This is a genomic window from Streptomyces sp. NPDC004542, assembly GCF_040610035.1.
Lineage (GTDB): Bacteria > Actinomycetota > Actinomycetes > Streptomycetales > Streptomycetaceae > Streptomyces.
The window spans coordinates 1-55,829 of the sequence record NZ_JBEXLP010000006.1 but is presented as its reverse complement, the minus strand read 5'-3'; the positions used below and the strand labels follow the sequence as shown (position 1 = coordinate 55,829).

Annotated in this window: 55 protein-coding genes, 1 tRNA gene, 2 pseudogenes and 1 riboswitch (1 of these 59 running past the window's edge); of the genes and pseudogenes, 34 read left to right on the top strand and 24 right to left on the bottom strand. The window is 71.6% G+C overall.

Annotation, left to right across the window (positions count from 1 at the left end):
* Positions 1 to 263 carry the end of a DUF6183 family protein gene (locus ABZX30_RS05705; RefSeq protein ID WP_355929254.1) on the top strand. Its footprint begins 868 nt before the window's first position, so only the last 263 of its 1,131 coding nucleotides appear in the window; its start codon lies off the left edge, out of view; it ends in the stop codon at positions 261 to 263.
* Between the two features lie 116 nt (positions 264 to 379).
* Here the strand turns inward: ABZX30_RS05705 and ABZX30_RS05700 are convergent, their stop codons facing one another.
* From ABZX30_RS05700 to ABZX30_RS05690, 3 genes are all read right to left on the bottom strand, one after another.
* Positions 380 to 979: a DUF6262 family protein gene (locus tag ABZX30_RS05700; protein WP_355929252.1), complete on the bottom strand. Its 600-nt coding sequence runs from the start codon at positions 977 to 979 to the stop codon at positions 380 to 382.
* Positions 976 to 3,027, bottom strand: coding sequence for a site-specific integrase (locus ABZX30_RS05695; protein ID WP_355929250.1), 2,052 nt, complete (start codon positions 3,025 to 3,027; stop codon positions 976 to 978). The genes ABZX30_RS05700 and ABZX30_RS05695 overlap by 4 nt, the downstream gene beginning before the upstream one ends.
* Positions 3,028 to 3,176: 149 nt before the next feature.
* Positions 3,177 to 4,307: a tyrosine-type recombinase/integrase gene (locus ABZX30_RS05690; protein WP_355929247.1), complete on the bottom strand. Its 1,131-nt coding sequence runs from the start codon at positions 4,305 to 4,307 to the stop codon at positions 3,177 to 3,179.
* Between the two features lie 122 nt (positions 4,308 to 4,429).
* Here ABZX30_RS05690 and ABZX30_RS05685 point away from each other — a divergent pair.
* A pseudogene (locus ABZX30_RS05685) lies at positions 4,430 to 4,852 on the top strand (HNH endonuclease family protein); the annotation flags it as partial.
* A 60-nt stretch (positions 4,853 to 4,912) separates the two neighbouring features.
* On the opposite strand, the gene ABZX30_RS05680 reads toward ABZX30_RS05685, so the two are convergent.
* Entirely contained in the window at positions 4,913 to 5,659 is a 747-nt protein-coding gene (locus ABZX30_RS05680) for a hypothetical protein (RefSeq protein WP_355929244.1), read from the bottom strand.
* Positions 5,660 to 5,799: 140 nt separating this feature from the next.
* On the bottom strand, positions 5,800 to 6,516 hold the full coding sequence (locus tag ABZX30_RS05675) for a hypothetical protein (RefSeq protein WP_355929241.1): 717 nt from the start codon (positions 6,514 to 6,516) through the stop codon (positions 5,800 to 5,802).
* A 185-nt stretch (positions 6,517 to 6,701) separates the two neighbouring features.
* Between ABZX30_RS05675 and ABZX30_RS05670 the strand changes: the two genes are divergently transcribed.
* From ABZX30_RS05670 to ABZX30_RS05610, 13 genes are all read left to right on the top strand, one after another.
* Complete coding sequence (locus tag ABZX30_RS05670) at positions 6,702 to 8,807, top strand: N-6 DNA methylase (protein ID WP_355929238.1); 2,106 nt, start codon at positions 6,702 to 6,704, stop codon at positions 8,805 to 8,807.
* 115 nt (positions 8,808 to 8,922) lie between these two features.
* Positions 8,923 to 9,552: a hypothetical protein gene (locus ABZX30_RS05665; RefSeq protein WP_355929235.1), complete on the top strand. Its 630-nt coding sequence runs from the start codon at positions 8,923 to 8,925 to the stop codon at positions 9,550 to 9,552.
* 38 nt (positions 9,553 to 9,590) lie between these two features.
* On the top strand, positions 9,591 to 11,084 hold the full coding sequence (locus tag ABZX30_RS05660) for a serine/threonine-protein kinase (RefSeq protein WP_355929509.1): 1,494 nt from the start codon (positions 9,591 to 9,593) through the stop codon (positions 11,082 to 11,084).
* Between the two features lie 176 nt (positions 11,085 to 11,260).
* Positions 11,261 to 12,088 carry a glycoside hydrolase domain-containing protein gene (locus ABZX30_RS05655; protein ID WP_355929232.1) on the top strand — a complete coding sequence of 276 codons (828 nt, stop codon included), beginning with the start codon at positions 11,261 to 11,263 and terminating at the stop codon, positions 12,086 to 12,088.
* A gap of 198 nt (positions 12,089 to 12,286) precedes the next feature.
* Positions 12,287 to 12,934: a SurA N-terminal domain-containing protein gene (locus ABZX30_RS05650; RefSeq protein WP_355929229.1), complete on the top strand. Its 648-nt coding sequence runs from the start codon at positions 12,287 to 12,289 to the stop codon at positions 12,932 to 12,934.
* A gap of 99 nt (positions 12,935 to 13,033) precedes the next feature.
* Positions 13,034 to 14,086 carry a nucleoside triphosphate pyrophosphohydrolase gene (locus ABZX30_RS05645; protein ID WP_355929227.1) on the top strand — a complete coding sequence of 351 codons (1,053 nt, stop codon included), beginning with the start codon at positions 13,034 to 13,036 and terminating at the stop codon, positions 14,084 to 14,086.
* Positions 14,083 to 15,375: a cytochrome P450 gene (locus ABZX30_RS05640; RefSeq protein WP_355929225.1), complete on the top strand. Its 1,293-nt coding sequence runs from the start codon at positions 14,083 to 14,085 to the stop codon at positions 15,373 to 15,375. Before ABZX30_RS05645 ends, ABZX30_RS05640 begins: the two co-directional genes overlap by 4 nt.
* 182 nt (positions 15,376 to 15,557) lie before the next feature.
* Complete coding sequence (locus ABZX30_RS05635; protein ID WP_355929222.1) at positions 15,558 to 16,613, top strand: transglycosylase family protein; 1,056 nt, start codon at positions 15,558 to 15,560, stop codon at positions 16,611 to 16,613.
* A gap of 182 nt (positions 16,614 to 16,795) precedes the next feature.
* A riboswitch (cyclic di-AMP (ydaO/yuaA leader) is annotated at positions 16,796 to 16,980 on the top strand.
* Positions 16,981 to 16,984: 4 nt separating this feature from the next.
* Positions 16,985 to 17,704 (top strand): transglycosylase family protein, encoded by a 720-nt coding sequence (locus tag ABZX30_RS05630; RefSeq protein WP_355929221.1) that lies wholly within the window; start codon positions 16,985 to 16,987, stop codon positions 17,702 to 17,704.
* Positions 17,705 to 18,108: 404 nt separating this feature from the next.
* Positions 18,109 to 19,404, top strand: coding sequence for a phosphopyruvate hydratase (gene eno, locus ABZX30_RS05625; RefSeq protein WP_355929218.1), 1,296 nt, complete (start codon positions 18,109 to 18,111; stop codon positions 19,402 to 19,404).
* A 155-nt stretch (positions 19,405 to 19,559) separates the two neighbouring features.
* Entirely contained in the window at positions 19,560 to 20,036 is a 477-nt protein-coding gene (locus ABZX30_RS05620; protein ID WP_355929216.1) for a septum formation initiator family protein, read from the top strand.
* A gap of 26 nt (positions 20,037 to 20,062) precedes the next feature.
* Positions 20,063 to 20,725, top strand: a complete 663-nt coding sequence (locus tag ABZX30_RS05615) for a DUF501 domain-containing protein (protein ID WP_355929213.1) — start codon at positions 20,063 to 20,065, stop codon at positions 20,723 to 20,725.
* A complete protein-coding gene (locus tag ABZX30_RS05610) occupies positions 20,722 to 21,699 on the top strand; it encodes a Ppx/GppA phosphatase family protein (RefSeq protein WP_355929210.1) in 978 nt (325 codons plus the stop codon). The genes ABZX30_RS05615 and ABZX30_RS05610 overlap by 4 nt, the downstream gene beginning before the upstream one ends.
* Positions 21,700 to 21,738: 39 nt before the next feature.
* Here the strand turns inward: ABZX30_RS05610 and ABZX30_RS05605 are convergent, their stop codons facing one another.
* A complete protein-coding gene (locus tag ABZX30_RS05605) occupies positions 21,739 to 22,008 on the bottom strand; it encodes a type II toxin-antitoxin system RelE/ParE family toxin (RefSeq protein ID WP_199210820.1) in 270 nt (89 codons plus the stop codon).
* Positions 22,005 to 22,277, bottom strand: coding sequence for a type II toxin-antitoxin system Phd/YefM family antitoxin (locus tag ABZX30_RS05600; protein ID WP_355929207.1), 273 nt, complete (start codon positions 22,275 to 22,277; stop codon positions 22,005 to 22,007). Before ABZX30_RS05600 ends, ABZX30_RS05605 begins: the two co-directional genes overlap by 4 nt.
* A gap of 539 nt (positions 22,278 to 22,816) precedes the next feature.
* Here ABZX30_RS05600 and ABZX30_RS05595 point away from each other — a divergent pair.
* Both ABZX30_RS05595 and ABZX30_RS05590 read left to right on the top strand, forming a co-directional pair.
* Positions 22,817 to 24,199 (top strand): NAD(P)/FAD-dependent oxidoreductase, encoded by a 1,383-nt coding sequence (locus ABZX30_RS05595; protein ID WP_355929205.1) that lies wholly within the window; start codon positions 22,817 to 22,819, stop codon positions 24,197 to 24,199.
* Between the two features lie 199 nt (positions 24,200 to 24,398).
* Positions 24,399 to 25,685 carry a class I SAM-dependent methyltransferase gene (locus tag ABZX30_RS05590; RefSeq protein ID WP_355929203.1) on the top strand — a complete coding sequence of 429 codons (1,287 nt, stop codon included), beginning with the start codon at positions 24,399 to 24,401 and terminating at the stop codon, positions 25,683 to 25,685.
* Positions 25,686 to 25,767: 82 nt separating this feature from the next.
* Here ABZX30_RS05590 and ABZX30_RS05585 read toward each other — a convergent pair whose 3' ends face one another.
* Both ABZX30_RS05585 and ABZX30_RS05580 read right to left on the bottom strand, forming a co-directional pair.
* Entirely contained in the window at positions 25,768 to 28,296 is a 2,529-nt protein-coding gene (locus ABZX30_RS05585; protein WP_355929201.1) for an FtsX-like permease family protein, read from the bottom strand.
* Positions 28,296 to 29,096, bottom strand: a complete 801-nt coding sequence (locus ABZX30_RS05580) for an ABC transporter ATP-binding protein (RefSeq protein WP_355929198.1) — start codon at positions 29,094 to 29,096, stop codon at positions 28,296 to 28,298. Before ABZX30_RS05580 ends, ABZX30_RS05585 begins: the two co-directional genes overlap by 1 nt.
* A gap of 433 nt (positions 29,097 to 29,529) precedes the next feature.
* Here ABZX30_RS05580 and ABZX30_RS05575 point away from each other — a divergent pair.
* A tRNA-Leu gene (locus tag ABZX30_RS05575) sits at positions 29,530 to 29,612 on the top strand.
* Positions 29,613 to 29,739: 127 nt separating this feature from the next.
* On the opposite strand, the gene ABZX30_RS05570 is transcribed toward ABZX30_RS05575, so the two are convergent.
* On the bottom strand, positions 29,740 to 29,988 hold the full coding sequence (locus ABZX30_RS05570) for a hypothetical protein (RefSeq protein WP_355929195.1): 249 nt from the start codon (positions 29,986 to 29,988) through the stop codon (positions 29,740 to 29,742).
* Positions 29,989 to 30,303: 315 nt separating this feature from the next.
* Here ABZX30_RS05570 and ABZX30_RS05565 point away from each other — a divergent pair, with 315 nt between their 5' ends.
* On the top strand, positions 30,304 to 30,843 hold the full coding sequence (locus ABZX30_RS05565) for a hypothetical protein (protein WP_355929193.1): 540 nt from the start codon (positions 30,304 to 30,306) through the stop codon (positions 30,841 to 30,843).
* Positions 30,844 to 31,144: 301 nt separating this feature from the next.
* Positions 31,145 to 32,005 (top strand): Bax inhibitor-1/YccA family protein, encoded by an 861-nt coding sequence (locus tag ABZX30_RS05560; protein ID WP_355929190.1) that lies wholly within the window; start codon positions 31,145 to 31,147, stop codon positions 32,003 to 32,005.
* A 116-nt stretch (positions 32,006 to 32,121) separates the two neighbouring features.
* On the opposite strand, the gene ABZX30_RS05555 is transcribed toward ABZX30_RS05560, so the two are convergent.
* Entirely contained in the window at positions 32,122 to 32,352 is a 231-nt protein-coding gene (locus tag ABZX30_RS05555; RefSeq protein WP_355929187.1) for a DUF4287 domain-containing protein, read from the bottom strand.
* Positions 32,353 to 32,457: 105 nt separating this feature from the next.
* Between ABZX30_RS05555 and ABZX30_RS05550 the strand changes: the two genes are divergently transcribed.
* Positions 32,458 to 32,769: a hypothetical protein gene (locus tag ABZX30_RS05550; protein ID WP_355929184.1), complete on the top strand. Its 312-nt coding sequence runs from the start codon at positions 32,458 to 32,460 to the stop codon at positions 32,767 to 32,769.
* Between the two features lie 12 nt (positions 32,770 to 32,781).
* On the opposite strand, the gene ABZX30_RS05545 is transcribed toward ABZX30_RS05550, so the two are convergent.
* From ABZX30_RS05545 to ABZX30_RS05535, 3 genes are all read right to left on the bottom strand, one after another.
* Complete coding sequence (locus ABZX30_RS05545) at positions 32,782 to 33,579, bottom strand: hypothetical protein (RefSeq protein ID WP_355929182.1); 798 nt, start codon at positions 33,577 to 33,579, stop codon at positions 32,782 to 32,784.
* A gap of 285 nt (positions 33,580 to 33,864) precedes the next feature.
* Positions 33,865 to 35,085, bottom strand: a complete 1,221-nt coding sequence (locus tag ABZX30_RS05540; protein WP_355929180.1) for an acetyl-CoA C-acetyltransferase — start codon at positions 35,083 to 35,085, stop codon at positions 33,865 to 33,867.
* 105 nt (positions 35,086 to 35,190) lie between these two features.
* Positions 35,191 to 36,294 (bottom strand): SGNH/GDSL hydrolase family protein, encoded by a 1,104-nt coding sequence (locus tag ABZX30_RS05535; RefSeq protein ID WP_355929177.1) that lies wholly within the window; start codon positions 36,292 to 36,294, stop codon positions 35,191 to 35,193.
* Between the two features lie 161 nt (positions 36,295 to 36,455).
* On the opposite strand from ABZX30_RS05535, the gene ABZX30_RS05530 reads away from it, so the two are divergent.
* Complete coding sequence (locus ABZX30_RS05530) at positions 36,456 to 37,847, top strand: cystathionine beta-synthase (protein ID WP_355929174.1); 1,392 nt, start codon at positions 36,456 to 36,458, stop codon at positions 37,845 to 37,847.
* A gap of 403 nt (positions 37,848 to 38,250) precedes the next feature.
* Here ABZX30_RS05530 and ABZX30_RS05525 read toward each other — a convergent pair whose 3' ends face one another.
* A complete protein-coding gene (locus ABZX30_RS05525; RefSeq protein ID WP_355929172.1) occupies positions 38,251 to 38,391 on the bottom strand; it encodes a hypothetical protein in 141 nt (46 codons plus the stop codon).
* A gap of 4 nt (positions 38,392 to 38,395) precedes the next feature.
* Between ABZX30_RS05525 and ABZX30_RS05520 the strand changes: the two genes are divergently transcribed.
* Positions 38,396 to 38,554 (top strand): hypothetical protein, encoded by a 159-nt coding sequence (locus ABZX30_RS05520; RefSeq protein ID WP_355929170.1) that lies wholly within the window; start codon positions 38,396 to 38,398, stop codon positions 38,552 to 38,554.
* A gap of 11 nt (positions 38,555 to 38,565) precedes the next feature.
* Here ABZX30_RS05520 and ABZX30_RS05515 read toward each other — a convergent pair whose 3' ends face one another.
* A complete protein-coding gene (locus ABZX30_RS05515; protein ID WP_355929507.1) occupies positions 38,566 to 38,994 on the bottom strand; it encodes a hypothetical protein in 429 nt (142 codons plus the stop codon).
* A 147-nt stretch (positions 38,995 to 39,141) separates the two neighbouring features.
* Here ABZX30_RS05515 and ABZX30_RS05510 point away from each other — a divergent pair, with 147 nt between their 5' ends.
* Both ABZX30_RS05510 and ABZX30_RS05505 read left to right on the top strand, forming a co-directional pair.
* On the top strand, positions 39,142 to 39,984 hold the full coding sequence (locus tag ABZX30_RS05510) for a MurR/RpiR family transcriptional regulator (protein WP_355929168.1): 843 nt from the start codon (positions 39,142 to 39,144) through the stop codon (positions 39,982 to 39,984).
* Between the two features lie 97 nt (positions 39,985 to 40,081).
* Positions 40,082 to 40,666, top strand: a complete 585-nt coding sequence (locus ABZX30_RS05505) for a hypothetical protein (protein ID WP_355929166.1) — start codon at positions 40,082 to 40,084, stop codon at positions 40,664 to 40,666.
* Positions 40,667 to 40,695: 29 nt separating this feature from the next.
* Here the strand turns inward: ABZX30_RS05505 and ABZX30_RS05500 are convergent, their stop codons facing one another.
* From ABZX30_RS05500 to ABZX30_RS05480, 5 genes are all read right to left on the bottom strand, one after another.
* A complete protein-coding gene (locus ABZX30_RS05500) occupies positions 40,696 to 41,070 on the bottom strand; it encodes a hypothetical protein (RefSeq protein ID WP_355929164.1) in 375 nt (124 codons plus the stop codon).
* Positions 41,071 to 41,095: 25 nt separating this feature from the next.
* Entirely contained in the window at positions 41,096 to 41,608 is a 513-nt protein-coding gene (locus ABZX30_RS05495) for a roadblock/LC7 domain-containing protein (protein WP_355929161.1), read from the bottom strand.
* 31 nt (positions 41,609 to 41,639) lie between these two features.
* Positions 41,640 to 42,467: a transcriptional regulator gene (locus ABZX30_RS05490; RefSeq protein WP_355929158.1), complete on the bottom strand. Its 828-nt coding sequence runs from the start codon at positions 42,465 to 42,467 to the stop codon at positions 41,640 to 41,642.
* Complete coding sequence (locus ABZX30_RS05485) at positions 42,464 to 42,856, bottom strand: hypothetical protein (RefSeq protein WP_355929155.1); 393 nt, start codon at positions 42,854 to 42,856, stop codon at positions 42,464 to 42,466. The genes ABZX30_RS05490 and ABZX30_RS05485 overlap by 4 nt, the downstream gene beginning before the upstream one ends.
* A gap of 171 nt (positions 42,857 to 43,027) precedes the next feature.
* Positions 43,028 to 44,437, bottom strand: coding sequence for a diaminopimelate decarboxylase (locus tag ABZX30_RS05480; RefSeq protein ID WP_355929152.1), 1,410 nt, complete (start codon positions 44,435 to 44,437; stop codon positions 43,028 to 43,030).
* Positions 44,438 to 44,600: 163 nt separating this feature from the next.
* Between ABZX30_RS05480 and hutU the strand changes: the two genes are divergently transcribed.
* The 4 genes from hutU (at position 44,601) to hutI (ending at position 50,180) form a co-directional block, all read left to right on the top strand.
* On the top strand, positions 44,601 to 46,265 hold the full coding sequence (gene hutU / locus ABZX30_RS05475) for a urocanate hydratase (protein WP_355929150.1): 1,665 nt from the start codon (positions 44,601 to 44,603) through the stop codon (positions 46,263 to 46,265).
* Between the two features lie 167 nt (positions 46,266 to 46,432).
* On the top strand, positions 46,433 to 47,635 hold the full coding sequence (locus ABZX30_RS05470; RefSeq protein ID WP_355929505.1) for an allantoate amidohydrolase: 1,203 nt from the start codon (positions 46,433 to 46,435) through the stop codon (positions 47,633 to 47,635).
* Positions 47,632 to 48,981, top strand: coding sequence for a formimidoylglutamate deiminase (locus tag ABZX30_RS05465; RefSeq protein WP_355929147.1), 1,350 nt, complete (start codon positions 47,632 to 47,634; stop codon positions 48,979 to 48,981). Before ABZX30_RS05470 ends, ABZX30_RS05465 begins: the two co-directional genes overlap by 4 nt.
* Positions 48,982 to 49,004: 23 nt before the next feature.
* Positions 49,005 to 50,180 (top strand): imidazolonepropionase, encoded by a 1,176-nt coding sequence (gene hutI, locus ABZX30_RS05460; protein WP_355929144.1) that lies wholly within the window; start codon positions 49,005 to 49,007, stop codon positions 50,178 to 50,180.
* Positions 50,181 to 50,335: 155 nt separating this feature from the next.
* On the opposite strand, the gene ABZX30_RS05455 is transcribed toward hutI, so the two are convergent.
* Positions 50,336 to 50,533: a DUF397 domain-containing protein gene (locus ABZX30_RS05455; protein ID WP_355929142.1), complete on the bottom strand. Its 198-nt coding sequence runs from the start codon at positions 50,531 to 50,533 to the stop codon at positions 50,336 to 50,338.
* Positions 50,534 to 50,540: 7 nt separating this feature from the next.
* A complete protein-coding gene (locus ABZX30_RS05450) occupies positions 50,541 to 51,263 on the bottom strand; it encodes a DUF5753 domain-containing protein (RefSeq protein WP_355929140.1) in 723 nt (240 codons plus the stop codon).
* Between ABZX30_RS05450 and ABZX30_RS05445 the strand changes: the two are divergent.
* Positions 51,261 to 51,548, top strand: a pseudogene (locus tag ABZX30_RS05445) (ATP-binding protein); the annotation flags it as partial. The gene ABZX30_RS05450 and the pseudogene ABZX30_RS05445 overlap by 3 nt on opposite strands.
* Before the next feature lie 78 nt (positions 51,549 to 51,626).
* Here the strand turns inward: ABZX30_RS05445 and ABZX30_RS05440 are convergent.
* Positions 51,627 to 52,520 (bottom strand): RNA polymerase sigma factor SigF, encoded by an 894-nt coding sequence (locus ABZX30_RS05440; RefSeq protein WP_355929137.1) that lies wholly within the window; start codon positions 52,518 to 52,520, stop codon positions 51,627 to 51,629.
* 284 nt (positions 52,521 to 52,804) lie between these two features.
* Here ABZX30_RS05440 and ABZX30_RS05435 point away from each other — a divergent pair, with 284 nt between their 5' ends.
* From ABZX30_RS05435 to ABZX30_RS05420, 4 genes are all read left to right on the top strand, one after another.
* Positions 52,805 to 53,182 (top strand): STAS domain-containing protein, encoded by a 378-nt coding sequence (locus ABZX30_RS05435; RefSeq protein ID WP_132852949.1) that lies wholly within the window; start codon positions 52,805 to 52,807, stop codon positions 53,180 to 53,182.
* A 365-nt stretch (positions 53,183 to 53,547) separates the two neighbouring features.
* Positions 53,548 to 54,096, top strand: a complete 549-nt coding sequence (locus ABZX30_RS05430) for an ATP-binding protein (RefSeq protein ID WP_355929133.1) — start codon at positions 53,548 to 53,550, stop codon at positions 54,094 to 54,096.
* A 230-nt stretch (positions 54,097 to 54,326) separates the two neighbouring features.
* Entirely contained in the window at positions 54,327 to 55,058 is a 732-nt protein-coding gene (locus ABZX30_RS05425; RefSeq protein WP_355929131.1) for an LPXTG cell wall anchor domain-containing protein, read from the top strand.
* Between the two features lie 145 nt (positions 55,059 to 55,203).
* A partial coding sequence (locus ABZX30_RS05420; protein ID WP_355929128.1) for a hypothetical protein occupies positions 55,204 to 55,829 on the top strand: 626 nt, incomplete at its 3' end.

The following is a 55,829-nucleotide window of genomic DNA, read 5'->3' as shown; positions in this document are numbered from 1 at the left end:
CCGCGTCCACGGGCGGTGCCTACAACTCCGGGGCCCGTGGTGCCTACGGCCGGCTGGCCGCCTGGCAGTCCGTGGCCGGCCTCTCCGGTACGGCGCAGGGCTGCCTCGTGGAAGAGGTCGAGGCGAGTGCACGGGCATGCGCTTGGTATGCCTTCGGCGCCGACACCAAGTGGTTCGAGCGTGTGGCCTGGGACATCGGCCTCGTCGCGGTATCTCCAGAACGTCGGCGGCTGGCGATGCTGGCCGCGACGGACACCGACTGAGCGCGGTCCTGACCGGTGCGTGGGGTCAAGTCCTGGCCACTTCGCCGGCCTTCCTCGCGGCTGTCCGGAAGACGGCATGAAAGTCGGACGGCCGCGAGTGGGCGGTATCGCCAGGGCTATGGGGACGGAACGGCCCGCATGGCACGGCGAAGACCGGCTCGCGCGGCGGTGAGGTCGTCCTCCGCCTCACGCAGTTGGCCCTCCAGGGCGGCGATCCGATCCCTGGCCTCTGACAGCGCTTGCTCCAGCGCGGTATTCCGCTGCTCGATCTGCTGTACCCGCTCGATCAGCTCGTGCTGGTTCACGCCCTCCAACTCGGCGCCGAGAGAGAGCCTGACCCGGTTACGGAGCCGATCGCGCTCCTTCTTGAGGTCCTTGATCTCTTCGCGGGCCAGTGCAAGGTCCGTCCGCAACCCGGCCGGAGACACCTGGGACGCTTCTGGAGTGTGGGAGTTCTGACGACCTCGCGTTCGCTGGGCGGTGATGCCGTCCTGAACGGCCTGGTGCACCTGAGGCTGGTTGTAGACGAACCACGTGGACACCGAGGCCTCCCGTGCCACTTGGGCGACGGTAATCCGTTGCCCCGAGCGGAGAAGGGCATCCACGGCGTCGAGTGCACGCCTCGTCTTTTCTTCGCTGTCCTTGGCGCGGCTGACGCGCAGCCGCTCGATCCGAGCGTTCCGGTCGTTGCCGCTGGAAGCAGCAGGGATCTTCATTCCGAGCTCCGTGTCGTCAGCGACTGCAGGGGGACGAAGGCCGCTGCCGAACGTGCCTTGCGCAGCTCGCGTGAGGCGGATTCGACGGCTGCCCGCTCCTCGGCGGGCAGCGCGTCCAGCTTCCGCCGCATCTCGTCGGCCGACTTCGAGTAGGCGCGGATCTGGTCGTCGAGATTGCGCACGACCCAGTCGGCGGCCTCCATGGCCAGGGCGGCCTCCTTGTCGGCCCGCAGGTCCGCGATCTGCTGTTCCAGGGCGGGGAGGTAGGAGGGATCGGGCCGGTAGAAGTCGCATCCGGCGCACTGGAAGCGGATGCGGCAGTGCCCGCCGCCGGCCTTGACGTTGCTCGGCTCGGTGCAGCCGCCATAGGGAACCCCGACGCTTTCCACCTCGTAGGCGAGGGGGCCGCTGAACCCGCGGGCGGCTCCGTGCCGGTCGACGGCGAGTGCCGCGACCGTGCGCACGGCCTCCTGCTTTCGGCTGAGGGAAACCTTGTAGTAGCCCATGGTGACGTCCAGTGAACGATGGTCCATGAGTTCCCGTAGGACGTCGGGGCGGGTGCCCGCGTCCGCATGGCGTTGGGCGTACGCGTGGCGGAAGCCGTACGGGACGATCTGGGTGCGGTCGTAGGCGAGCAGGGCGCCGTCCTCGTCGAGACGGTCGTCCACAAGGTCAGGGATCAGTTCGTCGACCCAGTTCCGGAAGATCCGGTTGCAGAAATGAGAGGCGTTCAGATGCCCGCGGCGTGGACGATTGCGCTGTCCTGGAGAGGGAAACAGCCACTGGGCGCAAGCCGGTACGGCCGGTAGCGCATCGAGCTCCTTCTGCCAGGCTTCGATCAGTTGGGCGGTGCTCTCCGAGATGGGCAGACGACGGCCGTGTCGTCGCCGCTTGTGGTTGTCGTAGATCAGCGTCGGTTTGCCGTCGACCCGCTCCAGGCAGTCGCGGCGCAGGCTGGTGACTTCGCCTGGACGCCGGCCGGTGTCCCGGAGGACCGCGTAGACCACCTGATACATCCGCGCGAAGTCGGCGGCCGTCCAGCCGCCGCTCGTGTACCCCGTCGAGGTGCCCAGCAGACCCAGGTGTGTGTTGGGTTGGGCGATGATGTGCTCGGGGATCGCACGGCCGAGATCGTCCTCGGTCACCTCCACGGCGGCGATGCTGTGGAAGCGGGGGTTGAGCGCGAAGCCGCCGGGCACGTGATCCATCATCCCGGCCTGGCGGGCGTAATCCAGGAACGTGCGCCAGTGACGGAGCAGGGCTCTGCGGTGGCTGGTGGAGTAGTCGTGACCGTCCTCAGGCCGCTTGGTGATCCGGAACAGGTCCACTACGGCGTTCATGTCAGTCATGGCGAGGCGCTCCGGCTCATCCCCGTGGGGGCGGCCTGCCAGCGCGGCGGACGCGATGGTCGCGGCGTAGACGGTCTGCCGCAGGTCCATGACGTTGGGGCGTGCCGTGCGGCCGTACTCCTTGACCAGTTCCCGCAGCCAACGCTGCCGTACCGGACGGAAGTCGATCTCGCCGTGGACAGCGGCGTACTTGCGACCGCGTCCGGCCGTCAGCCCGATGAGAGCGCACTCCCATATGTCGCCCGAGGTCGGATCGGTGCCTTCGAACTCGACGCGTGCGCGTCGGACGTGCAGGAGAACACCGTTCAGGACGCCGGAGGCCGCAGCCGGAAGCCCGGAGGAGAAGGAGGCGTCCAGGTCAAGGAGCGAGCCGAGTCCGGAGGGGAGGCCGGCCACAATGCGGCGCACTCGCTGGGGGACCAGACTGATCCCGGCGTCGTCGCGCTGCTGGAGCCCATAGAGGAGCTCCTGGCGGACCGGCGGGCTCACACCGGCGAGCGAGAACTGGGAGACGCCGGGCATCGCACCGTTCGCGGAGGTGTTGGGTCTGCGGCGGGACGGATCCGGGGTGTGCGTGGTGTCGAAGTCCGTAGGGTTCCCCAGGAGGTATCGGGCTTTCCGGCAGGCGTCGCACCGGGAACCGTTGCTCGCCACATGGGTGGTGCAGGAGGCCACGGAGCAGACGAACACGCTGGTCATCGGGTTACCGGGATCGGCAGTGAACAGTGCCTGAACGGGGTCCCACTCATCTGCCCGCCAGCTCGACGGAATGCGCGCCGCGAGCCATGACGGCCACTCCGGTTCAGCGGAGACGGAGGCGACGACAGCCGAGCGGAGAGGTGCAACGGTCATCGCAGCAGCTCCGAGGTGAGGCTGTCGACGGCCGCGACGGCTGCGCGGAGATCCTCGTCCTGGGCGTGCAGGTATACGGCGGTGCTAGCCGAGGAGGCGTGGCCCAGGAGCGTCTGTACGACGTCCGGAGCAACCCCGTTACGGATCCAGCGGGTGGCGGCAGTGTGCCGCATCATGTGCGGCCGGGCGGTCAGACCGCAGCGCCTCCCGATCCGTTCGACCACTTGCTTGGCGTTGGAATACGACAGGGGGCGTCCCGCGTGGACGCCGACGAGGTTGACGAAGACGTAGTCACAGTCGGCGGAGCCGGCCGCCTGTTCACGCTCAGCGAGGTGATCGCGATACCGATGCACCACCTCTGGCGTCAGCGGAACCATGCGAGGGCGCCCGGCTTTGGCCCGTGCCCCGTTGACGTTGTCCTGTCGTGGCCTGACGTGCAAGTGCGCGCCACCGGTCGGGCAGCCGAGGTGGGTGGAGTCGGGGAGCAGATGCATGTCCTCGCGCCGCAGTCCGAGGGCTTCGCCGATGCGGAGGCCTGCCTCCAGGAGGACGGTCAGCAGCAGCCGGTCACGGGCGGTGCGAGCGGCGTCGAGGATCTGATCCGTCTGGGCGCGGGTGAGCGTCTGTGGCGCCCGCTCGATCTCCGGCGTCTTCAGGACGCGGGCTTTGACCATCAAGTGCTGGCCGCCCTCGCCGGGATCGAAACCGGCCGGGGCGTGTGCGAGGAAGCGGGGCTCGCTGAGACGCGCGGCGACTTCGTGGGCCACGTGTCCCTGGACGGCGCAGAAGCGGAGGAACTCGCAGACCGCGGTGAGCGTGGCGTTGACCGTCTTGCCGGTCGGAGGCCGCCCGTACCGGGTCGGTGTCCGCTCGACGTGGAACTTGAACAGGCTCATGTCCCCGAGTCGGACGGTCTTCCAGTCGGTGCCCCGCTCTGCGCACCAATTGAGGAAGCGGCCGATTCTGGGGATGTACGCGCGCTGTGTCTGCGGTGACCGCCCGGCTCCGCGCAGGTACAGGGAGAACTCACGGGCTTCGGGGTGGGGCGCGTACGTCTCCTCGTCGACCAGGAGCCAGGTGCTCTCGCCGGTGGTGGGCGAGACGGCCTTCTCTGTGCATAACGTCATGGATCTGCTTCCTGTCTCCGTTGTCACTCATGTGCCTCATGGCATGACTGATAACGGTTAGGGACAGGAGTGGGTTACGGCTGTGCCTCATGTGCATCGCGATTGGGAGAGGGATAGAGATAACGCGGAACGACCTCCTCAAGCGCGACGGCGAGGAAGTCCGCTTCCGGGCCGGCTCCGACTGCGTCGTCACCTCCATGACGCTGCACGACCCGTACACCGGCAAGACCATCGAGTGGACCAAGGCCCACGCCACGAAGGTGCAGATAGACCACGTCATGCCGCTCTCCTACGACTGGCAGATGGGCGCCTCGCGCTGGTCCAAGGGCAAACGTGAGGACATCGCCAACGACCCGCTCAACCTGATCCCCGTGGACGGGCCCGCCAACGGCGCCAAGAGCGACTCGGGTCCGGCCACCTGGCTGCCCCCGAACAAGCGGATCCGCTGCTCCTACGCGGTCCGCTTCGCCCAGGTGTCGCTCAAGTACGACCTGCCCGTCACGACCGCCGACAAGCAGATGATGCTGGAGCAGTGCGGCGGCTGACGGCACCGGGTCCCGGCGCCGCCGTGCGGTGCCGCTGCTGGAGCGGCGCCGGGTCCCGCCTCAGCTGCCCAGCGCGTCCAGGTCGATGATCTTGCCGGCGGGCTTCTTCGCCGGCACCGGCTGGTTGTAGTCGCTGAAGGCGAGGTCCAGCGGCTCCTTGGCGGACGTGCCGTCGACGCGCAGCACGTACGGCTTGCCCTCGGTGGCGACGTAGAGGGTGTAGCGGTCCTTGCCGTCCTTCTCGCGCAGCACGATCGCGGGCGTACCGTCGACGGTGGTCGTCTTGCCGCGGGTGGCGTCCGAGTTGCCCTCCTCGGCGCCGCCGAGCACCGAGTTCAGGTCGCAGAAGTTCGCGATGTCCTTGGCGTCCTGGCCCTTGGCGGCCATCTTGGTCCACTTGCCGGCCAGCATCGCCACGGCCGCGTCGGTGTCCGCCTTGGACTCGCCCTTGCTCTGCGCGCGCAGAAACGCTTCGTCGTACTTCATGTAGACGGTGTCCCCGGTCTTGATCAGGTCGGCCTTGCCCTGGCCGGCCATGCTCATCGTGCCGGCGCACTCGCCCTGCTTGTTCAGGGCCATGTCGATCCGGATGGTGCCGTCGCTGCCGTCGGCGACGTCGCCCTTCATCCGCAGTGACGAGGCTCCGGTGGTGGCCTTCATCGCGCGGTCGGCGATCTCGCCACCGGACAGCCCGGCGAACGGGCCCTTCGGCTTGCTGTCCGCCTTGTCCTGCCCCGGCATGCAGCCGGTGAGTCCGACGGTGGTCGCGGCGGCGAGGGTGAGGACGGCAAGTGCGGTGCGACGCATGGGAATTCCTTGGTGAGAGTGGGTGAACGGTGTGATGTCGGGCGACGGCGAGCGAGGGGGCGGTGACGGGCGGGCGCGGCGCGGCGGCCGGCCGCCGCGCCCCCCGTGCCGTCCCGGTGCGGTACCCGGTGGCGGACGGTTCAGCCGGCCTTCTTCCAGTCCCCGCAGCCGGTGGTCTTGAAGTAGGCGTCGGTGGCCTTGACGGTGACGACGGCGGTGCCGGTCACGTTGTCGTTGGCGATGATGGAGGCGAGGCCGTGCTCGGCGTTCCTGGTGCGCTCCCAGTAGCAGGAGCCGTCGGCGTTGCCGGTGGACCTGTACGTGCCCGGGGCGAGGTCGGTGCCCACCTCGAACATGCCGCCGTCGCCGTCCGCCGTCGAGGCGGGTGACCCCTTCGCCTTCGGGCCGACGGCCTCCCAGTCCGCGCAGCCGCTGGACTTGAAGAGTTTGTCGGTGGCCTTGACGGTGACGTACCCGGTGCCGGTGACGTTGTCGTTGGCCAGCAGCGAGTCCAGCTCGCCCGAGGCGTCCTCGGCCCGCTCCCAGTGGCACATGTCGTCGGTGTTGCCGGTGTTGCCGGTGTTGCCGGTGGTGCGGTAGGTGCCGGGCTTGATGTCCCTGCCGACCCGGAAGTCGCCGTCCCCCTCGAAGGCGGCCTTCTTCGCGGTGGTTCCCGGTCTGTCCGAGTCCTTCTTGCCGCCGGGCTCGTGGTGGGCGGAGGCGGCGGACCCCTTGCTGCCGCTGCCCAGGGCGCCGTCCTTGCCGTCCTTGCGGGTGTTGCCGGCGTTCGCCGACACGACACCGATGACGACGACCCCTACGACAGCGCCCAGCGCGACCTTGCCCTTCATGCCCACGGCAGTCCCCCTCCGAAGTGGCGACCACCTCCGTCCGGCGGCCGCTCGTTCGCCGGGTCAATGAGACCAGACGTTGTGAACCGAGTCAACACAATTCACACGATGAATCATGTACACGGATGTGAATGTGCGGATCATGTGTACGCGGCTATGCTCGGCTCACACGAACGAGGGGAGCGGGGCGGGTGCAGGACAACGCGACAGAAGTGACCGCCGCCGGAATCGCACGGCTCGCCGGCGTCGGCCGCGCCGCCGTCAGCAACTGGCGCCGCCGGCACGCCGACTTCCCCAAGCCCGTCGGCGGCACCGAGACCAGCCCCTCCTTCGCCCTCGCCGAGATCGAGGCCTGGCTGCGCAAGCAGGGCAAACTCGCCGAGGTGCCGCTGCGGGAACGAGTCTGGCAACAGCTCGCCGGACACCCGGGAGGACCGGTCACGGCCCTGGTGCACGCAGGCTGCGTCCTGCTGCTCATCCACGAACGCCCCACCGTCTGGCTGGACGTGAGCGCCGGCTCCGACGCGCGACTGGCCGCGATGCTGCCCGACGCGCTCGAGGAGGTCCTCGTCCCGCGCCTCGGCGTGACGCGGGACCGCCGCGTTCACCAGCGGAGGGACGCGAGCGGCGGGACGGAGGCCGTGAACACCCCCCACCCTGTGAACAGTGCCCCGGCCGTTCACATCCCGGCCGGCTCCGAACTGCTCCCCTCCGCCCCCCTCCTGCGCGGCGCCGCCGAACTCGCCGCCGAACTGGGCGCACGGCAGACCTTCGAGTTCCTGCTGGGACGGCACCTGGACGCCAACCCCCGCCAGTACACCCTCACCCCCGCCGAACTCGCCCGGCTCATGGCCGAGCTCGCCGGCCCCGCCCGCACCGTGCTCGACCCGGCCTGCGGCACCGGCGCCCTTCTGCGCGCCGTCGACGCCCGCCCCGGCCAGGAGCTGTACGCCCAGGACAGCGCCCCCGAACTCGCCGCGCTCACCGCGCTGCGCATCGCGCTGCACGCGCGCGTGACGGTGCGCGCCGCCGTCGGCGACACCCTCCGCGCGGAGGCCTACCCCGGCCTGCGTGCCGAAGCCGTCCTGTGCCACCCGCCGTTCAACGAACGCAACTGGGGACACGACGAACTCGCCTACGACCCCCGCTGGGAGTACGGCTTCCCGGCACGCACCGAGTCCGAGCTCGCCTGGGTGCAGCACGCGCTCGCCCGGCTCCGGGACGGCGGCACCGCCGTGCTGCTGATGCCGCCCGCCGCCGCCTCCCGCCGCTCCGGCCGCCGGATCCGCGCCGACCTGCTGCGCCGGGGCGCGCTGCGCGCCGTGATCGCGCTGCCGGCGGGCGCGGCGCCGCCGTACAGCCTCCCCCTGCACCTGTGGGTGCTGCGCCGCCCGGACCGGACGCCGGCGGAGCCCCGGGTGCTGCTGGCCGACACCGGGCGGTTCGCCACCGAGGGGCGCGGCGGGCCCGACTGGCAGGCCGTGCGGGAGGCGGTCCTCGGCGCCTGGCGGGCCGCCGAGCGCGAGGGAGGGTGCGAGGAACGGCCGGGGCTGGCCCGTTCGGTGCCGGTCATCGAACTCCTCGACGACGACGTGGACCTCGCCCCCGCCCGCCACCTCCCGCCGCCCGCCGCGGCCGACGGCGCGCGGCAGCTCACGGCCGTGCGCGAACGCCTCGGCGAGACACTGCGCCTGGCCGCCGGCCTCACCCCGCCCCCGGCCGGCTCCGCGCGGCCCGCGCGCTGGCCGCTGACCACCGTCGGCGAACTCGCGCGCGGCGGTGCGCTGGTGATGCGCACGGGCGGAAGCGGCGGCCACACGCGCGTGCCCGTCCTCACCGACCACGACGTCCTCGCCGGCACCGCGCCCTCGGGGACGTTCCCCGAAAGCGACGAGGAGGCCGTACTGACGGAGCCGGGCGACGTCGTCGTCCCGGTGCTCGGCGGCGGCTCGGTGGCACGCGTGATCGACGACACGACGGCGGGCGCCGCCCTGGGACGCCACCTCGTCCTGCTGCGCCCCGATCCCGCCGCGCTCGATTCGTGGTTCCTCGCCGGCTTCCTGCGCGGTACCGCCAACAACCGCCAGGCCAGCAGCTACGCGTCCACCGCCACCCGGCTCGACGTGCGCCGCCTCCAGTTGCCCCGGCTCCCGCTCGACGAACAGCGGCGCTACGGCGCCCGGTTCCGGGCCCTCGACGAGTTCGAGCGGGCTCTCAGGCACGCGGGCCGGCTCGGCGAGGAGTTCGTGCGCGGGATGTACGACGGCCTGACGGACGGCACGATGGCGCCCGGCTGAACCGGCCATGTGATCAGCACGACAACGGTTCGGTACAACCAGGGACCGCTTGTCCGTGTCGGCCTATACGCTCAAGGCGACAAGCGCACGCCCTCTTCAGGCAACAGGAGCAGCCATGCAAGGCCACGGCTACGCACAGCCGGTGAAGCAGCCGCCGCACGTCGGGTGGCTGGTCTTCCTGCGTGTGCTGTTCGTGGTGATCGCGTTCTTCAGCTTCGGTTTCTTCGCCTGGGTGATGCTGCTGCGCCTGGCCGTCGTGACGCGCAGGTCGCTGGACTGGGGCCTGTTCGTGGCGGTGCTCGCGGCCGACGTCCTCAGCATCGTGCTGCTGGGCAGCGAGCCCGGCGACGACATCCACACCCCGGGCGGCTATCTGGGCCTCACCCTGCTCCTCGGCGCGCTCGTGGCCGCGGCGGCGTACTACCTGGCCGCGGACATACGCCATTTCCATCGGCTCGACCGCGCCTTCCGGGCGCAGCGGCCCGTGGCGGCGTACGGCTACCCGCAGCCGCAGCCGCAGCCGCAGCCGCAGCCGCCGTTCACCGCGGCGACCGCGCCGCGGACGCCGCAGAGCCCGCACACCCCGCCCCCGATGCCGCACACGCCGCTGCCCCGGCCGCCGATACCCACCCCGCCGCCGCCCCAGCGCCCGGCGCCCGCACGGATCGAGCAGGTGCGCGCGGAGCTGGACGAACTGAGTGACTACCTGCGCCACCACGACGGCAATCCCGAGGGCGGAAGGTGACCGTGGCGCAAGGACGCGTCGTCGCCGGCCGCTACGAGCTGTCCACGCTCATCGGGCAGGGCGGCATGGGCCAGGTGTGGACCGCGTACGACCAGCGGCTCGACCGGCGCGTCGCGGTGAAGCTGCTGCGTCCCGACAAGGTGGCCGGGCAGGAGGCCGACGAGCTGCGCCGCCGGTTCGTGCGCGAGTGCCGGGTGACCGCGCAGGTCGACCACCCGGGGCTGGTGACCGTGCACGACGCGGGCAGTGAGGGCGAGGAGCTGTTCCTCGTCATGCAGTACGTCGACGGCGCCGACCTCTCCGACCACCTCGCCGAGCACGACCCGTACCCGTGGCAGTGGGCGGTCGCGGTGGCCGCGCAGCTGTGCGCCGTGCTGAGCGCCGTGCACGCGGTGCCGATCGTGCACCGCGACCTCAAGCCGCGCAACGTGATGGTGAAGCAGGACGGCACGGTCACCGTCCTCGACCTCGGCGTGGCGTCCGTGATGGACACCGACACCACGCGGCTGACGCACACCGGTTCGCCCATCGGCTCGCCCGCCTACATGGCGCCGGAGCAGGCGATGGGTGGCGCGGTCGGCCCGTACACCGACCTGTACGCGCTCGGTGTGCTGCTGCACGAACTGCTCAGCGGGAACGTCCCGTTCGCGGGCTCGACGGCGCTGGGCGTGCTCCACCGGCACCTGTACGAGCCGCCGCTGCCCGTGCGCCGGCTCCGCCCCGAGGTCCCCGAAGCCCTCGAAGCGCTGGTCCTGCGCCTGCTGGCCAAGGACCCGCAGCACCGGCCGGCCTCCGCGCAGGAGGTGTACGAGCACCTCGCGCTGCTCCTGCCCGCGCGCGGGACACCCACCGGAGCCCCGCTCGACCCGACGCGCCCCTTCCTGCGCCCGCACGCCCCCTGGCCGGACCGCGCGCGCACCCCCGCGCCGCAGCCCGCCCCCGTGGCGCCCGCCCCGCCGGTGACCGAGAAGCCCGATGTCGCCGCCGCCGTCGACGAGGTCAAGCGACTGCTCGGCGAGGGCCGCATCACGCAGGCGGTGGACATACTCGGCGCGATCCTGCCCGCCGCGGCCGAGCAGCACGGCGAGCACTCCCCGGTGGTCCGCACCCTGCGCAAGCAGTACGCGGCCACACTCATGGACGACGGCCAGTACCGGCGCGCGCTGCCCGAACTGCGCCGCCTGGCCGACGAACGCGCCGCCGAGGCCGGCCAGGCCGACCCGCAGTCCCTGCGTTTCCGCTACGAAGCCGCCCAGTGCCTGGAACAGCTGGGCGAACCCGCGGCGGCACTGGCCGAATACCGCGCGCTGCTGCCGTACTACGAGAACCAGTACGTCTCCGGCGACCCGCAGCTCGCCCACGACGTCCGCCGCCGCATCGGTCACCTGCTGCTCGCCCTCGGTGACCGGCCCGCCGCCCACGACACGCTCGCGCGCCTCGTGCTGGACGTGGAGCGCCTGCACGGACCCGGGCACCCGCTGGCCGCCGAGGTCAGGCGGACCCTGCAGTGGCTGGGACAGGTCCGTGGCTAGTCTTTGCCGTTTCCTGGGAGATCCTTGTGATCTTCCTGGGGCGGGGTTTCCCGAACGGGGGGACGGCGCGGGATAGGTTGCGGTCCGTTTGTGCCACGCAGTCTTCGCCATGCACTTTTCGCCACGCGAATCGCCGCGCGGTTTTCGCACACAGCACTACAGGGGTGGGGTCTTCCATGTCGAGCCATCGGCACTCCAAGAAGCGCAGGTACGTCACGTGGGCCGTCGCCGGTGCCGCCGTCGTGGCCGGAGCGGGGATCGCCGCGCAGACCTCCATGGCCGCCACCACCTGGCCCGCGCAGAAGACGTACACGGGCCGCGCCTTCGACACCTGCGCCGCGCCCTCCCAGTCCGCGATGAAGGCCTGGCACACCGGGTTCTACGGCGCCGCCGCCGTCTACGTGGGCGGCAAGAACCGCGGCTGCGCCCAGCCCAACCTCACCGCCTCCTGGGTGAAGTACGTCAGCGGCCTCGGCTGGAAGCTGATCCCGCTCTACGTCGGCGCCCAGCCGCCCTGCCAGTCCGGCTCCAACCCGGAGAAGCTGACCGCCTCCACCGCCGCCTCACTCGGCGCGTCCGACGCCGCCGACGCCGTGGCCAAGGCCTCCGCGCTCGGCATGAAGGCGGGCAGCCCGGTCTACCTGGACATGGAGGCGTACGACACCACGAACAAGTCGTGCAACGACGCCGTGCTGACGTACGTGCGTGCCTTCGACAAGGGCCTGCGCGCCAAGACGTACCGCTCCGGCTACTACGGCTTCACCAGTTCCAGCGCGAAGGCCGTCGCCACCGCCACGGACAAGACGGACCTGCCCGGCAACCTCTGGTACGCGCTGTGGGACAAGCAGAACACCACGACCGCGGACTGGCCGTGGGGCTCCACCCAGTTCACCAACCACAGCCGCGCCCACCAGTACATGGTCAACAGCAAGGAGACGCACGGCGGCGTCACGATCACCGTCGACCGTGACGCGTGGGACGCGCCGGTGGCCATCACCGGCTGACCGGCGGCCTCCCGGGACGCGCGGCGGTGCCCGAAGCGCGCGCGAATCGTTGGTCGAATGGGTTGGCCAGAGCTTGCCCACTGCCTACCATCGATCATCGCAAGACCTTGTGCGCCCGCTCGTCGCCCGATCACCACCCCTGACGGAGGAGGCGCTGGCGCGCCGCACCTGTTATTGCAATCTCCCTTGGAGGTCCCCTTGCACCGCCGCCGTCGCACCGCGCTCGTCCTGTCCGCCGCGATCGCCGCCGCGGCTCCCCTGCTCGCCGCCTGCGGAAACGACGCGCACGCCGGCGCGGCGGCCGTCGTCGGCGGACAGCGGATCACCGTCGCCCAGCTGGAGAGCCGGGTGAACGAGGTGCGCCGGGCGCAGCAGGCCGCGGTGCCGGACGAGGCGCAGTACCAGCAGGTCCTGGCCTCCACCAGCAGCCTCACCCGCGACACCCTGCACAACATGGTCCTCGACCGGGTGCTGCACCGTGCCGCGCAGGACCAGGGCGTCACGGTCAGCCGCAAGGAGATCCAGCGGATGCGCACCGGCTTGGAGCAGCAGGCGGGCGGGGCGAAGGGGCTGGAGACGACCTGGCTGCAGAAGTACGGCATCGCGCCCGCGCGCCTCGACGACAATCTGCGCCTCCAGGTCGAGGCGCAGAAGCTCGCCACCGAGCTCGGCACGGACACCACCCAGCCCGCGTTCTGGAAGGCCCTGTCCACCGCGTCCGAGGAGCTCCACGTCGACCTCAACCCGCGCTACGGCACCTGGGACGTGCAGAAGAGCAGCCGGGTCGACGCGAAGACGCCATGGCTGCGGGAGGTCACGGCGAGCGGGACACAGGAGACGGCGTAGGCAGGGTCCGGGCCGGAGGCCGGTCACACGATCCGACTGTCATCCCCGCCCTGTGGACAACGCGCGAGCCCCCCGGCCGGTGTGCGTTACGTTCGAGGCGTGAACACCACCAGCCTCGAAGACGCCCAGGTGCCGGGCCCGGACGCCGCCCCCGGCCGGATCGTCCTGCTCACCACCAGCCACCGTGTCGCACCCGGCCTGCTGTCCTGGCCCGCCTGGCAGGCGCTGCGCGCCGCCGACCGCGTGCTGTGCGCGGACGGCGCCCATCCGCAGCTGCCCTACCTGCGCGAGGCCGGGACGGCAGTCGACGAGGCCGCCCCGACCGCCCAGGAACTCGTCGACGCCTGCGCCGGCGGGCACACGGTGGTGGTCGTGGCGACGGGCGAGGGCGAGCCGGCCCTGACGGACGGCCTGGCCCGCCTGGCCGGCACCGGCCGGGTCCGGATGCCGGAGCTGGAGCTGCTCCCCGCCTCCTACGACCTGCCCGGTGCCCGCCTCCTCGACCTCGTCCAGGTCATGGACCGCATCCGCGCCGAGTGCCCCTGGTCCTCCCGGCAGACCCACGAGGGCCTGGTGAAGTACGGCATCGAGGAGGCGTACGAACTCGTCGAGGCGATCGAGGCCGGCGACCGCGAGGAGCTGCGCGAGGAACTGGGCGACGTCCTGCTCCAGGTCGTCTTCCACGCCCGCATAGCCGAGGAGAACCCCGACGCCCCCTTCTCCATCGACGACGTGGCCGGCGGCATCGTCGCCAAGCTCATCCACCGCCACCCGCACGTCTTCGGTGACGCCACGGCCGAGACCCCCGAGGAGGTCAAGGAGCACTGGCTGCGGACCAAGGCGGCCGAGAAGCGGCGCACCTCCGTGACGGAGGGCGTCCCCCTCGGCCAGCCCGGCCTCGCCCTCGCCGCGAAGCTCTCCTCCCGGGTGCGCACCGCGGGCCTGGACGTGCCCCTGCCCCAGGGCGAGGGCATCGGCTACGACCTCCTGGCACTCGCGACGCGTGCCGAGGCGGACGGCGTCGACCCCGAGGCGGCACTGAGGGCGGCGGCACGGGCCTACCGGGACGCGATACGGGCCGCCGAGGGTGTGGCGGGCCGGCCCCGGCCCCCGAGGCACGCGCCGGAAGGCCCGGATACCGTCGGGGGGTGACCAACCAGCCCCACCCCCACGCGGCCCCCGGCACGCCCGGCGCGCCCGGCCCAGAACTCTTCACCTGGGAGTTCGCGAGCGACCCCTACCCGGCCTACGCCTGGCTCCGGGAGCACGCGCCCGTGCGGCGCACCAAGCTGCCCAGCGGGGTGGAGGCCTGGCTGGTCACCCGGTACGCCGACGCCAAGCAGGCGCTGGCCGACCCGCGGCTGTCGAAGAACCCCGCGCACCACGACGAGCCCGCGCACGCCAAGGGCAAGACGGGGATTCCGGGGGAGCGCAAGGCCGAGCTGATGACGCATCTGCTCAACATCGACCCGCCGGACCACACCCGGCTGCGCCGGCTGGTCAGCAAGGCGTTCACTCCGCGCCGCGTCGCCGAGTTCGCGCCGCGGGTACGGGAGCTGACGGACCGGCTCATCGACGGGTTCGCCGCGAAGGGCTCGGCCGATCTCATCCACGAGTTCGCCTTCCCGCTCCCCATCTACGCCATCTGCGACCTGCTCGGCGTCCCGCGCGAGGACCAGGACGACTTCCGGGACTGGGCGGGCATGATGATCCGGCACGGCGGAGGACCGCGCGGCGGGGTCGCGCGGTCGGTGAAGAAGATGCGCGGCTACCTCGCCGAGCTCATCCACCGGAAGCGCGAGGCGCTCCCGGCCGTACCGGCGCCCGGCGAGGACCTCATCTCCGGTCTCATCCGCGCCTCCGACCACGGGGAGCACCTCACCGAGAACGAGGCCGCCGCCATGGCGTTCATCCTCTTGTTCGCGGGGTTCGAGACGACCGTCAACCTCATCGGCAACGGCACCTACGCCCTGCTCACCCACCCGCGGCAGCGCCAGCTGCTGCAGGCCTCCCTGGCGCGCGGCGAACGGGACCTGCTGGAGACCGGTGTCGAGGAACTCCTGCGCTACGACGGCCCGGTGGAGCTCGCCACCTGGCGGTTCGCCACCCGGCCGGTCACCGTCGGCGGGCAGGACATCGCACCCGGCGACCCGGTCCTCGTCGTACTCGCCGCCGCGGACCGGGATCCCGAGCGGTTCGCTGACCCGGACGTCCTCGACCTCGGACGACGTGACAACCAGCACCTCGGTTACGGCCATGGAATCCACTACTGCCTCGGCGCCCCGCTCGCCCGGCTGGAGGGCCAGACCGCACTCGCCACCCTCCTCACCCGCCTTCCCGACCTCCGGCTCGCGGTGGAACCGGCCGATCTGCGGTGGCGTGGGGGACTCATCATGCGCGGACTGCGCACCCTGCCCGTGGAGTTCACGCCCGTGCGGTGACCGACGGGTGAGCGGGGAAGGGCCCGCGCGAAAGATGACACGCGCTCAACTTTGTGATCTTCACGTGATCTGCGCGGCATTAACTTGTGACAAGTGATCGTCTGCCGATACGTTCACTCGTCAGCGCGGCGTCTCTCCGCAGTCGCCGCGCTGGTCACTGCTGTCTTGCGAAAGGTCACCGCATGCTCTCCGGGAACGGTCGCCACCGTCGCCCCCGTCAGGCTCCGGCCCTCCTCGTCGCGGCCGGAGTGACCGGCTCCGCCATCGCCATCCCGCTGCTCGGCGCATCCGCGGCACACGCGGCCGACGGGACCACGTGGGACAAGGTGGCCGAGTGCGAGAGCGGCGGCTCGTGGAGTGCCAACACGGGTAACGGCTACTACGGCGGTCTGCAGATCTCCCAGGACGACTGGGACAAGTACGGCGGCCTCGCGTACGCCGCCGGCCCGGACGAGGCCAGCCGTTCGCAGCAGATCGCGGTCGCCGAGAAGATCCTCGCCGACCGGGGCACCGAACCCTGGACCACCTGCGCCCTGCTCTCCGGTCTCACGTCGAACTCCGGTTCGGTGAACGTGGACACGGGCGTCGGAGGGTCCGGATCATCCGGTTCCGGCGATTCCTCCTCTTCGTCCAAGTCGTCTGACGCGTCTGGCGTGAAGGGGTTCAAGAGCTCCAAGGGCTCCAAGGAGTCCGCGGATTCTTCGGACACTTCGTCTGGTTCATCGGGTTCGTCGGGATCGTCCGGTTCTGGTTCCAGCTCCTCGTCCTCGCGCGACTCGGGCGCCGGTGCCGCCGGCTCTCAGGATGCCGACGACTCCTCCGGCTCCACCGGTTCCGGCGCGTCGGACAAGTCGGCGTCCTCCGGTTCCGGGAAGCCCCAGGAGGGCGGCAGCTCGTCCTCGATGTCTCCCGAGATCGACAAGTCGGACGATTCATGGCAAACCGGCGGCTCTTGGAGTCTTGTGGACACCGGGGCGATCAGTGGCGGCCGTCATCGGGGCGACAGTGCGGACGAAAGCGTGACAAACGGTCAGGACGGCGCCACCTCCGGCCGTCACGCCGCACGCGACTACACCGTCCGCGCCGGTGACACCCTCGCCTCCATCGCCGACTCCCTTGACCTCGAGGGCGGATGGCGCGCGCTCTATGCCGCGAACAAGGACGCCATCGGGGCCGACCCGAACAACATCGCCGCCGGTCAGACCCTGGAACTGAGTGTCGAAACGGGTGCAAAGTAGCGGGAGTTGACACCCCATTTTGGGCTTGTTGTCCGGTTTGGTGAAAGTGTGGGATGAGTCTCAGAAGCCCTGATCGTCTTTGAAATTCGGCGGATCGCGTGTCTACGGTCGTGACCGCTCGCCAACGCGGGCCCCGGCCGCCGCAACGCCGAATCCTGCCAGCGGCTGCCCGGGAACAGTCGTCGCGTCAAGCGCCGTAGGCAGGAGCGGGGGACCCAAGGTAGGCGCCGGGCCCGGAGGTCGACAGACCACCGGGGACGGCTAGGGGTGGAGCCGTGCCTCGCACGAGAACCGTGCGAGTTACGGCCGGGCAACTCAACCGGCCCGAACCCGACAGCTCACCTCGCAGGCGTCGGTGAGGGGATCGATCCATGCTGTTTTCCGGCAAGGGCAAGCACCGCCGTCCGTCCAAGGCCGTCCGCGCCATCGCAGTCGCCGGTGTCACCGGCGCCGCCGTCGCCGCCCCGCTGATGGCGGCCGGCAACGCCTCCGCCGCCACCGCCTCCGAGTGGGACACGGTCGCCCAGTGCGAGTCCGGCGGCAACTGGTCCATCAACACCGGTAACGGCTACTACGGCGGTCTGCAGTTCTCCGCCTCCACCTGGGCCGCGTACGGCGGCACGCAGTACGCCCCCCAGGCCAACCAGGCCTCCAAGGCCCAGCAGATATCCGTCGCCGAGAAGGTCCTCGCCGCGCAGGGCAAGGGTGCCTGGCCGGTCTGCGGCAAGGGCCTGTCCGGCGCCGCCTACACCGGTTCGAGCAGCGGCTCCGCCGGCTCTTCGGGCTCCTCCGGCTCTTCGAGCTCCGCCGGTTCCTCGGGCTCCGCCGGCAGCACCAGCCGCTCGGCCGACCAGCAGGCCGCCTCCCGCTCCGCGGAGCGCCCGGCCGCCAAGAAGACCGTCACCACCCCGACCGGCAAGAAGGTCAAGAAGGGCGACGGCGAGTACAAGGTCGTCAAGGGTGACACCCTCAGCTCGATCGCCGCGAAGCACCACGTCGCCGGCGGCTGGCAGAAGCTGTTCCGGCTGAACAAGGACATCATCGCCGACGCCGACGTCATCTACCCCGGCCAGCAGCTGCACCTGAAGTGACACCCGGCTGGTAGCAGAGCCACAGCGCCCTCACATCCGTGGCCCCCATGATGGGACCCGTGAGGGTCCCGCCCCCGTCCCCCGTGGGGCTCCCCGCCCCGGTGCGTGTTCCCCCGCACGCACCGGGGCGGGGTTTTCTCTTCCCTCCTCCCCTCCCTCCTCCCCCTCCCCTCTTCTCCTCCCGCCCGTTCCCCTCCCTCCCGCTCCTTCTTGTCCTTCGACTTGTCCTTCGACTTGTCCTTCCGCACGAATTTGCCTCCCCGCCCTTTGTTCCGGGCAGGAACAATGTGTACCGTCGCCGTGTCCACGGGACGGTCGGTCGGCTGCTGACGCCCCGGGGACGGTTAGGCTCTAGTCGCAAGGCACACCAGCCCCGCACTTTCAGCGTCACATCCAAGAAGGAGATGCTCGTGCCGTCCATCGACGTCGTCGTAGCCCGGGAAATCCTGGACTCCCGAGGCAACCCCACGGTCGAGGTCGAGGTCGGCCTCGACGACGGCAGCACGGGTCGTGCCGCCGTCCCGTCCGGCGCCTCCACCGGCGCCTTCGAGGCCATCGAGCTCCGCGACGGTGACCCCAACCGCTACCTGGGCAAGGGCGTCGAGAAGGCCGTCCTCGCCGTCATCGAGCAGATCGGCCCGGAGCTGGTCGGCTACGACGCCACCGAGCAGCGTCTGATCGACCAGGCGATGTTCGACCTCGACGCCACCGACAACAAGGGCTCCCTGGGCGCCAACGCCATCCTCGGCGTCTCGCTCGCCGTGGCCCACGCCGCCTCCGAGGCCAGCGACCTCCCCCTCTTCCGCTACCTGGGCGGCCCGAACGCGCACCTGCTGCCGGTGCCGATGATGAACATCCTGAACGGCGGCTCGCACGCCGACTCCAACGTGGACATCCAGGAGTTCATGATCGCCCCGATCGGCGCGGAGTCCTTCTCCGAGGCGCTGCGCTGGGGCGCCGAGGTCTACCACACCCTGAAGAAGGTCCTGAAGTCCAAGGGCCTGGCCACCGGCCTCGGCGACGAGGGCGGCTTCGCCCCGAACCTCGAGTCCAACCGCGCCGCCCTCGACCTCATCATCGAGGCGATCAAGCAGGCCGGCTACATCCCGGGCGAGCAGATCGCGCTCGCGCTCGACGTCGCCGCGTCCGAGTTCTACAAGGACGGCAAGTACGAGTTCGAGGGCAAGTCCCGCTCGGCCGCCGAGATGACGGAGTACTACGAGGAGCTCGTCGCGGCCTACCCGCTGGTCTCCATCGAGGACCCGCTGTTCGAGGACGACTGGGCCGGCTGGAAGGTCCTCACCGACAAGCTCGGCGACAAGGTCCAGATCGTCGGCGACGACCTGTTCGTCACCAACCCGGAGCGCCTGGCCCGCGGCATCGAGGAGGGCACCGCCAACGCCCTGCTGGTCAAGGTCAACCAGATCGGCTCGCTGACCGAGACCCTGGACGCCGTCGAGCTGGCCCAGCGCAACGGCTTCAAGTGCATGATGTCCCACCGCTCCGGCGAGACCGAGGACGTCACCATCGCCGACCTGGCCGTCGCCACCAACTGCGGCCAGATCAAGACCGGTGCCCCGGCCCGCTCCGAGCGCGTCGCCAAGTACAACCAGCTGCTGCGCATCGAGGAGATCCTCGACGACGCGGCGGTCTACGCCGGCCGCAGCGCGTTCCCGCGGTTCCGCTCCGCGAACCAGTAGGCACGGCAAGGCGTCCGCCGAGGTCTTGGAGGGCTGACCCAACCGGTCAACCACGAGTGAGGCCTAGCCAGTCGTACGTACGTCCCCGTACCCGGTCCCGTACCGTGTCCGGGGACGTACGCACGTAGGAAACACCAGGGGAGGCGGAGAGCCAGATGGCCGCGAAGGAACGGGACCGTTTCTCCACCGCGACCAGGATCCGGCTGCTCGGCGAGCAGACGGCGGCCCGGGTCTACCGCTCCCAGACCAAACGGCAGGCCCACCGGTCCCGGCTCACCAGCCGGGCCGCGCTGCTCGCCCTCGTGGTGTGCACCCTGGTGGTGGCCCTGGCCTACCCGATGCGGCAGTACGTCTCGCAGCGCGCCCAGATCGCCGACCTGCAGCGGCAGAAGCAGCAGGCCGCGGAGCGGGTCGAACAGCTGCGCGACCTCAAGGCGCGGTGGCAGGACGACGCGTACGCCGAGCAGCAGATCCGGCGGCGGCTGCACTATGTGATGCCGGGGGAGACCGGATACGTCGTGATCGACCCGGACGCGACCAAGCAGGCGCGGGCCGACCTGGTGGCGGCCGACCGCCCCTGGTACGCGAACGTCTGGGACGGGGTCGACAAGTCCGACGCCTCCGACCAGTGAACCCACAGAGAGACTTTCGTACAGGCATGGAAACTCCCCCCCGCCGCCCGACCACCACCCCTCGGGGGCAGCGCTGCGCGCTGACGGTGTTCGATCTGCCCTCCACTCCGCGCACCGAGCCCACCGACGCCGACGTCGAGGCATTCCAGCTGCAGCTGGGCCGGCCCCCGCGCGGACTGCGCGCCATCGCGCACCGGTGCCCGTGCGGGCAGCCGGACGTCGTGGAGACCGCCCCCCGGCTGCCGGACGGCACGCCCTTCCCGACGCTGTACTACCTGACGTGCCCGCGCGCCGCCTCGGCGATCGGCACGCTCGAGGCCGACGGCGTGATGAAGGAGATGACGGAGCGGCTGGCCTCCGATCCGGGGCTCGCGGCCGCCTACCGCGCCGCGCACGAGGACTACATCCGGCGCCGCGACGAGATCGAGGAGCTGACGGGCTTCCCGAGCGCCGGCGGCATGCCGGACCGGGTGAAGTGCCTGCACGTCCTCGTGGCGCACTCGCTGGCGGCGGGGCCGGGCGTGAACCCCCTCGGCGACGAGGCGCTCGCGATGCTGCCGGAGTGGTGGCGCAAGGGGCCGTGCGTGACGCCTCCCGGGCCGCCGTCCGGCGAGGACTGGCAGGTGGAGACGGTGGAGGACGGCACCGGCCACTTCGCCTTCAAGCCGGTCGAAGGAGACGCCCTGTGACCCGCGTGGCCGCCATCGACTGCGGTACGAACTCCATCCGCCTGCTCGTCGCCGACGCGACCGTGTCCCGTGGCGCCTCCGGCGCGGGCGAGACCGGCGAACTCGTCGAACTGGACCGGCGCATGGTCGTCGTGCGGCTCGGGCAGGGCGTCGACCGCACCGGGCGGCTCGCCCCCGAGGCGCTGGAGCGGACCTTCGCCGCCTGCCGTGAGTACGCCGCGGCCATCAAGGAGCACGGGGCCGAGCGGGTCCGGTTCGTGGCCACCTCCGCCTCCCGGGACGCCGAGAACCGGGACGAGTTCGTGCGCGGGGTGGTGGACATCCTCGGCGTCGAGCCCGAGGTGATCTCCGGTGACCAGGAGGCCGCGTTCTCCTTCACCGGCGCCACGAAGGAGCTGACCGGGCAGGACCACCTCGACCGGCCCTTCCTGGTGGTGGACATCGGCGGCGGGTCGACGGAGTTCGTGGTCGGCGACGACCACGTGCGCGCGGCGCGCTCCGTGGACATCGGCTGCGTGCGCATGACGGAACGGCACCTGGTGCGGGACGGCAGGGTGAGCGATCCGCCCACCGAGGACCAGATCGCCGCGATACGGGCGGACATCGAGGCCGCCCTCGACCTCGCCGAGGAGACGGTCCCGCTGCGCGAGGCGCGCACGCTGGTCGGTCTCGCCGGGACCGTCACCACCGTGTCGGCGATCGCGCAGGACCTGCCCCGGTACGACTCCGCGGCCATCCACCACTCACGGATCTCCCTGGACCGGGTCCGCGAGATCACAAGAGGGCTGCTCCGCTCGACCCATGCCGAGCGGGCGGCGATCCCCTCCATGCACCCGGGCCGGGTCGACGTGATCGGCGCCGGCGCCCTGGTCCTGCTCGCGATCATGGAGCGGACCGGTGCCGAGGAGGTCGTCGTGAGCGAGCACGACATCCTCGACGGAATCGCCTATTACGCGGCCGAGACGCCGTCGTAGGCCACCCCGACGGGATCGCCCGGTCTTCGGCCCGACCGCCTACAGGTTGCGGTAGACGTCCCGCCGGTCGCCCACCTTGACGACGAGGATGACGAGTTCACCATCGTTGATCTGGTAGGCGACCCGGTAGCTTCCGACCCGGAGCCGGTAGAGCCCCGACGGGCCGGTGAGCTTCTTGACATCGGCGTCCTCGCGGTACGGGTCGTCGCCGAGCGCGGTCAGTGCGGTCAGGATGCGCATGGCGTCGGGCCGGCTGATGGCCCGGAGCTGCCGCTGCGCTGCCGTGGTGAACCGGAAGGCGTACTTCACGCCGCTTCGCCGTCGTGCTCGGTGAACAGATCCGCCAGCAGTTCCGCCATCGTCACGGTGGGACCGCCCTCGGCCAGGACCGCTTCGGCTTCGCGCGCCAGCATCACGTCGGCCGCTTCCTCCAGCGCCTCGAAGTCCGCGATCGGAACCACGGCCGCCACCGGAGCGCCGTTACGCGTGATGACGGTCGCAACGCCTTCCTCGGCCCGGTTGATGTGGTCGGCGAGGTGCGCGCGGGCTTCCCGTACGGTCACGGTGTTCTCAGTCATGGGATTAGTGTACGCATGCGCGTGTACACGTGGTCCGCCGCGGGGAGTCGCGTTCGTGGGCCATCCTCGGCGGCATCGCGGGGGCGGTGTTCCAGGCCTCTTTTGTTACCGATCGGTAGCCACCGGGTGAGCAGGTCGGACAACGTTTGAGCGCCACCGAGGGGGCCTGTCGGGCCCCTCCGTGGCGCTCCGCCGGAAAAGTTCGTGAAGTTCTTCACAAGGAATTCGGCCCGTCAGGGGGATCCCAGAGGTTCCCTTGAGCCGTTCGGGGGTTCAACAGGCCTGGGAGGGCCTTCGGCAGCGCTTCGCGGGGTGGCGTTCGGTGAGGGTTCGTGAGGGTCGTTTCCGGGCGCTCACAGGGGGTGCCGACAGGCGGAGAGGCAGCTCACGCGCCATTGACAACGGGTAGCGCCGACGACGGGTTCCCGTTCGCGATCATGACCTCCGTCACGCGGGTCGCGGAGGATAACACAGGCCCTCGGCAACCTTGTGAAGGGGCGCACGAGCCACCCCCCAGGGGCGGGTGGATACTCGATGCCATGAGCACCACGGAGCGTCCCAGGATCCTCGTAGTAGGCGGTGGGTACGTAGGCCTGTACGCAGCTCGGCGCATCCAGAAGAAGATGCGCTACGGCGAGGCGACCGTCACGGTCGTCGACCCCCGGTCGTACATGACCTACCAGCCCTTCCTGCCCGAAGCCGCCGCCGGCAACATCTCCCCTCGCCACGTCGTCGTCCCGCTGCGGCGCGTGCTGCCGAAGGCGGAGGTCCTCACCGGCCGGGTCACCACCATCGACCAGGACCGCAAGGTCGCCACGATCGCCCCGCTGGTCGGCGAGGCGTACGAGCTGCCCTTCGACTACCTCGTCGTCGCGCTCGGCGCGGTCTCCCGCACCTTCCCGATCCCCGGCCTCGCCGAGCAGGGCATCGGCATGAAGGGCATCGAGGAGTCCATCGGCCTGCGCAACCACGTCCTCGAGCAGCTCGACAAGGCCGACTCCACGACCGACGAGGAGATCCGCCGCAAGGCGCTCACGTTCGTCTTCATCGGCGGTGGCTTCGCGGGCGCGGAGACCATCGGCGAGGTCGAGGACATGGCCCGGGACGCGGCCAAGTACTACAAGAACGTGTCCCGCGAGGACATGCGCTTCATCCTCGTCGACGCCGCCGACAAGATCCTCCCCGAGGTCGGTCCGAAGCTCGGCCAGTACGGCAAGGAGCACCTCGAGGGCCGCGGTGTCGAGGTCTACCTGTCCACCTCCATGGACTCCTGCGTCGACGGCCACGTCGTGCTCAAGAACGGCCTCGAGGTCGACTCCCACACCATCGTGTGGACCGCGGGCGTCAAGCCCAACCCGGCCCTGGCCCGCTACGGCCTCCCGCTCGGTCCGCGCGGCCACGTCGACTGCGAGCCCACGCTCCAGGTCAAGGGCACGGACTACATCTGGGCCGCCGGTGACAACGCCCAGGTGCCCGACCTCGTCGGCCGCAAGGCGGGCAACGAGAACGCCTGGTGCCCGCCGAACGCCCAGCACGCGCTGCGCCAGGCCAAGGTCCTCGGCGACAACGTGATCTCCGGTATGCGGGGCTTCCCGCAGAAGGACTACTCGCACGCCAACAAGGGCGCGGTGGCCGGCCTCGGCCTCCACAAGGGCGTGGCGATGATCGTCATGGGCAAGATGAAGATCAAGCTCAAGGGCCGTCTCGCCTGGTACATGCACCGTGGCTACCACGGTCTGGCGATGCCGACCTGGAACCGCAAGATCCGCATCTTCGCGGACTGGACGCTCGGCATGTTCCTCAAGCGCGAGGTCGTCTCCCTGGGCGCCATGGAGAACCCGCGCGAGGAGTTCTACGAGGCCGCCAAGCCGGCCCCGGTCGCCGCCGCCGCGAAGACCGAGGAGAAGGCCAAGGCCTCCTGACCTGACCCGGTCACCGGACCGGACGAAGGACCTCCCGCCATCCGTGGTGCGGGAGGTCCTTCGGCGTTGTGGGCGCCCGACGTTGCGCGGAAAGGGTGTTTGCCCAGCCGTAACACCATTGCGGGACTGTGCCGTGGGCGTGCGGGTGTTTACGTGGGGGAGGACATTCCGGGGTTTCGTCGTCACGGAGGTGTGCGCCATGGCCGACGCCGCGTCGCGGCTCAAGAGCCTGCTCGAACAGTTGCTGGGAGTGCCGCTCCCGGTGCGTATCCGCGCCTGGGACGGTTCGCAGGCGGGACCGCCCGGCGCACCGGTGCTGATCGTCCGCAACCGCCGCGCCGTGCGCCGGCTGCTGTTCAAGCCGGGCGAACTGGGCCTGGCCCGCGCCTGGGTGGCAGGTGACCTGGAGATCGAGGGGGACCTGTACACGGCCCTGAAGCTGATGTCCGGCCTGGTCTGGGAGCGCGGGGAGGACGCCCGCACCCTCGTGCAGACGCTGCGCGACCCCGAGGCCAGGGCCGCCGCCCGCGGACTGCTCCGGCTCGCCGGACCCCCGATCCCGCCCGCGCCGCCCCGCGAAGAGGTACGCCGGCGCCGCCACCTGCACACCAGGCGCAGCGACAGCCGCGCCATCAGCCACCACTACGACGTCGGCAACGACTTCTACGAGATCGTCCTCGGCCCCTCCATGGTGTACTCCTGCGCCTACTGGGAGGAGGACGGCACCCTGGAGTCCGCCCAGCGCGACAAGCTGGAACTGGTCTGCCGCAAGCTCGCCCTGACCCCCGGTCAGCGCCTGCTCGACGTCGGCTGCGGCTGGGGCTCGATGGCGATCCACGCCGCCCGGGAGCACGGCGTGAGCGTCGTCGGCGTGACCCTCTCCCAGGAGCAGGCCGCGTACGCCCGCAAGCGGATCGCCGACGAGGGGCTCACCGACCGGGTGGAGATCAGGGTGCAGGACTACCGGGACGTCACCGACGGCCCGTACGACGCGATCTCCTCCATCGGCATGGCCGAGCACGTCGGCGCGGAACGGTACCTGGAGTACGCGAGGGCCCTGTACGCCCTGCTCAGGCCCGGCGGACGGCTCCTGAACCACCAGATCGCCCGCCGTCCGCATCGCGACGAGTCGGCGTACCACGTGGACGAGTTCATCGACGCCTACGTCTTCCCCGACGGCGAGCTCGCCCCCCTCGGCACCACGGTCACCCAGCTGGAGCGGGCCGGTTTCGAGGTCCGGGACGTGGAGTCGATCCGCGAGCACTACGCCCGCACCCTGCGCCGGTGGGTCGCCAACCTGGAGGCCGGCTGGCCGCGCGCGGTCCGGCTCACCAGCCCCGGCCGCGCCCGCGTCTGGCAGCTGTACATGGCGGCCTCCGCGCTCGCCTTCGAGGGCAGCCGCATCGGCGTCAACCAGGTCCTCGCGGTCCGTACCCCCGAGTCGGGCGAGTCGGGGCTGCCGCTGCGGTCCCGTACCTGGACCTGACTGCGCGCGGCCCCGCTCTCCGGCCGGGTCCGCGAGGACCGGAGGGGCCGGTGGGGAGCGGGGCCGCGGGCCGCCGTGCGGGCTACTCCGACTTGATGGCGTCCAGCATGTTCAGCCGGGCCGCGCGCCGGGCCGGCCACAGGGCCGCCAGGACGCCGACCGCGCCGGCCAGCAGCAGGAAGAAGGCGATCCGGGCCCACGGCACGACCAGTTCGTAGGTCGCCAGCTTCGTCCCGAGCAGCTCACCGGCCGCCCAGCCGAAGAACACGCCCAGGCCGATGCCCAGCACCGCGCCGAAGAGGGAGATCACCAGGGACTCCAGGCGGACCATCCGCTTGACGGCCTTGCGGTCCAGGCCGATCGCACGGAGCATGCCGATCTCCTGGGAGCGTTCGAAGACCGACATGGCCAGGGTGTTGACGACGCCGAGGACCGCCACGATCACGGCCATCGCCAGCAGGCCGTAGACCATGTTCAGCATCAGCGTGAACATCTTCGCGACCGAGTCGGACAGGTCCTTCCTGTCCTGGACCTGGATCGCCGGGTTGCTCCCCAGCGCCTTCTCCAGCCGGTCCTTGGCCGCGTCGGACGCGCCGCCCGCCGTCTTGACCATGACCCGCATGTCGGCCGGATCCGTCTGGTGCGGCGTCAGGGCCGTGGTGTCCAGCATGATGCCGTGGATCATCTGGTTGCCCTCGTACACCCCGGCGACCGTCAGCTTCTGCCGCTTGCCGTCCTCGTAGTGCACGGTGAAGTCCGAACCGGCCCTCCAGTGGTGGGACGTGGCGGTGTCGTCGTCGACGACGACCCGTGAGCCGCCCACCTCGAAGGATCCGTCCTCGACCTTCAGGTCGGTCAGCCGGCCGATGACCGGGCCGTTGACGCCGGTCAGGTACTCGGTCCGGCCGTCGATGCGGGAGGGCGCGTTGCGCAGCGGGCTGGTGGCGGTGACCCCGTCGGTGGCGGCGAGCTTGCCGGCCACGTCCGGGGAGAGTTCGGTGCCGCCCGCCATCGACACCACGTAGTCCGCGCGGATCGCCGCGCTCGCCATCTTGTCGATCGACTTCTGCAGGCTGCCCGCCATCACCGTCATACCGGTGATCAGGGTCAGGCCGATCATCAGAGCGGAGGCCGTGGCGGCCGTACGGCGCGGGTTGCGCACCGAGTTCTGCCGGGCCAGCTTGCCGGAGACCCCGAACGCGCGCAGTGCCGGCGCGGCGGCCGCGATCAGCGGGCGGGACAGCAGCGGGGTCAGCACGAACACGCCGGTGATCAGCAGGACGGCACCCAGACCCATCGGGGCCTGCCCGTCGGAGCCGTCCATCGTGGTGGCCGCCAGGACCACCGCCACGCCGGCCGCCGAGAACAGGGCGCCGATCGTGTTGCGCAGCACCAGCGACCTGGTGGTCGCCTTCGCGTGCACCGCGCTCATCGCGGCCACCGGCGGGATCTTCGCGGCGCGCCGGCCGGGCAGCCAGGCGGCCAGCATGGTGATCACGACGCCCACCGCGAGGGCGGCGACGACCGTGCCGGGCGTGACGACCAGCGGGCCGTCCGGGACGGTCGCGCCGAGCGAGTTCATCAGCGACCGCAGCCCGGCGCCGATGCCGATGCCGGCGGCCAGCCCGGTCACCCCGGCGACCGTGCCCACCACGAACGCCTCGATGAGTACCGAGCGGGTGACCTGGCGGCGGGAGGCGCCGACCGCGCGCAGCAGGGCCAGCTCCCTGGTGCGCTGGGCGACCAGCATGGTGAAGGTGTTGGCGATGATGAACGTGCCGACGAAGAGCGCGATGCCCGCGAAGACCAGCAGGCCCTGCTTCAGCCCGCTCATCGACGAGGCGATCGTGTCCGCCTGGTCGTCGGCGAGCGTGGTGCCGGTGGTGGTCTCCACCTCGTCCTTGGGCAGGGCATCGTCCAGTGCCTGCTTGAGCGCGCTCTGGCTGGTGCCCGGCTTCGCCTTGACGTCGATCTCGTCGTACGTGCCCGGCTTGCCGAACAGCTTCTGCGCGGTCGCCGTGTCGAACAGGGCGAGGCTGCCGCCGGCGGCGACGTTGCCGTCGTCGGTGGTGAAGATGCCGCTGACGGTCGGGGTGAGCACCGGGCCGTCGACGGAGATCCGCACGGTGTCGCCGACCTTGTAGCCGGCCCGCTCGGCGGTCCTGGAGTCGATCAGGACCTCGGTCCCGCCGCTCGGGGCGTGGCCGGCGACGAGCGGGTACCGGGCGTCCTTCGTGCCCCAGTAGTTCCCGCCCTCGGACTGCCAGCCGCCGCCGATCAGTTTGCCGTCCTTGCCGGCGATGGCGGTGAAGCCGGTGACGACGCCGGTCGCGGAGCCGGCCCCGGGGACCTTCGCGCTCCGCTCCAGCATCGCCTGCGTCAGCTCGGGGACCTTGCCGACGGTGTTGCCCCGGTCCGCCCGGCCCTCGGCCGTGACGGCGACGTCGACCTGGCCGAAGCCCTTGGCGGAGCTCTTCTGGTAGGCGTCGGAGATGGTGTTGGTGAAGACCAGCGTCCCGGACACGAACGCCACGCCGAGCATGACGGCGAGCACGGTCATCAGGAGCCGGGCCTTGTGCGCGAGTACGTTGCGCAGGGCGGTGTGGAACATCAGTTCGTACGGCCCTTCGCGTCGGACCCGGAGGTCTGGGGGGTTCCCCCGGGAAGACGCCGCATCGTGTCGAGGACGGAGTCCGCCGTGGGTCCGTACACCTCGTCGACGATCCGGCCGTCGGCCAGGAACACCACGCGGTCCGCGTACGCCGCGGCCACCGGGTCGTGGGTGACCATCACCACCGTCTGGCCCAGCTCCCGCACCGAGTTGCGCAGGAAGCCCAGTACCTCGGCGCCCGAGCGGGAGTCGAGGTTTCCGGTGGGCTCGTCGCCGAAGACGATGTCGGGCCTGGAGGCCAGGGCGCGGGCGACGGCGACGCGCTGCTGCTGGCCGCCGGAGAGCTGGGACGGCCGGTGGCTCAGCCGCCCGGACAGTCCGACCATCCGGATCACCGTGTCCAGCCACTGCTGGTCCGGCTTGCGGCCCGCGATGTCCATCGGGAGGGTGATGTTCTCCAGCGCCGTCAGGGTCGGCAGCAGGTTGAACGCCTGGAAGATGAACCCGATCTTGTCCCGGCGCAGCTTGGTCAGCTGCTTGTCCTTCAGGGAGCCCAGCTCCGTGTCGCCGATGCGCACGGACCCGGAGGAGAAGGCGTCCAGCCCGGCCACGCAGTGCATCAGCGTGGACTTGCCCGACCCGGAGGGCCCCATGATCGCGGTGAACTCGGCCTGCCGGAAGTCGACCGAGACCCGGTCGAGGGCGGTCACCCGGGTCTCACCCTGCCCGTAGATCTTCGACAGCTCCGTGGCGCGTGCGGCCACGGTGGTGGTCCGGCCGGCGGTGGGTGTGGTGGTCACGGGACGGTGCTCCTGTCAGGACGACGGCGTTCACGGGGACGCGATCCATCGTCGCGGCCCCGTGGCGTCCCGAAGTCACCCCCTGTTCCCGTTCCGGGGGCCGCCTGCGGTCGGACGGGGCGGCGTCACGTCATACCTGGGGATGACGGCCGACCCTGAGCGGTGGTCCGGAGGGGGCGGGCGGGAAGGCCGGGGCGGGACCGCACACCCTGTCGAGAACAGGTGGGGCCCCCTTGTTCGTACGGTGAAATTCCGTCATTCCGCGTACGCGCGCACCCCCCGCACGCAAGGCTATTGGCAAGTGCGGATGGCCTGTGCAGGAGCCTGACGCTCCCTCAGACCTCAATAAAATAAGACAACATCGAACTCCCCGCCCGCTGTTCGGGGGATGTATCCCGATAGGGTCAGAACCTCGAAGCGGAGCCCATGGCCTGCCCGGATGGTGGAATGCAGACACGGCGAGCTTAAACCTCGCTGCCCCTCGCGGGCGTACCGGTTCAAGTCCGGTTCCGGGCACCTTCCATGTCTGCGGCGTGCCGACGCAGGCCTGCGCCTCCTCGTTCGTTCCCAGGGCCGCGCTCAGTACGGCGACGGCCCGGGCGACGGCCACCCGCCCCGGTGGTGATCGCGTCCCCCGGGGTCGTCATCCTTCGTAGACGGTCAGTACCGCGCCCCCGATCTCGATCCGCCGGCCCGCTCGCATGCCGTTGCGGCGGAGCGTTTCCCGACAGGTGTGGAACAGGCGGAGTTCCTCCGCGTCCAGGATGGCGGCGGCCAGGTCCAGCAGGCCGGCGACCGCCTCCGTGGTGAGCACCTCGGGCAGGTCCCCGGACAGCAGGACGACCGATTCACCGGCGGGCCCCCGGACCACGGCCGTGGTCGGCCCCCCCATGCACGAACAACACACTTCCCCCCACAGAGCCCGTGGTCGTGCGGCTCTCGCGCCTCGGGCAGGACGAGAGACCAGCGGGGGATCTCGGTGGATTCGGGCGGTGTCGGATTCTTTTTCCGAGTCGGTGGTGGAGCGACCGTCCGATGACGTCGGACGGTCGGGCCGGCCGGAAGCCCGGTCACGTCTCCCGCGGTGAGCGGTCCAGCAGGGAATCCACCAGGGCGGCGACATGGCGGCGGTCGTCGGCCGACAGTTTCTGGACACTGGCGATGAGCAGATCCACCCCGGGGTCGTAGCGCCGCGACGCAGTCGCACGTGGCGGTCGCGTCGGACCATGTGTTCAGCCACGCCGACCGGGCGCACCACGCGCAGGCGAAGGACTCCTTCACCATCCGCCAGTTCGGCGACATGGACGCCACCGCCGTGCGCAACCAGGCCAACGCGGTCTCGGCGGGCTGCTCGGCCGACGACCACTGCCGGTCGGTGGCGCTGTCCTTCCAGATCGTCACGGTCGCGGGGGAGCACACCCGGCTGGACGCCGCGAACTTCAGTGACGCGGCGAACAGGAAGTGCACGGGCTGTCAGACCCTGGCCGGCGCCTACCAGTTCGTCGTCTCCACGCCCACCGTGTTCACCCTGGACGGCACCGCCCGGGGCAAACTCGCCGACATCCACCGCCGGCTGGACGGGCTGACCCGGTCCACGCTTCCGGCAGCCGACCTGAAGTCGAAGGTCGACGCTCTCGCCGTGGAGGTCACCGGTGTCCTCCACGACGCGGCGGCGCAGGCCCCGAAGGGCGACACGCGGCCCGACGTGACCCTGCACCGCCACCTCGACGGCTGGCCGGGCCACTGACCGAGCCCCGCCGTCACCCCCCCACCCTCCGCCGGGCCCGCGCTTTTGACCGCGGGCCCGGCGGACGGCTGTGCGCGGGCCGCCGGAACCGGCCCGGCCGCGCGGCCGTCCGTCCGTGTCCGGTTCCGGCTGTGTACCGGTTCGGTGAGGAATGGATCGCTCCGTGGCCGGGAATCACGCTTGCGCGTAGCGTGTTGGCCAGCACGGGCAGGGAAAGATCCTCCTCAAGTACTAGGATCCTTCCTTTGCCAATCCATTACTCTTGAGCCAAGGCCACGAAGGGTGGCCATGGAGGAGTGAAATGAGGAGCAGCAACCCGGTCTTCTCGCGACGGGGGTTCAGCCGCGACAACGGCTACGCGGGCTTCAGCACCGCGCCGCAGGCCGGGTACGCGCAGGGCAACCCGTACGCGCAGAACCCGTACGCGACCAACCCGTACGCCCAGACGGACCAGCAGTACGGCGCCCCGCCGCAGGCCCCGGTCTCCACCGGCCGGATGACGATGGACGACGTCGTCATGCGCTCGGCCACGACGCTCGGCACCGTCGCCCTCGGCGCGGTCCTCGCCTGGGCCCTGCTTCCCGTCTCGGCCGGCAGCTACGGCCTGGCGATCGTGTCCGCGCTGGTCGCGATGGTCCTGGCGCTCGTCCAGAGCTTCAAGCGCACCCCGTCGCCCGCGCTGATCCTGGGATACGCCGCCTTCGAGGGCGTCTTCCTCGGCGTGATCAGCGAGATGTACAACAGCCAGTGGAGCGGCGCCCCGTTCCAGGCGGTGCTCGGCACGATGGCGGTCTCGGCCGCCACCCTGCTGATCTACAAGGCGGGCTGGATCCGCGTCACCGCCCGGTACGCCCGGATCGGTCTGGCCATCGCCATGGCGTTCGTGCTGGTCATGGCGGTCAACCTGTTGCTGGTCGTGTTCGGCGTCGCCGAGGACGGCGGTCTGCGCAGCTTCGGCCCGCTGGGCGCGGCCGTGGGCATCCTCGCGGTGCTCATCGGCGCGTTCTTCCTGACCCTCGACTTCAAGCAGATCGAGGACGGCATCGCGTACGGCGCCCCGCGCCAGGAGGCCTGGCTGGCCGCGTTCGGCCTCACCCTGACCCTGGTGTGGATCTACGTGGAGATGCTGCGGCTCGCGGCCATCTTCAGCAGCAACGACTAGCGGCCGGCGGTCGTCGCAAGGGCCCCGGGTTCCGCCCGGGGCCCTTCGTCATGCGTGGGTTCGGGATACGTGGACTCGTCGGTTCTGGGTGCGCGGCCGGGGCCGGTCCAGTCGCCCTAGCGCAGCTTCCGCGCGGCCCTCCTCAGGTCGTACTCATGGACGATCGCCTTGGCGTGGCCGTACGCGAGGTTGTGCTCGTGCCGGAGCCAGCTGACCTTTTCCTCGAAGCGGAAGAGAGCGGGTCCGTCTTCGACGGTGCGCAGCCAGTCGGAGACTTCACGACCGGTGCACTGGGGGATGCGGGCGAGCAGGTTGCGGTGGGTCTCCTCGGAGAAGAGTTGGGACATCGGCGCCTCCGAACGCAAAGGGGATGTAAGCCGGTCCTTCAGGTCACCGTGCCCTAGCGTTGGCGTGTTGGCAACAGTCCCGCTGGGACGCGTTACGCTCACGGCGTGGTTGATACGACGCCCCTGACCCGTGCCGTGGATCATTTCGCCGACCGGCTGCGGGCGGCGCCGCAGTCCCGACTCCAGCGGGGCGCCGCCGCCGAGGCCCTGCGACTGGCCCGTGAGCTGGCCGGGTGGGCCCAGCGGCTCGAGGATCCCTCCGGGGAGCCCCGGGAGATGCCGGACGCGGGGATGTTCGCGGCGGCCGACCAGATCACCGTGGCCGGGCACGACCTGTCGCTCGTGCTGCCGGGCGACGCCGAGGTCGACGAGGCGGTACGGCTGGTGGCGGAGGCGCAGAAGAGGGCGGGGGTCTGAGGCGCCGGCGCCTCAGCGCGAGGCGATGACCCGGTCCGCCAGGATGTAGACGCTCTCCTCGCCGCACGCGAAGGTCAGCGTGTACGCGCCCGAGATGCCGGAGCCGCCCAGCAGGTACGGCCGCTCGCCGGCGCGCAGGGCCGTTGCCAGGTGTTCGGCGGTCTCGCGGTGGCCGGGGGTCATGCACAGGGTCGTGCCGTCGGCGAAGACGTACACGTCGAGGGTGCCGAGCGGTCCGGGGCGCACGTCGGTCAGTTCCGTGCGGGACTCGGCGAGCTCTTCGAGGACGCTGACCGTGCGCTCGTGGTCGCCCACGAGGGGCGACTGGACCGGGACGAAGTCGGGGTGGGAGGGGTGGCGGCGGCGGGCCGCGGCCAGCTCCGGGGATTCCCCGGCGAACTCGTCGGCGTCCGCGCCGGACTCCGCCACCGGCTCCAGACCGGCGAAGTCGGCCGGGCGGGGCAGGAACAGCTCACTGTCGGGGAGACCGAGCAGGGTCGGCGCGTCGGAGACCTCGCGGGCCTCCTGGGCGGCCCAGAACGCGCGCGCCTCGGCCAGCTCGCGCTCCCGCTCCTCGGCGAGCGCCTCGGCCACGGCCGTGCGTATCTCCTCGGCGTCCGCGGTCCGGGCGGCGGGCAGCAGGGCGCGGGTGGCGGCTGCCTGGCTGTCGGCGTTCTCGGCGTTCTCGGCGAGCTGCGTGCGCAGGGCCTCGAGCTGCCGGCGCAGGCCCATGAGGGTGCGCAGGACGGCGACGCCCACGGCGCCGGTGGCGGCCGTGGTGACCAGCAGGGCGATCGGCATGGCGCTCACTGACGTACTCCCGGTTAAAAGTCGACCCCCGACTTCCTACATCAGCTTGAAGGGTGGATTAACCAGCTGTCAGTGCGTAACGTCACGAAATGGACAGATCTCTGTCTCGGAGTTCATGCGTACAGCCGCTCTGACCAGCCTTGACGCCTCCCGGGCGGGAGATAGGTCACATCCTGGAGGAGATTGGATCACAAACCGGCCCGGCGTTCGAGGTTTTCTCGAAGGCCGGGCCGGAGGGTCACGTTGGGTCCGGTGACCGTTACTTCAAGGCTGCCGCTCGGCCGCTCAGCCGATCCGCTCGATGACCATGGCCATGCCCTGGCCGCCGCCCACGCACATCGTCTCCAGGCCGAACTGCTTGTCGTGGAACTGGAGCGAGTTGATGAGCGTGCCGGTGATGCGGGCGCCGGTCATGCCGAACGGGTGGCCGACGGCGATGGCGCCGCCGTTGACGTTCAGCTTGTCGAGGTCGATCCCGAGGTCGCGGTAGGAGGGGATCACCTGGGCGGCGAAGGCCTCGTTGATCTCGACCAGGTCGATGTCGTCGATGGTCAGGCCCGCGCGCCGGAGGGCCTGCTTGCTGGCCTCGACCGGGCCGAGGCCCATGATCTCGGGGGACAGGCCGGAGACGCCGGTCGACACGATGCGGGCGAGCGGGGTCAGGCCCAGCTCGCGGGCCTTGGTGTCGGACATGATGACGAGCGCGGCGGCGCCGTCGTTCAGCGGGCAGCAGTTGCCGGCGGTGACCAGGCCGTCCGGGCGGAAGACCGGCTTGAGGCCCTGGACGCCCTCCAGGGTGACGCCGGCGCGCGGGCCGTCGTCCTTGCCGACGACCGTGCCGTCGGGGAGGGTGACCGGGGTGATCTCGCGCTCCCAGAAGCCGTTCTTGATGGCTTCCTCGGCGAGGTTCTGCGAGCGGACGCCGAACTCGTCCATGTCCTGGCGGGTGACGCCCTTGACGCGGGCCAGGTTCTCCGCGGTCTGGCCCATCGCGATGTACGCGTCCGGGACCAGGCCGTCCTCGCGCGGGTCGTGCCAGGTGGTGCCCTCCTGCTCCGCGACGGCGGCGGTACGGGCCTCGGCCTCGGCGAAGAAGGGGTTGTGGGTGTCCGGGAGGCTGTCGGAGTTGCCCTTGACGAACCGGGAGACCATCTCCACGCCGGCCGAGATGAAGACGTCGCCCTCGCCGGCCTTGATGGCGTGCAGGGCCATGCGGCTGGTCTGCAGCGAGGAGGAGCAGTAGCGGGTGATCGTGCAGCCCGGCAGGTGGTCCATGCCCATCTGCACGGCGACGATCCGGCCGAGGTTGTTGCCCTGCTCGCCGCCCGGGAGGCCGCAGCCGAGCATCAGGTCGTCGATGTCCTTCGGGTCCAGCTCGGGGACCTTCGCCAGGGCGGCCTGGATGATCGTGGCGGTCAGGTCGTCCGGGCGCAGGTCCTTGAGGGAGCCCTTGAAGGCGCGGCCGATGGGGGAGCGGGCGGTCGACACGATGACGGCTTCGGGCATCACGGCTCCATTGGCATGCGGGGAGTTGGCAGGCGGCTTCCTGCGAAGTTACCCGTACGTATGGCCGGGGTCACGGGTGTCACGGTGTGACCCTGGCCGCAGTTTCTAAGCGCTTGCTTGCCTGTCGGGCCACGGTGCCGAAGGCGCCGGGGGTCCCGCAGGCGCCGGGGGTGCCGAGGACGCCGGCTCGGACACCGCCTCGCAGACCGGACCGGGCTCCGGCACCCCGCGCCTGCGCCGCCGCTTGAGCAGGGCCCACGGGCCGCGGGGGCCGGTCGGCATGGCCGCCGTGACCTCCGTGCCGGCCTCGTCCACGGCCTCCGCCGCCGCGCGGGCCACCGGGAGGAAGCCCTCGCGCCGGGTGAGGTCCGGGCGCTCCTCCTCCGCCGGCCACAGGCCGAGCGCGGCGCAGACGGTCGGCAGGACCGCCATCGCCGCCGTGGCGTAGCCCTCGGCGGAGGGGTGGTAGTTGTCCGGGCCGAACAGCTCACGCGGGTTCGCGGCGAACTCGGGCCCGAGCAGGTCGCCCAGCGACACGGTGCGGCCGCCCTGCTCGACCACCCCGATCGTCTGCGCGGCCGCCAGCTGCCGGGAGGCGCGGCGGGCCAGCCAGCGCAGGGGCTGCTGCACCGGCTCGATGGTGCCCAGATCGGGGCACGTGCCGACCACCACCTCGGCACCGGCCGTACGCAGCCGCCGTACCGCCGACGCCAGATGACGGACCGAACGGGTCGGGGGCATCCGGTGCGTGACGTCGTTCGCGCCGACCATGATCACGCAGATGTCGGGGACGGCGGACGGATCGGCGAGCACCAGGCCCACCTGGCGGTCCAGGTCGTCCGACTGCGCGCCGGGCAGCGCGACGTTGCGCAGCTCCACCGGCCGCTCCGCCACCGCCGACAGGCCCGAGGCGAGCAGCGCGCCCGGTGTCTGGCCGGCCCGGTGCACCCCCTGGCCCGCGGCCGTGGAGTCGCCCAGCATCATCAGGCGCAGGGGCGGTTCACCGGGGAAGTCGTAACCGGCGCCGTACAAGCCGTCCGCCACCGGCACGCGGCCGCTCGAACCGTTGCCCACCTGCCGTCTGGCCAGTCGCAGCTCGGCCAGCACCACACCGACGGTGGCCGCGCCGACCAGCCCGACCCCGCCGCCGCCGTACGCCGCGCCGGCCGCGATCCGCCGGGCCACTCTCGCCCTGGACATGCTCGTCATGCCTCGCCGCCACCTCCTCGAAGCCGTACACCCACTCCTTGCCCCGTACAGCCGGTGCGCCAATCTCAACGCGGAGTGAACGCCCGCCGCGGCGCCGTCGTGGGCCGTAGGCTGGCGGAACCAATCACGACCACCTCTTTGTGCGGCAACCGGAGACAACGGTGCAATTCCACGACTCGATGATCAGCCTCGTCGGCAACACCCCGTTGGTGAGGCTCAACAATGTGACCAAGGGGATCCGGGCGACCGTCCTGGCCAAGGTGGAGTACTTCAACCCGGGCGGTTCCGTGAAGGACCGCATCGCCCTGCGCATGATCGAGGCCGCCGAGCAGAGCGGAGAGCTGAAGCCGGGCGGCACCATCGTCGAGCCGACCAGTGGCAACACCGGCGTGGGCCTGGCCATCGTGGCCCAGCAGAAGGGGTACAAGTGCATCTTCGTGTGCCCCGACAAGGTGAGCACCGACAAGATCAACGTGCTGCGGGCGTACGGCGCCGAGGTGGTCGTGTGCCCGACCGCCGTGGCACCCGAGCACCCTGACTCCTACTACAACGTCTCCGACCGGCTGGTCCGCGAGACGCCCGGCGCCTGGAAGCCCGACCAGTACTCCAACCCCAACAACCCGCTCTCGCACTACCACTCGACCGGGCCCGAGCTGTGGGAGCAGACCGAGGGGAAGATCACCCACTTCGTGGCGGGCGTCGGCACCGGCGGCACCATCTCCGGCACCGGCCGCTACCTGAAGGACGTCAGCGACGGCAGGGTCAAGGTCGTCGGCGCCGACCCCGAGGGCTCGGTCTACTCCGGCGGCTCCGGGCGGCCGTACCTCGTCGAGGGCGTCGGTGAGGACTTCTGGCCGACCGCCTACGACCGGACGGTGGCGGACGAGATCGTCGCCGTGTCCGACAAGGACTCCTTCCAGATGACCCGGCGGCTGGCGAAGGAGGAGGGCCTGCTGGTCGGCGGGTCCTGCGGGATGGCCGTCGTGGCCGCGCTGCGGGTCGCCGAGCGGCTCGGCCCGGACGACGTCGTGGTGGTCCTGCTCCCGGACAGCGGGCGCGGCTACCTCAGCAAGATCTTCAACGACGAGTGGATGGCGGACTACGGCTTCCTCGAGGACGAGGGCCCCAGCGCCCGCGTCGGCGACGTCCTCCAGGACAAGGCCGGCGGCTCCATCCCGTCGCTGGTCCACATGCACCCCGACGAGACCGTCGGCCAGGCCATCGAGGTGCTGCGCGAGTACGGCGTCTCGCAGATGCCGGTGGTCAAGCCGGGCGCCGGCCACCCGGACGTGATGGCCGCCGAGGTCGTCGGTTCGGTCGTGGAGCGGGAGCTGCTCGACGCGCTGTTCAACAAGCGGGCCTCGCTGGAGGATCCGCTGGAGAAGCACATGGGCGCCCCGCTGCCCCAGGTCGGCTCCGGCGAACCGGTCGGGGACCTGATGTCGGTGCTCGGCACGGCGGACGCGGCGATCGTCCTCGTCGAGGGCAAGCCGACCGGTGTGGTCAGCCGGCAGGACCTGCTGGCCTTCCTCGCCAAGGGCGGGAAGCAGTAGCGAACGTCCGGTGAGCCGCCCGTGACGCGACGGAACGTGCGGTGTCCCACCCAGGCGGTGGACTTCGCGGAAGTGGTACGAGCGCGTCACGTGTACGCAGCACCCTCTTAACACGCGTCCGGCAGATTATGGGTGTCGGCAGGGCGGGAGCGGCTCCCCGCACCGGCCGGCGCCCAGCGGCGCCAAGGACCTCCGGAGCGGCTCCCGGACCTCCAAGGACGCCATGGACGCGCAAGCCCGGCCCTGACCCGGCCCGCGTCCCTCGCGGGGACCGCCGTCGTCCCGCCCCCCGGCAACGGGGGTGCGGCGGTCCCCGCGCACAGCTTTTGCAGCGGGCGGGACTCGACTCCCCACGGCCCGGCATCGCCGGCCGTCCCGCCGTCTGCGAGCCCGGCCCGGGGGCCTACGCCACGATCGTCCGCTCCGGGTCCGCCGGGACGGTCAGCGTCTCGTACGGAAGGGGCAGCAGGCCGGCCACCGGGTGCCGGATCTTCGGGTCACCGACATCGAGCCGTGGCTGACGCGGAGCGAACTCGGGACGCACGCGGGTGGGCAGCGCGGTGCCGACCGCGGAACTCGACGGCGTGTTCGAGGGGCTCGGCGGGCCGGCCTCCGAGGAGGTCGCGGACGCCGTCGCCTACGTGACGAGCCGGCCCCGGCCCGTGACCCTGCGGCAGATCATGGTGCCGCCCACCCGGCAGGCGTGAGGGACCCTCCGTCAGCCCTCCCAGCCGGAGTCCTGGGAGGAGGAGCGGCGCCGGTGGCCGAACAGGCCCGGGTTGGCACGGGCCGCCTGCACCGCGTTGACGCCCACGACGCCCACCCAGGCGGTCAGCAGGCCGGGCAGGTGCGCGACGCCGCCGCCGATCGCCGACAGCGGGACCGCCAGCACCAGCGAGACGATGCCGAAGCCGAAGCGCTCACCCCAGGAGTCGTCGTTCTTCGGCTCCCGGCTGCCCCGGGCGACCTGGAGCTGCTGCTCGGCCAGCTGCCGGCGCACCCGGCGCTCCACCGTGCCGTCGATGCGCTGCTCGACCTTCTCCAGGAACGAGTCCACCAGCGCGGACTCGTACTCCTCCCCCAGCTCCCGGCGCGCCTGCAGCGTGGCGTCGAGTTCTTTCCTCAGGTCGGCGTCCCGCGCCTCCATAGCGGTCATGAGGACACGGTAGAAAGCCGGGAGACCCGCCGCACTGGGGCTAACCCCCCTGTCGGGGAGGTGGCGGTACCGCTTGCCGTGCTGCATACACTCATGCAAAATCCTCAGCGACTGAATAGAGGCGAGGGGGAGCCCGTCATGAGCGTGACCGACAGTCCTGCCGCCCGCTTGCAGGCGCTCTTCGAGGGGCACCGGCTCACGCCGACCCAGCGGCGCATCGCGCACAGCATGGTGCGGCGGGCCGGCGACGTGCCTTTCCTGTCCAGCGTGGAACTGGCCGAACTGGCCGGGGTCAGCCAGCCCTCCGTGACCCGCTTCGCGGTCGCCCTCGGCTTCGACGGCTACCCGGCCCTGCGCAAGCACCTGCGCGACGTCGTGCCCGCCGAGCCGGCGGCGGGCACGACGTCGTACAACGAGTACCAGCAGGCCGTGGAGAACGAGATCGAGAACCTGCGGCACCTCGCGGAGCTGCTGGCCGATCCGGGCCCGGTGCGGCGGGCCGGCCGGCTGCTCGCCGCCTCCCGCCCGCTGCCGGTGCTCGGGCTGCGCGCCGCCGCCTCCCAGGCGTACGGCTTCGCGTACTTCGCCGCCAAGGTCCATCCGGACGTCCGGCTGCTCGACGAGGGCGGCACCATGGTCCACGACCGCATCGACGCGGCCGTCCGGGCCGGTGCCACCGCGCTGCTGTGCTTCGCGCTGCCCCGGCACCCCCGCGAGGTCGTCGACACCCTCGGCTACGCCAGGGAGGCGGGCCTGACCGTGGTCACCGTCGCCGACTCGGCGTTCGCGCCGGTCGCCAAGGTGTCCGACCTGCTCCTTCCGGCCGCCGTCGGCACGGGCCTGGCCTTCGACACCGCGTGCGCGCCGATGCTGCTCGGGCGGGTGCTGCTGGAGGCCATGTGCGACGACCTGCCGGACGCCCAGGCGCGGCTGGAGGAGTTCGACGCGCGGGCGGCGGCGCGGGGGCTGTTCGTGGAATGATCCGGCGTTCCTGGCCCTGTTCTCAGACTCGTCTCACCTTCGCTCGCTAGCGTCCCGGCACACGGACGGGACCGAGACCGGCGAGGAGGCTGTGGACATGACGCGTGGAGGACAGGGACTGGCCCGGGTGGCCGTCGTCGTACGGGCCGGGGCGGCGCCGCTGTGGTGGCTCGGGGTGATCGCGGCCGGCGTCGGGGTACTGCCGCCCGGGGTGACCGGGCGCCGGATCGGCGTGCTCGCGGGGGCCGCGTTGTTCCTCGTCGCCGCCGCCGTGGTGGCCCTCGCGCACCGCGGGCGGTACGCCGCTCTCACCCGCGGGGTGGCCCGCGCGGGCAGGCACGACGTGCTCCAGGACCGCGCGGTGACCGTGCGCAACTGGCGCCGGGGGCACCGCTGGTGGCTGCTGCTGGCCTTCCTCGCCGCGCTCGGCAGCGCCTTCGCGGTGCCCTCGGCCGGAGGGCTGCTGCTGGCCGGGACCGGCGCCGGGCTCAGGCTGAAGGCGGCCTGGCTCGGGCGGCGCGAGCGGGCCCTGGACCTGCTGCTGTGGGTCCGTGTCGACTGGCTCGGCAAGCGCGGCGGCCGCCCCGCGGGCAAGGCCGTCAAGGCCTACCGCGGTACGGGCATCGCGGCGGGCGACGCGGCCCCGGGCGGGGCCCGCCGCCGCACCGCGGCGCTCGTCTGACCGCCGCCCGGGCCGCGCTCAGGCCGCGCTCAGACCTCCAGTTCCTCCTCGATCTTCTTCAGCTGGTGCCGGGCCATCGCCAGGTTGGCCCGGCCGGCGTCCAGCACCAGGTAGAGGAACAGGCCGTTGCCGCCGCGCCCCTTGAGCAGCCGGATCAGGTGGTACTGGTTCGACAGGGTGATCAGGATGTCCTCGATCTCGCCCTTCAGCCCGAGGTGCTCCATGGTGCGCATTTTGGCCCGGATGACGTCGGTGTTCCCGGCGGCGGCCACGTTGAGGTCGAAGCTCTTGCTGCCGCCCATCGTGCCCAGCGCCATCCCGCTGGTGTAGTCGACGAGGGCGACGCCGGTGGCGCCCTCGATGGAGGCGAGGCATTCCTTCAGCGCGGTCTCGGTGTTGGCCATGGTGTGTCGTGTTCCTTTCGGCTGTTCAACTGTCGGTTGCGGTGCGCGCGTCGGTGGCCGCGGCACGTGGCGTACGCGTGGGTCTGAGGGGCCGTGCGGTGCTGGTCCGGGCGGGCGGCCGGGCGGGCGGGCCGGCCTCGGCGGCCCTGGCGGCCGCCTCCGCCGCGTCGACCAGCTCCCCGATCCGGGCGCCCGCGCGGCGGCCCTCCAGGTGCAGCCGGCCGACGTTGACCCGGTCCTCGGCGAGCAGGGTCAGGACGGCGGTGCGGCCGGCCGCGTAGGTGGCGACGTAGCCCTTCTCGCCGCGGACCAGCAGTTCCCGGAAGCCGCCCTGCCCGGTGGCGTCGGCGACCCGGACGGCGACGCCGAGCGCCGCCGCGGTGAGCGCCGCCAGGCCGTCGGGGTCGGCGCCGGGGGTGTCGTGCGCGACGACGAGGCCGTCGACGCCGGCCGCCAGGGCGCCGGTCAGCTGGGGGACGCGGCTGCGCAGTCGCCGTAGTTCGTCCAGGATCGCGTGGATCTCTGGCTCGGCCGCCATCAGGTGTCTCCTCTCGGCGGGGCGGTGCCGTTCAAAGGGCCTCCAGCGCATCCCTGAGCCTCTTCAGCAGCGCGATGTCGGGGTCGGTGACCGGGGGTGAGGGTGGGGGCGGTGGGTGAGCCGGTGGGTCCGGCGCCGCCGGGTCCGGCACCACCAGGCCCGCCGCCGCCAGCCGCCGTACGTCCATCAGGGTGTGGAAGGCGGGCCGGCCCAGCTCCAGCGCGATGCCCGCCGCCGTACGGTCGCCGTTCACCCGCGTCAGCACCGCCCGCTGACGGGGCGTGACCTGCGGGGCCGTGGCCGGGTCGGCCCGGATCAGCGGCGCGCTGTCGGTCGCCGGGTCCGGCCAGACGCGGTGCAGCAGCAGGCGGCGGCGCAGGGTCTCCCGCTCCAGCGCGGTGACCGGGACGGGGCGCAGGGCGGCCGGGGCGGTCACCGGCCCGTACCGGAAGTGGCCGGGGGTGCCGCTCGGGGCCAGGGCGAAGTACCCGGCGTCGAACACCGCGCCCAGGTGGCACAGCTCCAGCGCGCCCGCCGTCAGCCGTCCGGCGCCGAGCAGCAGACGGGCGGCGCCGGGCGCGTCGCCGGCCCGTTCCGCGGCCTGCCGCCAGGTGGCCGGCTCGAGCGTGCCGTGGGCCGTGAGGAGCAGGCCGAGGCCCGGGGCGAGGGGGCTCTCGGCATGCACCACCCGGCCCTCGGCGAGGTGCAGCGTGCCGTGCTCGCGGACGAGGACGCCGGTGGCCCGTTCCTCGGCGAGCCGGGTCAGCATCGGCGAGAGGGCGGCGCGGTCCCAGTCCGGTTCGGCTCCTCGGTCCCGCACGGGCAGGGGCGGCGGCGGAGGCGTTCTGACCATGGTCATCCCAGCACCAGCCCGGCCGCCATCTCGCCGAGCCGGATCCGCGCGAGGGCGAGGTTGCCGTCCTGGCGGGCCAGCCACAGGTGCAGCAGCACGGTGCTGTCGAACGACGTGTCCACGAACCGGAGCAGGTGGTAGCTGTCCCGGTTGCTGATGATCAGGTCCTCGACCGGCGGGTGCTCGTCCCCGGGGTCACCGGCGGCGGCGAACGCCCGGTGCTCGGCGGCCAGCCGGGCCAGTTCGGCCGCCTCGGCCGCGGTCGTCTCGTGGTCACCGCCGGGGGAGTCCCCGACCGTGCCCAGGGCCAGCCCGCTCGTCCAGTCCACCAGCGCCGCGCCCCGGGCACCGGGCAGACGCATCGCTTCCAGTAGGCACTCGTCGATTCCGGGCACCGTTGGGCTCCCCTCCCGCCTGGGACTCCGGTTGAGTGACGCAGAGACTACGCAACGTGTGCGTGGCGGGTGAGGCTTCTGGCATTTTCCGGTGGAACATGCGTCCGAGGGGCTAGTGTGGGTCAACTTGACCTGATGTCAGCCCACTTGATCGAGTGAACGGGCGGTGCGTCAACGGCGTCCGGATATGCCGAGGGTGGTGAGGGCCGTGACGTGCGCCCCTCCGGACTCGGCCACGATCTCCTCGGGCGTCTGCGGTTCGCGCACCGTCGCGAACGCAACGCCTCCCGAACCGTCCGGGGCGAAGCCGTAAATGCCGGGCCGTGCGAGGGAGTTGTAGGTGTAGTGGTGCGCGAAGTAGTAGGCGCCGGTGTCCAGCGCCGCCGCGTGGTCGCCCTGCTCCAGCAAGGGCAGGGCGCGCCCCTGGGCGAGCAGGTCGCCCGAGAAGCAGGCGGGCCCCGCCACGTCCTGCACCACCTCGGGCCCCGTCTTCGGCCGCCCCTTCGCGTCGTACGCGGCGATCCTGAGCGGCCACGCCCCCGGCACGTACACTGTCCGCGCCGCCACCTGCACGCCCGCGTGCGTCACCGCCACCCGCCGCCCGCCCGCGCTCTTGGCGTACTCCACCCGGGCCAGCACCGTCCCGTGCTTGGCCAGCAGGGACCGCCCGAACTCCGTCACCAGCCCGTACCGCCCCTCACACAGCCCCGGCACCACCTCGCTCAGCAGCCGGGCGTACCGCGCGTACGTCGGTGTCACCGCGTCGGAGCCGAAGTTCACCGGCAGCCCGCCGCCGATGTCGAGCGTGTCCACCTGCCGCCGCCCCGCGCGCGCGTTGATCTCCTCGGCGAGCCCGTACGCCTCGGCCACCCCCCGCGCCATCAGCGACAGCGGGATGCCCTGTGAGCCGGTGTGCGCGTGCAGCCGGGTCAGCCACGGCCGGTCCAGATATGCCCGCACCACCCACTCCCGCGCCCCCTCGTCGCGCAGCGCCACCCCGAACTTCGAGGTCTCCGTCGCCGTCGAGGTCGCCTCGATCGAGCCCCCGCCGATCTGCGGATTGACCCGGATGCCGAGCGGGGAACGGCTGGGCGCGGTGCCCGTCAGGGCATCGATGCGCGCCAGTTCCTGCGGATTGTCCGCGTTGACCGCGACCCCGAGTGCCAGCGCCTCCCGCAGCTCCTCGGGCGTCTTGGCGGGCGAGTCCAGCACGATCCGCTCCGGCGGCACCCCGGCCGCCCGAGCCAGGGCCAGCTCGCCCGGGCTCGCCACCTCCGCGCCGATCCCCGCCTCGTGCAGCAGCCGCAGCACCGGCACCAGCGGGGTGGCCTTCACCGCGAACGCGTGCAGCACCGGCGTACCCGGCGCCAGTACCTCCGCGAACGCCGCGCGCAGCCCGGCCGCCGACTCCCGGATGCCGGTGACGTCCAGCAGTCCCACGACGGGGGCGCCGGGACCGAGCAGCCCCTGTTCCACGGCGGCCCGCACCGCCGCGTCGCGCCGGGCCGCGCGGCCTTCCCCCGTGCGGTCGGTGTCGGTGCTGCCGTTCGCCTCTGTGCTGCCGGCGCCTGTGGTGTCCATGCCCTGCTGCACGGCTTCTCCCGCCCTGTCGGTGTGTGGACCCGTTCCTCCAGCATGTCCCGCCATGCACCCACGGCGCGCGGACTCGGCGCCCCGATGTATTGACTAGCCCTATTCAGGCGGTCATGATTTGAATAGACGTGGCAACAGGAGGAGGCAGACGATGTCGGGACCCCGCCCCGTACGAGCCCCGCGCGGTACGGAACTGAGCGCCCTGGGCTGGCAGCAGGAAGCCGCCCTGCGGATGCTGCAGAACAACCTCGACCCCGAGGTCGCCGAGCACCCCGACAAGCTCGTCGTGTACGGCGGCACCGGCAAGGCGGCCCGTGACTGGCGCTCCTTCGACGCCATGGTCCGCACCCTGCGCACCCTGAAGCAGGACGAGACCATGCTCGTCCAGTCCGGCCGCCCGGTCGGCGTGATGCAGACCCACGAGTGGGCCCCGCGCGTCCTCATCGCCAACTCCAACCTCGTCGGCGACTGGGCCACCTGGGAGGAGTTCCGCCGCCTGGAGGCCCTCGGCCTGACCATGTACGGCCAGATGACCGCCGGCTCCTGGATCTACATCGGCACCCAGGGCATCCTCCAGGGCACCTACGAGACCTTCGCCGCCGTGGCCGCCAAGAAGTTCGCCGGCACCCTCGCCGGCACCATCACCCTGACGGCCGGCCTGGGCGGCATGGGCGGCGCCCAGCCCCTCGCGGTCACCATGAACGACGGCGTCGCGATCTGTATCGACTGCGACCCGCGCGCCATCGAGCGCCGCATCGAGCACCGCTACCTCGACGTGCAGGCCGACTCCCTCGACCACGCCCTCCAGCTGGCCGTAGCGGCCCGCGACGCCCGCCGCCCGCTGTCCATCGGCGTGCTCGGCAACGCGGCCGAGCTGGTCCCGCAGCTGCTGGCGATGAACGCCCCCATCGACATCGTCACCGACCAGACCTCGGCCCACGACCCGCTGTCCTACCTGCCGCTCGGCGTCGCCTTCGAGGACATGGCCGACGCGGCCGCCAAGGACCCGGCCGGCTTCACCACCCGCGCGCGCGAGTCGATGGCGAAGCACGTCGAGGCCATGGTCGGCTTCCAGGACGCCGGCGCCGAGGTCTTCGACTACGGCAACTCCATCCGCGGCGAGGCCCGACTCGCCGGATACAGCCGTGCGTTCGCCTTCCCCGGCTTCGTCCCCGCCTACATCCGCCCGCTCTTCTGCGAGGGCAAGGGCCCCTTCCGCTGGGCGGCCCTCTCCGGCGACCCCGCCGACATCGCCAAGACCGACAGGGCGATCCTCGACCTCTTCCCCGAGAACGAGTCCCTGGCCCGCTGGATCAAGATGGCCGGCGAGCGCGTCCACTTCCAGGGCCTGCCCGCCCGCATCTGCTGGCTCGGCTACGGCGAGCGCGACAAGGCCGGCGAGCGCTTCAACGACATGGTGGCCTCCGGTGAGCTCGCGGCCCCACTGGCCATCGGCCGCGACCACCTCGACTGCGGCTCCGTGGCCTCCCCGTACCGCGAGACCGAGGCCATGCTCGACGGTTCCGACGCCATCGCCGACTGGCCGCTGCTGAACGCCATGGTCAACGTGGCCTCCGGGGCGTCCTGGGTGTCCATCCACCACGGCGGCGGCGTCGGCATGGGCCGGTCCATCCACGCCGGACAGGTCACCGTCGCCGACGGCACGAAGCTCGGCGGCGAGAAGATCCGCCGGGTGCTCACCAACGACCCGGGCATGGGCGTCATCCGGCACGTGGACGCCGGGTACGACATCGCGGAGTCGGTGGCCGAGGAGCGGGACGTGCGGGTGCCGATGCGCGAGGGTGACGGCGCGTGACGCGCGACGGCAGGCCGGGCGGCGACTCTCCGGTGCGGGCCGGCGTCCCGTCGCCGCCCCCGGGCCCGGCCGGGCCCACCCTCCGCGACGACCGCGCACAGCCCGCCCGGCCCGCGGAACCGGACGCCGGCGGCCCACGGCCCGGCGGTGCCGGCTCCTTCCAGGAGATGTGGCGGGAGCTGCTCCCCGTCGGCCGGCACGCCGGATCGGGCGGCTACCGCCGCTACGCCTGGACCGGGGCCGACGCCGACTGCCGGGCCTGGTTCAGGGAGCAGGCCGAGACGCGGGGACTGGCGTACGAGGTCGACCGCAACGGCAACCAGTGGGCCTGGCTCGGGGACCCGGCCGCCGGGGACGCCGTCGTCACCGGCTCGCACCTGGACTCCGTGCCGGACGGCGGCGCCTTCGACGGCCCCCTCGGGGTCGTGTCCTCCTTCGCCGCCCTCGACGAACTGCGCGGGAGGGCGGCGCGGCTCGAAAAGCCCCTCGCCATCGTCAACTTCGGCGACGAGGAGGGCGCCCGCTTCGGACTCGCCTGTGTCGGCTCGCGGCTCACCGCCGGGCAGCTCACCGTCGAGCAGGCGCACCGGCTGACCGACGGCGACGGCGTCACGCTGCCGCGGGCCATGGAGAACGCCGGGTACGACCCCGACGCCATCGGACCGGACCCGCAGCGGCTCGCCCGGATCGGCGCCTTCGTCGAACTGCACGTCGAGCAGGGCCGGGCGCTGGACCTGTCCGGCGACCGCGTCGGCATCGCCGGCGCCATCTGGCCGCACGGCCGCTGGCGCTTCGACTTCCGGGGCGAGGCCAACCACGCCGGCACCACCCGGCTGGTGGACCGCCGCGACCCGATGCTGTCGTACGCCGAGACCGTGCTCGCCGCCCGCCGGGAGGCCGAACTCGCCGGAGCCGTCGCCACCTTCGGCAAGATCGCGGTGGAGCCGAACGGGGTCAACGCCATCCCCTCCCTGGTGCGCGGCTGGCTCGACTCCCGCGCCGCCGCCCAGGAGACCCTCGACGCGGTGGTCACGGGCGTGGAGAAGGCCGCGCGCGAGTACGCCGCCGCGCACGGCGTCGATCTCGACGTCGTCCGTGAGTCCTTCACGCCGGTCGTCGAGTTCGACCACGCCCTGCGGGACGAGCTCGCCCGCATCCTGGGCAGGGACACGGGCCTGCGGGTGCCCGTCCTGGGCACCGGCGCCGGGCACGACGCCGGAATCCTCTCCGGGAGCATCCCGACCGCCATGCTGTTCGTACGCAACCCCACCGGCGTCTCGCACTCCCCGGCCGAGTTCGCCGCCGAGGACGACTGCGTGGCCGGGGTGACCGCGCTCGCCGACGTACTGGAAGGGCTGGCCCGCAGGTGACCACGACCGAGCCGACGCCGACGTACTGGCTGGAGCACGTCTGGCTCGACACCCATGTCGAGCCGGGGGTGCTGCTGGAGGTGGCCGACGGCCGGATCACGGCCGTCCGCACGCGGACACCCGCCCCGCCGCCGGGCGCCGAGATCCTCCGGGGCCTGACCCTGCCGGGCCTGGCCAACGCCCACAGCCACGCCTTCCACCGCGCCCTGCGCGGCACCGTCCAGGTCGGTTCCGGCACCTTCTGGACCTGGCGCGAGATCATGTACTCCGTCGCGGACCGGCTGACCCCGGACACGTACCACGCCCTCGCCCGCGCGGTGTACGCCGAGATGGCGCTGGCGGGTGTCACGGCGGTCGGCGAGTTCCACTACGTGCACCACGCCCCCGGCGGCGCCCCCTACGGCGATCCCAACGCCATGGGCGAGGCCCTGATCGCGGCCGCCGCCGAAGCCGGGATCCGCATCACCCTCCTCGACACCTGCTACCTCTCCTCCGGCTTCGGAGAACCGCCCGACCCCCACCAGCTCCGCTTCTCCGACGGGACCGCCGAGGCCTGGGCCGAACGCTGTTCAGTTCTCAAGGAACGGGGTCACGCGCGGATCGGGGCCGCGATCCACTCCGTACGGGCCGTGCCCGCACACCAGCTGGAAACGGTGGCGCGCTGGGCCGAGGAGCGGCGGACCCCGCTCCACGTGCACCTGTCCGAGCAGACCGCCGAGAACGACGCCTGCCTGGCCGCGCACGGCCGCACGCCCACCCGGCTGCTCGCCGACCACGGCGTCCTCGGCCCGCGCACCACCGGCGTGCACAACACCCACCTCACGGACGAGGACATCGCCCTGATCGGCGGCTCGCGCACCGGAACCTGCATGTGCCCCACGACGGAACGCGACCTCGCCGACGGCATCGGCCCCGCCAAGCCCCTCCAGCGCGCCGGCTCCCCACTTTCTCTGGGCTCCGACAGCCACGCCGTCATCGACCTCCTCGAGGAGGCGCGCGCGATGGAGCTGAACGAGCGGCTGCGCACCCGCGCGCGCGGCCACTGGACGGCCGCGGCGCTGCTGCGCGCGGCCTCCGCCGACGGTCACGCGGCGCTGGGCTGGGACGAGGCCGGCACCATCGAGGCCGGGGCGCTCGCCGACCTCACCACGATCGCCCTCGACTCCGTCAGGACAGCGGGGCCACTGCCCAGGCTGGGCGCCGAGACGGCCGTATTCGCCGCGACCGCGGCGGACGTACGGCACACGATCGTCGCGGGGCGGCACGTCGTACGGGACGGCGCGCACACCCTCGTACCGGACGTGCCGTCGGCGCTGGCGGACGCGATCCAGGCCGTGCGCGGCTGAATCCCACCACCCACGAGGACGCCATGAGCAGCAGCACCGCCATCACCAACATCGCCACGCTGGTCACCAACGATCCCTCCCTCGGTGACGGATCCGCCCTCGGTCTGATCCAGGACGCGGCCGTCGTCATCGACGGCGACCGCATCGCGTGGACCGGTGAAGCAAGCAAAGCACCCGCCACTGACAATCGGGTCGACGCCGGCGGCCGAGCGGTCCTCCCCGGCTTCGTCGACTCCCACTCCCACCTGGTCTTCGCGGGCGACCGCACGGCGGAGTTCAACGCCCGCATGTCCGGCCGCCCCTACAGCGCGGGCGGCATCCGCACGACGGTCACGGCGACCCGGGCGGCGACGGACGAGGAGCTGGAGTCCAACCTCACCCGCTACCTCGCCGAGGCCCTGCGCCAGGGCACGACCACGTTCGAGACGAAGTCGGGCTACGGCCTGACGGTCGAGGACGAGTCCCGCGCCCTGCGCATCGCGTCCGCGCACACCGACGAGGTCACCTACCTCGGCGCGCACATCGTCCCCCCCGACTACGCCGGCGACCCGGCCGCCTACGTGGCCCTCGTCACCGGCGAGATGCTCGACGCCTGCGCCCCGCACGCCCGCTGGATCGACGTCTTCTGCGAGAAGGGCGCCTTCGACGGCGACCAGGCGAGGGCGATCCTCATGGCCGGCAAGGCCAGGGGCCTGCACCCCCGCATCCACGCCAACCAGCTCTCGTACGGCCCCGGCGTCCGACTGGCGGTCGAACTGGACGCGGCCAGCGCCGACCACTGCACCCACCTCACCGACGCGGACGTCGACGCCCTGGCGAGCGGCCGTACGGTCGCCACGCTGCTCCCCGGCGCCGAGTTCTCCACCCGGGCGCAGTGGCCGGACGCCCGCCGCCTCCTGGACGCGGGAGTGACGGTGGCCCTGTCGACCGACTGCAACCCCGGCTCGTCCTTCACCTCCTCGGTCCCCTTCTGCATCGCCCTGGCGGTACGGGACATGGGGATGACCCCCAACGAGGCGGTGTGGTCGGCCACGGCGGGCGGCGCGGCGGCCCTGCGCCGCTCCGACATCGGCCGCGTCAGCCCCGGCGCGTACGCCGACCTGATCCTGCTGGACGCGCCGAGCCACGTGCACCTGGCGTACCGGCCGGGGGTGCCGCTGGTCGCCCGGGCCTGGCAACGTGGCACGCGTGTGGTCTGACCCTCCGGAGACGGCGGGGTGCCATTGGCAGATATGGGCCACGCCCGAACTCCGTGACCTAGGTGTTCGTCGGAAGCTCGTGGCCCATATCTGCCCATCCCGCCAGTGATGGTGACGTACGGGGCTGCCGAACCCATCGAGTCGGACGGCCGACCTCAGCTCGTGCGGAACCGGCCCGACTTCAGGCCGCGTATGAGGTGGGCCACGGGGGCAGTGCCGGTCGTGAGCCGGGTGCCGGGGTCCTCGCTCTCGCGGAGGTGGAGGGCGGTGGGGGTGGCGGCGAGTTCGATGCAGGTGTCTCCTTCGCCGCCACCGGAGAACGTGGACTTCTGCCAGTGCAGGGCGTGGTCCATGGCCGTCTCACAGCTCCTTCGTCAAGCGGTGGATGAAGTCCCGTGACGCTGTGGGGTCCAGCGACGCATCTTCCACCCTACGGAAGAGTGTTCGAAGCCGCTTCAGTTGAGCCTCCGCATCGATGAACGTGACACCGGTGGGGCCGTCGCGAAGGCCAGTGTCCAGTTGGGGCACCGGCCCCCCGAGGTACATCATCGACGCTGCGGCACCGGCGAAGCCGTCCTGATCGGTGGGGATGACGCGTACGGTGGTGTGCCCCTGCTCGATCTCGTCCAGAATCTGCCGGAGCTGGGCCAGTGAAGTCTGACGGTCAGCCACTCGGACCCGCAGGGCGAACTCGTGGACGATCGTCTCGTAGGGAGTGGGGTTGTCACCCTCGATGACTGTGCGCCGCCGCATCCTGTGTTCCACCCGGGGTGCCAGTTCACTCTCCGGCAGTTCCGGACGCATGTAACTGAAGACGGCTCGCGCGTAGTCGGGTGTCTGCAGCAGTCCTGGAACGTAGGTGATGACCACCTCGTGCAGGTACGTCGCGTGGTGTTCAGCCTCGGCAACGTCCATGTGCACCTGGGGCAGGACTCCTCGGCAATCGTCCCACCAGCCTCGTGTGCGGTCGGTTGCCATTGCCGCGAGGCTCTCGATCAACTCATCGTCCGTGCAGGCACAGTGTGCCGCAAGCCGGCGTAGCCGCTCCTCGCTGATCGCCGAGCTGCCGGCTTCGATCTCCACACGAAGGGCCCCGCAGACCTGCGGGTGCGCTGGGCCAAGGACGTGCTGCGGGTCGGCGCGTGGGACGCCGACCCGGCCCCGCCCCGGCCTACGGGCGGGCTGGAGGAGCTGACCGAGGCCGAGAGCGGCCGCGGCACGGCCCTCACGCGCGCGTGCGCCGACCTGTGGGGCTGGCAGCCGCTGTCCCGGCACGGCAGTCGCGGCACATACGTGTGGTGTGACCTGGCCACCGATTCGGAGGGACCTGATGGCGCCCGCGAACTGCCTCTTCCAGCCCGTCGCTGAGAAGGTGCGGGACGAGGGCCGGGAAGGCCGTCCACGCCTCCTCGGCGAAGGATCTCCTCGCCGAGGGCGTCGCGGGCCTCACTCGTCCACGGTCAGACCCTTGCGCAGCTTCACCAGCGTGCGGGAGAGCAGTCGGGACACGTGCATCTGGGAGATGCCGAGTTCCTCGCCGATCTCCGACTGGGTCATGTTGGCCACGAACCGGAGGGAGAGGATCTTCCGGTCCCGGGCCGGGAGCTTGGCGATCAGCGGCTTGAGGGACTCGACGTACTCGATGCCTTCGAGGCCGTGGTCCTCGTAGCCGATCCGGTCGGCGAGGGCGCCCTCGGAATCGTCCTCCTCGGGCTGGGCGTCCAGCGAGGAGGCGGTGTACGCGTTCGAGGCGGCCATGCCCTCGATGACCTCGTCGGCGGAGATGCCCAGCCGTTCGGCGAGTTCGACCGGGGTGGGGGCGCGGTCGAGCTTCTGGGCCAGCTCGTCGCCGGCCTTGGCCAGGTCGAGCCGGAGCTCCTGGAGCCGGCGCGGAACGCGCACGGACCACGAGGTGTCACGGAAGAAGCGTTTGATCTCGCCGATGATGGTTGGCATCGCGAACGTGGGGAACTCCACGCCGCGGGAGAGCTCGAAGCGGTCGATCGCCTTGATCAGGCCGATGGTGCCGACCTGGACGATGTCCTCCATGGGCTCACTGCGGGAGCGGAAGCGAGAGGCGGCGAACTTGACCAGCGCGAGGTTGAGTTCGACGAGGGTGTTGCGGACGTACGAGTATTCGCACGTCCCTTCCTCCAGCGATTCCAGTCGCTGGAAGAGGGTCTTGGAGAGGGCGCGTGCGTCGAGAGGGGCGATCTCGTCGTACGGGGGGATCTCCGGGAGCCCCTGCAGGGGGTCCGCGGGATCGATGGGATCCAGTTGTTCCGGTGGGGGTGTCGACGTCGCCGTCCGGGTATGCGATGCGTCGAGCCGGGGTGACATGGGTGTCCTCCATCGTTCTCGGCATTAGGCTGCCGAAGCCGTGCGTGCACTGCGGTGTGCGGCGCCTCCAAAGCCGGCCGTGTCGGGTTACGTGTTCTTACTAGCCCTATCGGTTCCGGCAGGACTGTCGCAAGTGCATTTTGGTGTGTTATGTCCGTTTGTGTGGGGTTGTTCGGGTGTCGGAGTGTGGACGGAAGGCGTAGGGTTCGAAAGCATCGCCCTGGCGCCTGCCAGGCGTCGGCAGGGCGGCAGTCAGCAGCCACGACCTCGGGAGTAGAGACGGCATGGACCGCGGGACGGTCGGCAGCGCACAGTCGGGCCGGCTTCTGGTGGAGGTGCGGGAAGAGGGTTCCAGCGCCGTAGTGACGCCGGCGGGTGAGCTTGATCACCACACCGCCGATCTGTTGCGGGAACCCCTCGACGACCTTCTCGACAAGGGATTCTCGCGACTCGTCGTGGACTGCTCGCGGCTGGAGTTCTGCGACTCGACGGGTCTCAACGTGCTGCTCGGCGCGCGACTGCGGGCGGAGGCCGCCGGCGGGGGTGTGCACCTGGCGGGGATGCTGCCGGTTGTCGCACGCGTGTTCGAGATTACGGGGGCGGAGGCGGTCTTCACCGTCCACGGCTCAGTCGAGGAGGCCCTCGCGGACGAGTCCGGCTGAGTCGAGGCCGTCCGTGCCGGTCACGCCGAATAAGGGGGGTGTCGCCCTGGTTCGCCCGGGCAGGAGTCATCCTGAACCTGTCGGCCCCGGGGTGCGGGAACACCGTGGAGCCGGCGAACGGCCCGTGTGCGACGTACGTACCCAAAGGCAGCGGCGGACGCGGTGGGCCTCCGGCAGGGCTGGCGGTAACGGATGGGAGCCGAACGGAACCGACCGGTACCTCTCGGTGTCTTCCGGTACTGATCGGGACGGTCGGTATCGGTGGGCCTCGGTGGGTGATCCATCGGCGGGGATCGAGAACGGCAGCAAGATCGAGACTGAACGACTTCTGAATGTGAATGGTGAATCGGTGAGGTGAAGCGCTGATGAGCACCACCCGGCCTTACTCGCCGGGCGACCGCGGCCCGGAGCCCAGCGGCGCTTCCGGGGCGTCCGAGGGGGGTGCGCCGGAGGCCGGCGCGTCCGCGGGGGAAGCGGCCGTGCCGTCGGAGGGGGGCCGCAGGCCCCGGGAGGAACGGCGGCTGCGCCTCGACGGCGAGAGCGGTGTCGTCCCACTCGCCCGCGACTTCGCGCGCCAGGCGTTGTACGCGTGGGGCTGGCTGCCCGCCGCGTCCGCCGACCAGCGGGCCGCCGCCGAGGACGTACTGCTGGTCGTCTCCGAACTGGTCACGAACGCCTGCCTGCACGCGGAGGGGCCCGACGAACTGGTCCTCGCCTGCGACAACAAGGTGATCCGCGTCGAGGTCGCCGACCGCGGCACCGGCCAGCCGGCACCCCGCACCCCACACCGTGCCGGGCGCCCCGGCGGTCACGGCATGTTCATCGTCCAGCGCCTCTGCCTGGACTGGGGCGTCGTCCGCACCCCGGGCGCGTCGGGCAAGACGGTCTGGGCGGAACTGGGCGCTCCGGCGTAGCCCTGGACGCGGGCCGCGGTTCGCCGTCGGCTCGCCATGTCCGCCCGCCCCGCCCGCCCCGCCCGCCGCGCCGGACCGCCGGTCACCCGGGGGCCGCTCCCTCCACTCGGCCCCCGCCACGCGCACGCGGGATCGTCACAACTCCGGTGTGCGCCGTGTCTTCCTTCCTCACGACCCCGGGCGTACCTTGACGGCCGATCTGATGTGCCGTCAGGAAACGAGGTGGGGCCGTGTACTCGAAACGAACCGCCGCGCTCGCGTCGGCCGCGGCCCTGGCCGGCTCCGCGGTACTGCTGGCCGCCCCCGTGGTCCACGCCGAGGTCGTGGACGTCAACTACCAGTGCAAGACGCCGATCGGCGACAAGAGCGCGGTCTCCCCCATCGACATCAAGGGCGTCAGGAGCGGCAGCGGCTACAAGATCACCATGAGCTGGCAGAAGGGCGTCTCCTCCAGCCCGGTCGAGCTCGGCAAGGGCGCGATGAACCCGAGCGCCACCGTCAGTCTGGGCGGCGTCGACAATGGCACGATCAGCGTGACGGGCCCGGCGAACCAGGCCGCGATCCCCGCGAACACGCCCATCAAAATCAATGACTTGAGCGGCACCTACACCCCGAAGAAGACCGGCAAGGTCACCTTCACGGCGGGCGTGCTCACCATCAAGGCGCTCGGCACGACGACCACCTGCACGCCGAGCAACAGTCCCAAGCCGTCCCTGACCCTGGACGTCACGGCCGCGGGCGGTTCCTCCGGATCCGGATCCGGGTCTGGTACGGGTACGGGTACGGGTTCCGGTTCGGGTTCTTCGTCTTCGCAGAGCGGCACCGACTCCGGCGGGCAACTTCCCCAGACCGGCCCCGAGGACTCCGCGCTAGCGCTGGGCACGCTCGGCGGCACCGTCCTCCTCGCGGGCGTGGCGGGCGCGCTGTGGCTCACCCGCCGGAACCAGGCCGTACGCCGCTGAACACCGGGTACGAGCGCTGGAGCCGCCCATGCCGTCCGCCACCCGCCTACGTCGTCCGCCCCTGCCGCCGCGACCCCTGTTGCCGGGGTGCCTCCGGCCCGCGGCCCTCCTACGCGCGGCTCTCCGGCCCGCGGCCCTCCTGCCCGTGTCCCTGCTGAGCCTGCTCGTCGCCGCCCCGCCCGCCTCGGCCGCCGGCGGCTGGACCCTCGCGCCGCTGGGCGGCGACCGGCCGGCCGTCTACGCCGAGGGCGCCCCCGGCACGGCCCTGCGGGACACGGTGTCCGTGACCAACCGCGGCGGCAGGCCGGTCACGGTACGGCTGACCGGCACCGGTACCGGCGTCCGGTTCGCCTTCGCCCGGGCCCGCGTCCGGGTGCCCGCCCGCACCCGCGCCGACGTGCCCTTCACGGTGACCGTCCCGTCCGGCAGCGCACCCGGCGACCGTGCCGGCACGCTCGTCGCGCGGGACGGCGACGGCCGTACGGCGACCGTGGACGTGCGCCTGCGGGCCGTCGGACCCGCGCTGTCCGCGCTGTCCGCGCTGTCCGTCGAGCACGTCGCCGTCCACGGTGACCGCATCTCGTACGAGCTGGTCAACCGCGGTACGACCGCCCTCGTGCCGACGCTCGCGGTGCGCGCCGACGGCCTCTTAGGCCGCCGGGTCCTGGACCGCGCCCCGCGCCCCCTGCCCGTCCGGCTGTCCCCGGGCGAGCGGCTGCGGCTGGACGAGCCGTGGCCCGGGCGGCCCGCGCTGGACGCGGTCGACGTGCG

Coding starts and splice junctions, on each gene's coding strand:
- ABZX30_RS05690 (WP_355929247.1), bottom strand. CDS start 4,307: ATGACGTTATGCACAGAGAAGGCCGTCTCGCCCACCACCGGCGAGAGC.
- ABZX30_RS05500 (WP_355929164.1), bottom strand. CDS start 41,070: ATGGCCAACACCGAGACCGCGCTGAAGGAATGCCTCGCCTCCATCGAG.
- ABZX30_RS05505 (WP_355929166.1), top strand. CDS start 40,082: ATGACGCGTGGAGGACAGGGACTGGCCCGGGTGGCCGTCGTCGTACGG.
- ABZX30_RS05535 (WP_355929177.1), bottom strand. CDS start 36,294: ATGACGAGCATGTCCAGGGCGAGAGTGGCCCGGCGGATCGCGGCCGGC.
- ABZX30_RS05595 (WP_355929205.1), top strand. CDS start 22,817: ATGAGCACCACGGAGCGTCCCAGGATCCTCGTAGTAGGCGGTGGGTAC.
- ABZX30_RS05600 (WP_355929207.1), bottom strand. CDS start 22,277: ATGACTGAGAACACCGTGACCGTACGGGAAGCCCGCGCGCACCTCGCC.
- ABZX30_RS05700 (WP_355929252.1), bottom strand. CDS start 979: ATGAAGATCCCTGCTGCTTCCAGCGGCAACGACCGGAACGCTCGGATC.
- ABZX30_RS05630 (WP_355929221.1), top strand. CDS start 16,985: ATGCTGTTTTCCGGCAAGGGCAAGCACCGCCGTCCGTCCAAGGCCGTC.
- ABZX30_RS05620 (WP_355929216.1), top strand. CDS start 19,560: ATGGCCGCGAAGGAACGGGACCGTTTCTCCACCGCGACCAGGATCCGG.
- ABZX30_RS05495 (WP_355929161.1), bottom strand. CDS start 41,608: ATGGCGGCCGAGCCAGAGATCCACGCGATCCTGGACGAACTACGGCGA.
- ABZX30_RS05570 (WP_355929195.1), bottom strand. CDS start 29,988: ATGGGGGGGCCGACCACGGCCGTGGTCCGGGGGCCCGCCGGTGAATCG.
- ABZX30_RS05515 (WP_355929507.1), bottom strand. CDS start 38,994: ATGGAGGCGCGGGACGCCGACCTGAGGAAAGAACTCGACGCCACGCTG.
- ABZX30_RS05555 (WP_355929187.1), bottom strand. CDS start 32,352: ATGTCCCAACTCTTCTCCGAGGAGACCCACCGCAACCTGCTCGCCCGC.
- ABZX30_RS05585 (WP_355929201.1), bottom strand. CDS start 28,296: ATGTTCCACACCGCCCTGCGCAACGTACTCGCGCACAAGGCCCGGCTC.
- ABZX30_RS05435 (WP_132852949.1), top strand. CDS start 52,805: ATGGACCGCGGGACGGTCGGCAGCGCACAGTCGGGCCGGCTTCTGGTG.
- ABZX30_RS05655 (WP_355929232.1), top strand. CDS start 11,261: ATGTCGAGCCATCGGCACTCCAAGAAGCGCAGGTACGTCACGTGGGCC.
- ABZX30_RS05665 (WP_355929235.1), top strand. CDS start 8,923: ATGCAAGGCCACGGCTACGCACAGCCGGTGAAGCAGCCGCCGCACGTC.
- eno (WP_355929218.1), top strand. CDS start 18,109: ATGCTCGTGCCGTCCATCGACGTCGTCGTAGCCCGGGAAATCCTGGAC.
- ABZX30_RS05680 (WP_355929244.1), bottom strand. CDS start 5,659: ATGCGTCGCACCGCACTTGCCGTCCTCACCCTCGCCGCCGCGACCACC.
- hutI (WP_355929144.1), top strand. CDS start 49,005: ATGAGCAGCAGCACCGCCATCACCAACATCGCCACGCTGGTCACCAAC.
- ABZX30_RS05540 (WP_355929180.1), bottom strand. CDS start 35,085: ATGCCCGAAGCCGTCATCGTGTCGACCGCCCGCTCCCCCATCGGCCGC.
- ABZX30_RS05695 (WP_355929250.1), bottom strand. CDS start 3,027: ATGACCAGCGTGTTCGTCTGCTCCGTGGCCTCCTGCACCACCCATGTG.
- ABZX30_RS05430 (WP_355929133.1), top strand. CDS start 53,548: ATGAGCACCACCCGGCCTTACTCGCCGGGCGACCGCGGCCCGGAGCCC.
- ABZX30_RS05440 (WP_355929137.1), bottom strand. CDS start 52,520: ATGTCACCCCGGCTCGACGCATCGCATACCCGGACGGCGACGTCGACA.
- ABZX30_RS05510 (WP_355929168.1), top strand. CDS start 39,142: ATGAGCGTGACCGACAGTCCTGCCGCCCGCTTGCAGGCGCTCTTCGAG.
- ABZX30_RS05590 (WP_355929203.1), top strand. CDS start 24,399: ATGGCCGACGCCGCGTCGCGGCTCAAGAGCCTGCTCGAACAGTTGCTG.
- ABZX30_RS05615 (WP_355929213.1), top strand. CDS start 20,063: ATGGAAACTCCCCCCCGCCGCCCGACCACCACCCCTCGGGGGCAGCGC.
- ABZX30_RS05455 (WP_355929142.1), bottom strand. CDS start 50,533: ATGGACCACGCCCTGCACTGGCAGAAGTCCACGTTCTCCGGTGGCGGC.
- ABZX30_RS05560 (WP_355929190.1), top strand. CDS start 31,145: ATGAGGAGCAGCAACCCGGTCTTCTCGCGACGGGGGTTCAGCCGCGAC.
- ABZX30_RS05470 (WP_355929505.1), top strand. CDS start 46,433: ATGTGGCGGGAGCTGCTCCCCGTCGGCCGGCACGCCGGATCGGGCGGC.
- hutU (WP_355929150.1), top strand. CDS start 44,601: ATGTCGGGACCCCGCCCCGTACGAGCCCCGCGCGGTACGGAACTGAGC.
- ABZX30_RS05480 (WP_355929152.1), bottom strand. CDS start 44,437: ATGGACACCACAGGCGCCGGCAGCACAGAGGCGAACGGCAGCACCGAC.
- ABZX30_RS05490 (WP_355929158.1), bottom strand. CDS start 42,467: ATGACCATGGTCAGAACGCCTCCGCCGCCGCCCCTGCCCGTGCGGGAC.
- ABZX30_RS05635 (WP_355929222.1), top strand. CDS start 15,558: ATGCTCTCCGGGAACGGTCGCCACCGTCGCCCCCGTCAGGCTCCGGCC.